Raw genomic sequence first — 40,777 nt, forward strand, 5'->3', positions numbered from 1 at the left:
ACAGGGTGAGGATGTGCGGGTTGTCGCGGCCCTTGAGGTGTGGGATGCAGGCCTGGGAGACGGCGTAGGTGCCGCGCACCTGGATCCCGTTCATCAGGTCGAAGCGTTTGAGCGCCACGTCCTCGACGGAGCCCAGGTTGATCGCCGAGGCGTTGTTGACGCACATGTCGATGCCGCCGAACTGTTCGACGGCGGCGGCCACCGCGGCGGCCACCGAGTCGCCGTCGCGCACGTCGCCGACGATCGGCAGCGCGTGGCCGCCGGCCTCCTCGATCTCCTTGGCGGCGGTGTAGATCGTGCCCGGCAGCTTGGGGTGCGGCTCGGTGGTCTTGGCCACCAGCGCGATGTTGGCGCCGTCGGCGGCGACCCGCTTGGCGATGGCCAGGCCGATACCGCGGCTGGCGCCCGAGATGAACATGGTCTTGCCGGAGAAGGAGCTCATAGCCCACAGCTTAGGATTGGGCGGAGATGACAGACACCGAGGAGTCTCCGCAAGCCCCCGGCGCGGAGACCGACGCCGAGCTGACGGCGCGCTTCGAGCGCGACGCCATCCCGCTGATGGACCAGCTCTACGGCGGTGCGCTGCGGCTGACCCGCAACCCCGCCGACGCCGAGGACCTGCTGCAGGAGACCATGGTCAAGGCCTACTCCGGATTCCGGTCTTTTCAGGCGGGCACCAACCTCAAGGCCTGGCTGTACCGGATCCTGACCAACACCTACATCAACAGCTACCGCAAGAAGCAGCGCCAGCCGGCCACCTACCCGACCGAGGAGATCACCGACTGGCAGCTGGTGGCAAACGCCCAGCACACCTCCACCGGCCTGCGCTCAGCCGAGGTGGAGGCCCTGGAATTGCTTCCCGACAATGAAATCAAATCGGCCCTGCAGGCGTTACCAGAAGAGTTCCGCCTGGCCGTGTACCTCGCTGACGTCGAGGGATTCCCGTACAAGGAGATCGCCGAGATCATGGAAACGCCGATCGGAACGGTGATGTCCCGGCTGCACCGGGGCCGCAGCCAGCTGCGCACCCTGCTGGCCGACGTGGCCCGGGAGCGCGGGCTGCTGCGCGGCCACCAGCCCGACGAAGCCCAGGAGGTGACCCCGTGAGCGCCGAGGACGGCCACGAGAACCACGTGGACTGCGCGCTGGTGGTGGCCGAGGTGTGGTCGCTGCTCGACGGTGAGTGCACCGACGAGACCCGCGAGCGGCTGAGCCACCACCTCGAGGAATGCCCGACCTGCCTGCGCCACTACGGGCTGGAGGAGCGGGTCAAGCGGCTGATCGCGGACAAGTGCACCGGCGAGAAGGCGCCGGCGCGTCTCGTGGAGCGGGTGCGGCTGCAGATCCGCCGCACCACCATCATCCGGCGCGGTTAGCTGTTCGGCCGCTTGCCGTGGTTGGCCTTGCTGTGCTTGCGCGCCTTCTTCTTGCGCCCCCGCTTAGCCATCGTTGTGCGCCCCATTCTCATCCTGGTGGGCCACCGTGATCCACCTCCGTCGTCAGGCCCATTCTCGCACGCCCGGCCAACCGTGCATCGACCCGGTCATGTGGTTCGATATGGGGCATGGCCGAGGATGTGCGCGCCGAAATCGTGGCCAGTGTGCTGGAGGTCGTGGTCAGCAAGGGTGACCGGATCGGTGCCGGCGACACCCTGGTGCTGCTGGAGTCGATGAAGATGGAGATCCCGGTGCTCGCCGAGGTCGGCGGGGTCGTCACCGAGGTCAACGTCGCGGTCGGTGACGTCATCCAGGCCGGCGACCTCATCGCGGTCATCGACTGACACCCCCGCATGTCCACCCTCGGTGAACTGCTCGCCGAGCACACCGTGCTGCCCGGCAGCGCCGTGGACCACCTGCACGCGGTGGTCAGCGAATGGCAGCTGCTGGCCGACATGTCCTTCGGCGACTACCTGATGTGGGTCCGCCGCGACGACGGGGCACTGGTGTGCGTGGCGCAGTGCCGGCCCAACACCGCCTCCACCCTGCTGCACACCGACGCCGTCGGCTCGGTGGCGGCGCAGGCCGAACTGCCGCTGGCGTCCGATGCGTTCGTCTCGGGCGAGCAGGGCACCGGCCCGGGGGTGCAGGCCGTGCCGGTGCGCTGCCGCGACGGGGAGACCGACGAGGTGGTCGCCGTGCTCACCCGGCAGACTTCCGGCGACGGCCGGCGTACCTCGTCCCGGCTGGAGAAGGCCTACCTGGACTGCGCGGGAAGCCTGCTGTGCATGCTGGCCGAGGGGACGTTCCCGTCCGCCGGGGACCCGGCGACGACCCGGTCGAGCCCGCGGGTCGGCGACGGCTTCATCCGGCTCGACGTGCAGGGCCGGGTGGACTACGCCAGCCCCAACGCGCTATCGGCCTACCACCGGATGGGGCTGACCTCCGAGCTGGAGGGCCACCACCTGCTCGACGTCACCCGGCCGTTGATCACCGACTCGTTCGAGGCGCAGGAACTGGCCGCGCACCTCGAGTCCATGCTGGGCGGGGGCCCCAGCATGCGGCTGGAGATCGACGCCGGCGGGGCGGCCGTGCTGATGCGCACCCTGCCGCTGTTCGTCGGGGGAGCCGGGCGGGGAGCTGCGGTGCTGATCCGCGACGTCACCGAGGTCAAGCGCGCCGACCGCGCGCTGCTCTCCAAGGACGCCACCATCCGCGAGATCCACCACCGGGTGAAGAACAACCTGCAGACCGTCGCCGCGCTGCTGCGCCTGCAGGCCCGCCGCACCGGCAACACCGAGGCCCGCGACGCACTGATGGAGTCGGTGCGCCGGGTCGCCGCCATCGCCGAGGTCCACGAGGCACTGTCGATGTCGGTCGACGAGGAGGTCAACCTCGACGCGGTGATGGACCGGATCCTGCCGATCATCAACGACGTCGCCCGGGTGGACACCCCGGTGCGGATCAGCCGGGAGGGGGCGCTGGGCATCCTCGACGCCGATCGGGCCACCGCGCTGGTGATGGTGCTCACCGAACTGGTGCAGAACGCCATCCAGCACGCGTTCGGCCCGGCCGACGGCACCGACGGCGCCGCAAGCCCGGGCAGTGTGGTCATCCGCGCCGAGCGCTCGGCGCGCTGGCTCGACGTCGTCGTCCACGACGACGGCCGGGGGCTGCCGCCCGGCTTCGACCCGGCGGACTCGCAGCGCCTGGGCCTGCAGATCGTGCGCACCCTGGTTTCCGCCGACCTCGACGGCACCCTCGAGCTGCGCGACGCCCCCGGCGGGGGCACCGACGCGCTGCTGCGGCTGCCGGTCGGGCGGCGCGGACAAAAAACGACGGCCCCGGCGTAGTGCCGGAGCCGTCGCTGACAGTTCGTGTCAGACGCCGGTGCGCGTCCTGGTCCGGGCGTTGCGGCGCTTGAGCGAGCGACGCTCGTCCTCGCTCATGCCGCCCCACACGCCCGCGTCCTGGCCGGAATCCAGCGCCCAGGACAGGCACTCGGTGGTCACCGGGCACCGGGCGCAGACAAGCTTCGCGTCAGCGACCTGGGCAAGGGCCGGGCCGCTGTTTCCCACCGGGAAGAACAGCTCCGGATCCTCGTCACGACAGACCGCTTTATGCCGCCAATCCATGGTCGAACACTCCTTAGTTATCGGTGTGGCAGAGCAAGCGGGGCCGAACCCATCACGCCCCAGCTGTTAACCCGTGCACACGCAAATGTTGTTGCACTGTTACATCGATGGTTTCACAGGCTCCGTTGAAGTCAAGGGAACTTGTGTCAACCGTGGGCAATCTCACTCAGCTCTCCTCTCAGCAGCCGTGCGAAACGCCCGTCACCAGCGTTTTCTTTCTGTAACACGTTCTACTACGGATCCGCGGTTCGCGCTCGTTTCTGGGTATATACCCAGTTCAGGGCACCTCAGCGCGGTGGCGCGACGACGGCCAGCGCGTCGGGAACCGCGGTGAACGTCATGTCGGCGCGGGCGCCCAGGAAGTCCCCGTCCACCTGGCAGGCGACCGGCTGGGCGGAGCTGATCCGCACCCACGCCAGGTCGTCCTCGCGGACCAGGTGGCGGGCGGTGATCCGGGGGTTCGTGGACAGCATCCGGCGGACCAGCAGCAGGTTGGCCACCACGTTCATGCTGGTGACCGCGAAGATCCCCAGGCCGCCCTCAAAGGTGGTCTGCGGGTTGGTCCACACCGGGCGGGTGTTGGCGTAGGTCCACGGACTGGCGTTGGAGACGAACGCGAAGTGGACTCCGTCCACCGGGGGCCGGCCGGGCAGGTGCACGGTCAGCAGCGGCTCGGTGCGCGCGCTGGCCAGCATCTCGCGCACCGCCACCCGGATGTAGCGGGCGGCGGTGACTTTGCGGCCCCGGGCCCGCTGCGCCTCGACGGCGGCCACCACCTCGCCGTCCACCCCCATCCCGGCGGTGAACACCGCCCAGCGCTCCGCGCAGTCCATCAGCCCGATCAGCCGCCGCCACGACCCGCCCTGGCGGTGCTCGCCGAGCAGATCGATGAGCTGGTTGGTGGCCTCGATCGGGTCGGGGCTGATGCCCAGCGCGCGGGCGAACACGTTGGCCGAGCCGCCCGGCACCACCGCGACGGCGGGCAGCCCCGCCGGGTCGGGCCGTGCGCCGCCCGGCGGCCCGAGCAGGCCGTTGACGACCTCGTTGACGGTGCCGTCGCCGCCGTGCACGATGACCACCCCGACGCCGTCGTTCTTGGCCGCCTCGGCGATCTGAACGGCGTGGCCGCGATGGTCGGTCGGCACGACGGTCAACTCCACACGGCTTTTCAGCGCGTGCGCCAGCAGGTCGCGGCCGGCCCGGGTGGTCGAGGTGGCGTTGGGGTTGACGATCAGCACGGCCCGCATCGCCGTCGAGCCTAGGCTCAGCGCATGCGTTCTTCGCCGCCGGTCCCGGTGCGGGTTGCCGCGGCGCTGGTGGGGCTGCAGGGCACGGTCGGGCTGGCCGCCGCAGTGGTGTATCTGGTCCGCGGTCTGGAGGGCGCCGATCAGCGCATCGTCAGCGGGTTCGGCAACGCGGCCTGGTTCGTGATCATCGGGCTGGCGGTGGCTGCCGCGGGGTGGGCGCTGTGGACCGGCCGGCGCTGGGGCCGCGGGCTGGCGGTGTTCACCCAGCTGCTGATCCTGCCGGTGACGTGGTACGCCGGGGTCGGATCGCACCGCTGGGTTTACGCGCTGCCCATCGCGGCGCTGTCGGTCGGGGTGCTGGCGCTGCTGTTCAGCCCCGCCACGCTGCGCTGGCTGACCCGCGGCGACGGTTAGTCATCGCTCAGCCCCCGGGTCGCTCCAGCGCGAGGGCGGCCAGCGTGGGGCCGGACACCCGGTAGGCGATCCACTCGCGCATCGGCACGGCGCCGACGCCGTCGTAGAGCGCGATGGCGTCGGTGTTCCAATCCAGCACCGCCCAGGACAGCCGCGTGTAGCCGCGCTGCACGCACTCGTCGGCCAGGGTGGCCAGCATGCTGCGGGCCAGACCTCGGCGGCGGAAGCGCTCGCGGACGAACAGGTCCTCCAGGTGGATTCCGGCCACCCCGTCCCAGGTGGAGAAGTTGCGGAACCACAGCGCCATCGCCGCGATGTTCCCGTCCACGTCGGCGAGGTGGCAGGACGCCGGGGCGTCGTCGCCGAAAAGCGCTGCGGTGATCTGGTTTTCGCTCACCGTGCACTGCTCGGGGGCGCGTTCGAAGGCGGCCAGTTCGTGGATCATCGCCACGATCTCCGGCTCGTCGCCGGGCCAGGCCGGGCGGATCTGTGTGCTCGTGCGGGTCACTCGGTCACCTCCGGGGCACAGAGAGCGGAAAGGATGGTGGCGAATTTGGCTGTGGTCTCGGCGACTTCGTCGTCGGGGTCGGACTGCGCGACGATTCCGCCGCCGGCCTGGGCAACCACGCTGCGCCGATCGGCGGACAGTTGCGCGCCGCGGATGGCGACCACCCAGCGCCCGTCGCCGCGCGCGTCACACCAGCCGGCCGCGCCGGCGTAGAAGCCGCGCTCGCCCTCCAGTTCGGCGATCAGGTCGACGGCCGTCGCCGTCGGAGACCCGCCGACCGCCGGCGTCGGATGCAGTGCGAGCGCCAGATCCAATGCGGTGGTTGAGGTGTCGGCCAGCGTGCCGCGGATCGGCGTGCTCAGGTGCCACACCGCCGCGGTGCGGCTCAGCTGCGGCTCGGGGGCGACATCCAGCCGGCTGCACAGCGGCTGAAGCGCAGCGCGCATCGTGTCGACCACCAGTTGGTGTTCGTGGCGGTTCTTCTCCGATGCCGCCAGGGCGGCGCCGCTGGCGGCATCGGCCTGCGCGTCGGCGAAGCGCGGTGCGGACCCGGCGAACGGCTGGCAGCCCACCTGATCGCCGCCGCGGGCCACCAGCAGCTCGGGGCTGGCACCCACCAGGACCGCGCCGGCGAACGCGGGCCCGGCGGGGGAGAGGTCGACGAGGTATCCGGTGGCGTTCGCGTCGGCCCGGATCAGTCGGCCCAGGATCGCCATCGGGTCCAGCGGCGCATCGGCGGTCAATTCCAGGGCGCGGGCCAGCACCACTTTCTCGAGGGGGTCACTCCGGTCGCGCAGCCGCCGCAGCGCGGCCTCGATGCGCGCCCGGTGCTCGTCGGGCTCGGGTCGCGACGCGGTGATCCGCACCGCCGGCAGCGGCGCCGACGGCAGGCGCGGCGTCACGTCGGTGACGGCGAGCGGACGGTGCAGCGCGGCCGGACCGTCGAACGCCAGCGCGCCGACGATCAGGTCTGCGCTGGCGCCGCGCAGCGCCGCCGCCGCGGCGGCGGGGTCGTCTAAACCGGTGGCGATGCCCGTGGTGATCACCGTCGCCGACGGTCCGTGCAGCACGAACGACGGATCGGTCACGTCCCGGTGACCGGCTCGCGGTGGCTGGTCAGGCCCAGCGCCGACAGCTGCCGCAGCCCGTACTCGAAGCCGCACACCGCCAGCGCGGCGGTGCCGAAGCCGAACCGGGCGCCCTCGCGCAGCGGTTGCTCCACCCAGCGGGTCACCACCGAGCGGGAGAAGTGCCCGTGGCTGACGAACACCACGTCGCGGTCGACCATGTGGTCCAGCCCGTAGCTCACCGCCTGGTCGGCGCGCATGCTGACCTGATCCACGCTCTCCCCGCCGGGACAGCCGTAGGTCCACAGCAGCCAGCCGGGGTTGTCGGTGCGGATCTCGTGGGTGGTCAGCCCCTCGTAGTCCCCGTAGTCCCACTCCGACAGCAGCGGCGACACCTCGTCGACGCTCAGCCCCGCCAGCTCGGCGGTGGCCAGCGCGCGCCGGCGCGGGCTGCTGACCACCAGGGGGTCGACCAGGTCGAGGTGTCCGAGGCTCAGCGCCGCCAGCCGGGCCTGCTCGCGCCCGCGCTCGGTGAGATCAAGATCGGTCCGGCTGGTGTGCTTGCCGTCCCGTGACCATTCGGTTTCGCCGTGCCGCAACAGCACAAGCCGATGTTCGCCGACGCCCACGCCCACCGATTCTGCCCGAACCTGCAAGGATGATTGACGTGACCCGAGTTCTGGCCGTGGCCAACCAGAAGGGCGGGGTGGCCAAGACGACCACCGTCGCGTCGCTGGGGGCGGCGTTCGTCGACGCCGGCCAGCGCGTGCTGCTCGTCGACCTCGATCCGCAGGGCTGCCTGACCTTCTCGCTGGGCACCGAACCCGACAAGCTGCCGGTGTCGGTGCACGAGGTGCTGCTCGGCGAGGTCGAGCCGAGCGCGGCCCTGGTCGGCACACCGGAGGGGATGACGTTGCTGCCGGCCAACATCGACCTCGCCGGGGCCGAGGCGATGCTGCTGATGCGCGCCGGGCGCGAGTACGCGCTCAAGCGCGCGCTGGACAAGATCGACGACGAGTTCGACGTGGTGATCATCGACTGCCCGCCGTCGCTGGGCGTGCTCACGCTCAACGGTCTGACCGCCGCCGATCAGGTGATCGTTCCGCTGCAGTGCGAGACGCTGGCGCACCGGGGGGTGGGCCAGTTCCTGCGCACCATCGCCGACGTGCAGCAGATCACCAACCCCGCCCTGGAACTGCTCGGCGCGCTGCCCACGCTCTATGACGCGCGCACCACCCACAGCCGCGACGTGCTCTTCGATGTCGCCGATCGCTACGAGTTGGCGGTGCTGGCTCCTCCGATTCCGCGCACGGTGCGTTTCGCCGAGGCCAGCGCGTCGGGTTCGTCGGCGTTGTCCGGACGCAAGAACAAGGGCGCGACGGCCTACCGCGACCTGGCCGCCGCACTGCTCGCGCTGTGGAGGTCGGGCCGCAAGCTCCCGGAATTCGCCCCGGAGGCCTAACCGTCGGCCGGGTCGTCAAAACCCACGCACCGGCAGGCCACCCGGGCCAGGTCGTCGGCGGTCCGCTCGGCAGACTCCGCCGGGATGAGGATGTGGCTCAGTGCCAGGCGCACCACGGTCTCGACCATCAGCGCCGCCGCTGCCGCATCGAGGTTGGGCCACTGCTCGTCGACCCACTGCCCCAGCAACTCGTCGGCGCGGCTGATCAGGGGTTCGCCGCGGGTGGTGAGCAGCGGTAGCAGCGACGTGTCGCCGTCCATCGGCGCGCGGGTCAGAATCGTTTGCAGCAGTGGGTTTTCCGCGGTCGCGCTGAGCATGAAGCGGCCGGCGTCGCGCACCGCGCCGGCCAGGTCGCCGGGGTGGCGGTACAGGCGTTCGCGGGCGCCCTCGAAGAACGTCTCCGCCTCCCGCGCGACCAGCGCGCTGCCCAGTTCGTCCTTGGTGCCGAACTCGGCGTGCAGGCTCTGGCGGCTGACGCCGACGGCGGCGGCGACGGCGCCCATCCGGACCGCCGACCAGCCGCGCTCCAGGACCAGGTCGCGGGCGGCGTCGAGGGCCAGTTCGCGCAGTCGGGCCCGGCCGTAGGCGCGGGTCTCGGCGCGCAGCGCGGCGGCGGTCATGCCGCCGAGTCTACGACAAAAATGTCTTTTTGATTGGATTGCTTGACACTTTTTGATTTTTGTCGGATATTGGGGTCATGACCACCGCCATCGCCCGTGCGCAGCGCCCCTACGACCCGGCCGATCTCTCCTCGCTGGAGTTCTGGTCGTCCACCGCCGCCGACCGGGAGCGGACCTTCGCCGAGTTGCGCGCGCTCCGGCCCGTTTCGTGGCACCGGCCGGTGCGCAACGGGATGTTCTCCGACCCCAACGACGAGGGCTTCTGGGCCGTCGTGCGGCACGCCGATCTGGTCGAGGTGACCCGCCGGCCCGCCGACTTCCTCTCCGGCCGGGGCATCACCTTCGAGTCGATCCCGCCCGAACTTCTCGACGCCGCGCAGGGCTTCATCGCGATGGACCCGCCGCGGCACACCAAGATCCGCCGGCTGCTGGCGGCGGCCTTCACCCCCAAGCAACTGGCCCGCATCGACACCGACATCGCGGCCAACGCGCGCCGGATCGTCGACGAGGTCGCCGACCGGGGCGAGATCGACTTCGTCAGCGAGGTCGCCGCGCTGGTCCCGATGCACAACATCTGCGACATGGTCGGCATCCCCGCGGAGCACCGCCGCACCATCGCCTACGAGTCGCAGTTCGCCGACGGGTGGCGCGACCCGCGCCTGCTGCAGGGCGCCGAACCGCTCGCCCGGGTCGCCCAGACGATCGCCACGGTGCACGGCATCGCCCACGAACTCATCGCCGCGCGCCGCAGCGCGCCGCAGAACGACCTGATGACGGCGATGGTTCAGGCCGAGGTGGACGGCGAACGTCTCACCGACGACGAGATCTCGTCGATCTTCGCGCTGCTGATCATCGCCGGTAACGACACCACCCGGCAGTCGATCGCCCACGGCCTCAAGGCCCTGACCGACTTCCCCGATCAGCGCGCCTGGCTGATGGCGGACATCGACGGCCGGATGCCGCTGGCGGTCGAGGAGATCGTCCGCTGGGCCACCCCGATCATGACGTTCCGCCGCACCGCCGCCCACGACACCGAACTCGGCGGGCATCTGATCACCGAGGGCGACAAGGTGATCATGTTCTACGCCTCGGCCAACTTCGACACCGAGGTGTTCGACCATCCCGAGCGTCTGGACCTGTCGCGCTCACCCAACCGGCACGTCGCGTTCGGCGGCGGCGGGATCCACCACTGCCTGGGCGCGCAACTGGCCCGCCGCCAGATCGCCGCGACGTTGCGCGAACTGCTGACCCGGCTGCCCGACATCAGCGCGGTCGGCGAGCCGGAGTTGGGCAATGGCAACTTCTTCCATACCGTGATAAGCATGACCGCACGGTTCACCCCGGAGCGACGGTGAAGACACGGTGAAAGTTCTTGTCGACCGCAGCCGCTGCTCGTCCATCGGCCTGTGCGAGGCGACCGCGCCGGACATCTTCGGGATCGGCCCGGACGGCGCGTTGCACATCCTGCTCGACGACATCGGTGCGGACCGTCGTCTCGACCTCGAGCAGGCCTGCGAGAACTGCCCGACGCAGGCCCTGAGCATCAGCGAGGACTAGGTCCGAAGCCCACCACGTTCGCGCCGCGCTGCTCGACGATGATGGACCCGATCGCCGCCGGCAGTACCGGCGCGCTGCCCGGGGGGTGTGTGACCGGGATGAGCCGTTCGAAGCGCGCGTCGGCAGCGTCGTGCACGGCGATCCCGCCGGCCACCGGCACCAGCAGCTTGCCGGCCATCTCGGTCGCCGGGCCCAGCGGCCGGCGCTCCTCGGTGCCCTCGATGGTGTAGCGGTACCCCAGCGCGGAATCGAACACCACCACCGCCGAGCCGCTCCACCAGGTGTAGCGATCCCCGGCGCGGCTCAGCGTCGGCGGAGCGACCGGCAGCGACGCCGCCTCGGCGAGCGGGGTGCTGGAGATCTGCGAGCCGGTCTCGTCGTAGACGGCCACCCGCGGTTGGGGGGTGGGCAGGTAGACCGCGGCGGTGGTGCCCGCCACGGCGAGCACCCGGGCATCGGAATCGGGCGCCAGCCCGGTCAGGTCGACCTTCTTGGTCTCCGGCTCGTCCTCGTCCTTGGCCGGTGTGATCAGCTTGAGATCCAGTTCCGCTGCGCCCGGGCAGACCTCCAGCACCGCCGCTGCGGAATCGCTGGCGGCCGCCGACATCAGCGCGCAGCCCTGGCCCAGGCCGGTGTTGACCGGCTTGATCCGGGCGTCGATCTCGCCGTAGGACAGCATCCGCACCAGATCCGAACGCCACAGTTCCAGCCGGGTCGGTCCGTAGGACAGCACCGCGGTGCCGTCAGAACTCACCACCACCTGGTTGTCGGCGTAGGAGGTGCGCGTCGGGCCGCGCTGTCCGGTGTCGGCCTTGATGCCGCTGACCTGTCCGCAGCCGCGCCGGTCGGGATACACCGCCACCGCCAGGTCGTAGACGTAGGACACCGCGCACAACTCGGCGTCGCGCGCATAACTCCAGCGTGCCGCGCCGGTCTGGGTGTCGATACCGGCCATCGTGCGGCCGTCGCCGGTCACCACCGTCCCGCCCATCACCACCGGGGCGGCGGTCTTACCGCTCGCGGCGCTCCACAGCTGGGTGAAGCTCTGCGGAACCTCTTGTGCCGCTGGGACATTCGGTGCCGGCCCGTCGGCCGGCCGGAAGGTTGTCCTGCGGGCCGAACTGAACCACCAGAACGCCGCGATCACGACCGCGACCACCGCGACGATCGCCGCCGCCGCCAGCAGGTCGCCTCGGGTTCGGCGTTCGGGTCGCAGCACCGGCAGTTCGCGTCGGGTCAGTTGGCGGGCGTGGCGGCCTTACCGGGCCGGCGGCGCCGCCGGCGGCGCCGCGGGGTCCCGTCGGCAGCCTGGGTCTGAGACCCCGCGGCGGTCTCGGCGGTGCGTTCGACGTGCCCGGTGGCGGGCTTGCCGCCGCGGGTGCGCTGCCGGGGAGAGCGATCGCGCGCCGGGCGCGACTCGGCGCGATCCGGCTTGGCCGTCCGGGGCTTGGCGCGCGAGTCGCCGATCCGCCCGCCGGCCCCCGCGGGGATGTTCAGCTCGGTGTAGAAGTGCGGGGAGTTGGAGTAGGTCTCCGCCGGGTCGGGGCAGTCCAGCTTGAGCGCCTTGTTGATCATCGACCAGCGTTCCAGCTCGTCCCAGTCGACCAGGGTGATCGCCACCCCGGTCTTGCCGGCCCGGCCGGTGCGGCCGATGCGGTGCACGTAGGCCTGCTCGTCCTCGGGGATCTGGTAGTTGATGACGTGGGTGACGTCGTCGATGTCGATGCCGCGGGCGGCGACGTCGGTGGCCACCAGTACGTCGATGTCCCCGCTGCGGAACGCCGCGAGCGCCTTCTCCCGCGCGATCTGGCCCAGGTCGCCGTGCACGGCTCCGCACTTGAACCCGCGCTCGGCCAGGTCGTCGGCCACCTTCTGCGCGGTGCGCTTGGTGCGGGTGAAGATCATCGTCGCGCCGCGGCCCTCGGCCTGCAGGATGCGCGCGACCATCTCCACCTTGTCCAGTGCGTGCGCCCGGTAGGCGAACTGCTCGGTGGTCTCGTGGGTGGCCGAGCCCTGCACGCCCTCGGCGCGGATGTGGGTGGGCTGGTTCATGAAGGTGCGCGCCAGCGTGATGATCGGATCGGGCATGGTCGCCGAGAAGAGCATCGCCTGGCGCTTCTCGGGGATCCGGCTCAGGATCCGCTCGATGTCGGGCAGGAAGCCCAGATCGAGCATCTCGTCGGCCTCGTCGAGCACCAGCACCGACAGCCCGCCCAGTTTGAGGTGGCCCTGCTGGGCCAGATCCAGCAGCCGTCCCGGTGTGCCCACGACCACGTCGGCGCCGGCGCGCAGCGCCTCGATCTGCGGCTCGTAGGGCCGCCCGCCGTAGATCGACACCACCGCCAGCGGCCGGCCCTCGGCGTGCAGGTGCTTGGCGGCGTGGCAGAGGTCCTCGTAGACCTGCAGGCACAGCTCCCGGGTGGGCACCACGACCAGCGCGCGCGGCGTGCCGTCCAGCGCGGCTGCGCCGGGGGCGGTGATGCGCTGCAGCAGCGGCACCCCGAAGGCGAAGGTCTTGCCCATGCCGGTGCGGGCCTGGCCGATCAGGTCATCGCCGGCCAGCGCCAGCGGAAGGGTGAGCGCCTGGATGGCGAAGGTGTTCTCGATGCCGTTCTCGGCGAGCGCGCGGACGATCTCCTCGCGCACGCCCAACTCGGCGAAACTGGTGGTGGCCTCGCTGGGCGCATGGGTATGCAGGTGTGTCATGTGGGTCGCTTCTCTCGTGTTCTGTCGCGTGTGTTCCCGCGTGCACGAGTGACGTCCCGAAGTGGAATTTCCAGGCCCTGCGCCGCTGACGGGCGGGCCTACGTGCACGCACATTTCCGTGAAAACTACGTGCGAACCTTGCGGTTCAGGTTCCCATGATACCCCGGTCGGCCCGGCGGGCCCGGATCGGCGTGCGGACTACAGTGTCGGGCATGGCCGGCGCCACCCCCTCGTCCTCGCAGTCCTCCCCGGCTTTCGTGGCCGATCACCCCGGCGTCAACGAGCTGTTCGCCCTGCTGGCCTACGGCGAACTGGCCGCGTTCTACCGGCTCACCGACGAGGCCCGGATGTCGCCGGACATGCGCGGCCGGATCAATATGGCGCGGATGGCTGCCGCCGAGATGGGCCACTTCGCGATGCTGCAGGACGCCCTGGAGGCCCGCGGGGTGGACGTGCTGCCGGCCATGACGCGCTACGCCCCGGCCCTCGAGCAGTACCACCGGCTGACCACCCCGAGCACCTGGCTGGAGGCGTTGGTCAAGACCTACGTCGGCGACGCGCTGGCCGCCGACCTGTACCTGGCGATCGCCGACTCGCTGCCCGCCGAGGTCGCCGACGTGGTGCGCGCGGTGCTCGCCGAGACCGTCCACTCCCAGTTCGTCGTCGCCGAGGTCCGCTCGGCGGTGACCGCCAGCGGCAGGCAGCGCAGCCGGCTGGCGCTGTGGTCGCGCCGACTGCTCGGTGAGGCGATCACCCAGGCGCAGTACATCCTGGCCGACCACGACGAACTGGTGGACCTGGTGCTCGCCGGCGGGGGCCTGGGTCATATCTCCGACTTCTTCGACCAACTGCAGAAGACCCACGACGAGCGGATGCGCGAACTCGGGCTCGCCTGAGTAGCCCCGGGGGGATCAGTGGTTGCAGGTGGTGCTCGGGCTGAACTGGGTCTGGGACACCACGGTCGCGCCGCGCGCGTCGGTGATCCAGCAGTTCAGTTGGCTGCCGGTGCTGTTGGCGGTGACGTAGGTGACCGGCAGGGCGGGCGTCACCGTCAGCGTCCAGGGCAGCGTGACGTTCTCGGCGGTGCGCAGCGCGCCGGTCTCGTCGGCGTAGACGATCGTGACCGGGTCGTCGGGGCGCTGGTTTCCGGCCACGGTGTAGACGAACTCGCGGGCGTCGATCTGGGGCTGCGCCTGTGACTCGGCGGCCTGGGCGGTCGCGGTGACCCGCACCGGCACCTCCGGGCTGGGAGCGGCGACGGGTCCGGCGGTGGCCACCACCGTGCGCTTGGCGGGGGCCGGGGCGGCGTCGGCGTCGGCGGTGCTGGCCGATCCGCCGGTCTTGATGACCATCGCGGTGGCGATCGCGGTGGCGAGCATGCCGATGACGGTCAGCGCCACGCTGGACCAGCCGCTCCGCCGTCGGCGCACGGGCCCGTAGTCGTCGTACTCGCCGTACCCGTCGTAGCCGTCGACGTCGTCGTAGCCGTCGACGTCCCAGTCCGAGTACCTGCCCACCCGGCCAGGTTAGGGACCGCACCCCCGTGCCCGCCCCTGCCGCACGCAGCCGTTGTCATGCTGTTATCGCAGCTTGACACCGCCTTGGCCGGATCGCGCCCGGATCACGCCCGGATCGCGCGCGCCCCCGACCGGCTCGCCCGCGACGCCCCGGGCGCGTCGACTAGCCTGCTGTGAGCCGCACGCCAACGGAAAGGGGCCGACGTGGAGGTCAAGATCGGTGTCTCGGACAGTCCGCGCGAGCTGGCGTTCAACAGCTCCCAGACGCCCACCGAAGTCGAGGACCTGGTGCGGACGGCACTGGCCGGCAAGGATTCCGGGGTGCTGAGCCTGACCGACGAGAAGGGGCGCCGGTTTCTGGTGCAGACCAGCAAGGTCAGCTATGTCGAGATCGGCGCGGCCGACTCCCGCCGGGTCGGCTTCGGCGTCGGCAAGCCGGAGGCCTGACCGCCCTCAGGAGCGGGCCAGCGGCACGTGCGACAGGCCGCCCCAGGCGAACTGCACGGTGGCCTCCACCGCGTCCTCCTTGGAAATCGGGCGCTCGGCGTTGAGCCAGTAGCGCGCGCAGTCCACGCTGATCCCCACCAATCCCACGGCGATGATGCGGGCGCGGTGCGGTTCGAGCCCCGAGTCCCGGCTGATCAGGTCGAACACCGCGTCGGTGCACGCCTCGGTGGCCACCTTCACCTGCGCGGCGACCTGCGGCTCGGAGACGAAGTCGTTCTCGAAGATCAGCCGGTAGCCCTGGCTGTCGTGCTCGATGAAGTCGAAGAACGCCTGCACCGCGGCGCGCAGCCGCTGGCGGTTGTCGGTGGTGGTGCGCAGCGCCTGGCGCACCCGCGACAGCAGGGTGTCCACGTGCAGCTGCAGCACCGCCAGATACAGGTCCAGCTTGCTGGAGAAGTGCTGGTAGAGCACCGGTTTGCTGACCCCGGCGCGGTCGGCGATCTCGTCCATGCCGGTGGCGTGGTAGCCGCGGTCGACGAACACCTCGCTGGCCGCGCTGAGCAGCTGTCCGCGGCGCTCGCCGCGGGGCAGCCGCCCGCCGCGGCTCACACTCGCGCGCCTGCCGGCGCGCAGTTCGCTCACCGGCCAGAGATTACGCCCCGCCGACGCCCCGCCCTGATCAATGCGGTCCCGACAGGCCGGTTATGCCATCCTGAGGCGGTGACCTACAAGCTCGGCCCCCCGCAACCCGGCCGCGTGCCGGTGCTGCGCGTCGAGCCGAGCCGCCCGCTGCGCGCCCACCGCGACCCGCTGACCGCCGACTCGGGCCGGCCCCGGGCCGACCGCGAGCAGCACCGCAACATCCGCCGGCAGACCCGGCTGGGCAAGTTCCTGTCCGTCTACGGCTGGCGGGCCTACGCCCTGCCGGTGCTGGTGGCGCTGACCGGGGTGGTGCTCTACCAGACCGTCACCGGCACCGCGGTGCCCTCGGCGGAGGACACCATCAAGGGCCCGCCCAAGATCGGCTCCTCGGGCACCGCGATCGTCGGCGGCCCGCCGCGCGGCCTGACCGAGTTCGACGCCACCCTGCCCACCGGCATCCTGCCCACCGGCGGGCCGTTCACCGAGGCGGGCGCCAAGACGTGGTCGGTCATCGGCGGCGACATGCCCCAGGTCGGCCAGGGCACCGCGAAGGTGTTCACCTACACCGTCGAGGTCGAGGACGGCGTGGACACCTCGTCCTTCGGGGGCGACGAGGGGTTCGCCCGGATGGTCAGCGAGACGCTGGCCAACCCGAAGAGCTGGACGCACAACCCGCAGTTCGCCTTCCGGCGCATCGACGCCACCAGCACCGACGAGCCCGACTTCCGGGTGTCGCTGACTTCTCCGATGACCATCCGCGAGGGCTGCGGCTACGAGATCGAGATCGAAACGTCCTGCTACAACCCGATTTACGGCCCCGACGCCGAACCGCGGGTGTTCCTCAACCTCGCGCGCTGGGTGCGCGGTGCGGTGCCGTTCCAGGGCGACATCGGTTCCTACCGGCAGTACCTGATCAATCACGAGGTCGGCCACGCCATCGGCTACACCAACCACGAGCCGTGCGACAAGAACGGCGCGCTGGCGCCGATCATGATGCAGCAGACCTTCTCCACCTCCGACAACGACGCCTCCCGGTTCGACCCGCAGTTCGTCAAGCCCGACGGCAAGACCTGCCGGTTCAACCCCTGGCCCTACCCGATCGCCTGAGACCGGCGTGACATCGCGGCCGGCGGGAGCGGCAGTCGACGGCGGCGAACTGCTGGCGCGCGCACTGGCCGCGGCGGGCGTCACCGACGTCTTCGCCCTGCACGGCGGGCACCTCGACGCGTTCTGGACGGCGTGCCGCGCCAACGGCCTGCGCCTGGTCGACACCCGCCACGAGGCCGCGGCCGGGCACGCCGCCGACGGCTACGCCCGCACCACTGGCGGGCTCGGCGTCGCGGTGGTCACCTCCGGGCCCGGATTCGCCAACGGCTTCGCGGCCCTGCCCAACGCGATGAGCGACGCGGTGCCGATGCTGATGGTCGCCAGCTCGCCGCCGCTGCGCGAACTGCAGACCAACGAGATGCAGGGCGGCTTCGACCAGGTCGCCGCCGCCGCGCCGGTCACCAAGTGGGCGCACCGCATCGTCACCACCGAACGCATCCCCGACCTCGTCGCCCTGGCGGTGCGCACCGCGCTGTCCGGGCGGCCCGGCCCGGTCTTCCTGGAGATCCCGATCGACGTCCTGGTCACCGCGGTCGACGAGGCGGGCCTGCCGCCGGCCGGCCCGGCGCTCATCGCCGATCGCCCCGCCCCCTCGCCCGCCGCCGTACGGGCTGCGGCCGATCTGCTGCTGCACGCCGAGCGTCCCGCGATCGTCGTCGGCGGCGGGGCGCTGTGGTCGTCGTGCGGCGCGGAACTGGCGGCCTTCGCCGACCGCGCCGGCATCCCGGTGTTCGCGAACAACCGCGCGCTGGGTCTGCTGCCCGCCGCGCACCGCTGCAACGGCTGGGCGGTGGACAGCCTGTCGCTGATGGCGATGACCGGCCAGCCGCTGCCCGACGTGGTGCTGCTGCTCGGCGCCCGGCTCGGTCTGCTCACCGGGGGCCGGGCCCACTCGCTGATCCCGCCCGAGGCGGCGGTGATCCAGGTCGACCTCGAGGCCGCCGAGATGGGGCGGCTGCGGCCGGTGCAGGTGCCCGTCGTCGCCGACTGCCGCGAGGCGCTGCAGGCGCTGTGCGCGGTCGAGGTGAGCTGGCCCGACCGCGCCGACTGGCTGGCCTCGGCCACCGGCGCGCACGCCCTCGTCGAGCAGTTGTTCGGCGCGGCCCCGCCGGCCGTGGACGGGCGGCTGCACCCCTACCACGCCGGCCGCGAGGCGCTGCTGGGCGCCGGTGCGGACGCGGTGCTGGTGCTCGACGGCGGGGAGGCGCCGCTGTGGGCGGCGATGAGCGTCGCGGCGGCGGCCCCGCACCGGGTGCTCAACCTCGGCTACATGGGCTTCCTCGGGATCGGGCAGGGCTTCGCGATCGGCGCGCAGATCGCCGAACCTGCGCGCCGCGTCCTTCAGGTCACCGGCGACGGCGCCTACGGGTTTCACCTCGCCGAGCTCGACACGATGGTCCGCCACGGCCTGCCGGTGGTCACCGTCGTGCTCAACAACGCCTGCTGGGGGATGTCGATCCACGGTCAGGAGGCGGTCTACGGCGCCGGCAGCGACGTCATCGTCCGGCTGGCCGACACCGACTACCACGAGGTCGCCCGCGCCCTCGGCGGCTACGGCGAGCGGGTGACCGAGATCGGCGAGGTGCGCGCGGCGGTGCAGCGGGCCTTCGACTCCGGGCTGCCGGCCTGCGTCAACGTCGCCGTCGCCGCCTCGGTGGTGCACCCGATGACCACCGCCATGCTGGGCGACCTGGAGGCCGACAACGAAATCGTCGTGCCCTACTACGAGAACATCCCGGGGCGTGGCTGAGCCGGCCCCGCGGCCGGTGCGGGAAGCATCCCGCCGCCGGCGTGGTTGGTAGCCGTGTGAGGAGTTGCCGGTGACCGCACCGCTGCCGCCGCTGGTCGAGCCGGGCCCGGAGCTGACCCGGGCCGAGGTCGCCCGCTACAGCCGGCACCTGATCATCCCCGAGATCGGGGTGCTCGGGCAGCGGCGGCTGAAGAACGCGCGGGTGCTGGTGATCGGAGCGGGCGGACTGGGTTCGCCCACGCTGCTCTACCTGGCCGCCGCCGGGGTGGGCACCCTGGGCGTGGTCGACGACGACGTGGTCGACGAGTCCAACCTGCAGCGCCAGATCATCCACGGCCAGTCCGACGTGGGCCGGCCCAAGGCCGAGAGCGCGCGGGAGGCGATCCTCGAGATCAACCCCCTGGTCACCGTGGACGTGCACCCGATCCGGCTGAGCCCCGACAACGCCGTCGAGTTGTTCGCCGGCTACGACCTCATCATCGACGGCACCGACAACTTCGCCACCCGCTATCTGGTCAACGACGCGGCCGTGCTGGCCGGCAAGCCCTACGTGTGGGGGTCGATCTTCCGCTTCGAGGGCCAGGTGTCGGTGTTCTGGGAGGCCGCCCCCGACGGGCCCGACGGGCAGCGCCGCGGCCTGAACTACCGCGACCTCTACCCCGAACCCCCGCCGCCGGGCATGGTGCCGTCCTGCGCGGAGGGCGGGGTGCTGGGCATCCTGTGCGCCTCCATCGCCTCGGTGATGGGCACCGAGGCGATCAAGCTGATCACCGGCATCGGCGAGCCGCTGCTGGGCCGGCTGATGATCTACGACGCGCTGGAGATGAGCTACCGCACCATCACCGTCCGCAAGGACCCCGCCACCAGCGCGATCACCGCCCTGGTCGACTACGAGGAGTTCTGCGGCACCGCCTCCGAGGCGGCCGGGCGGGCCGCCGCCGGATCGACCATCACCCCGCTGGAACTGCGCGAACTGCTCGACTCGGGCGCCAAGGTCGCGCTGATCGACGTGCGCGAGCCCGCCGAGTGGGACATCAACCGCATCGACGGCGCCGAGCTGATCCCCAAGTCGACCCTGGAGAACGGGGAGGGCCTGGCCAGGCTGCCGCAGGACCGGGTCGCGGTGCTCTACTGCAAGACCGGGGTCCGCTCGGCCGAGGCGCTGGCGGCGGTCCAACGCGCGGGTTTCGCCGACGCGCTGCACCTGCAGGGCGGCATCGTGGCCTGGGCCCGCCAACTCGAACCCGACATGGTGATGTACTGACGGCCCCCCGCGTCCCGCACGCCTTACCCTGGCGAGTGTGATCGAGGTGGTGATCGGCGAGCGCCCGCCCGAGCACGTCATGACGGCGTTCGGCATCCGGGGGAGCGTCGAGCCGCAGCAGCTCGACGACGGCTGGGACGGCGGCTGGCGCTGCGGGGAGCTGGTGCTGTCGCTGGTCGCCGACAACGCCCGCGCGGCCTGGTCGGCCTCGGTGCGCGAAACGCTGTTCGTCGACGGGCTGCGGCTGGCCCGGCCGGTGCGCTCCACCGACGGCCGCTACGTGGTCTCGGGCTGGCGGGCCGACACCTACGTCTCGGGCACCCCCGAGCCGCGCCATGACGAGGTGGTCTCGGTCGGGGTACGGCTGCACGAGGCCACCTCCAAGCTGGAGCGCCCGCAGTTCCTCACCCGCCCGCCGGTGCCGCCGTGGACCGACGTCGACGTGTTCGTCGCCGCCGACCGCGCGGCCTGGGAGGACCGTCCGCTGCGCATGATGCCGCCCGGCGCCCCCGAACTGCCCGCCGACAGCGCCGGGGTGCAGCTGATCGCCGAGCTGGCCGCGCTGCGCAAGCCCACCAAGAGCCCCAGCCAGCTGGTGCACGGCGACCTCTACGGCGGTGTCCTCTTCGACGGCACCGCGCCGCCGGGGATCACCGACATCACCCCGTACTGGCGGCCGCCCTCGTGGGCGGCCGGGGTCGCGGTGGTGGATGCCGTCGCGTGGGGCGACGCCGACGACGCGCTCGTCGAGCGCTGGGAGGCGCTGCCGGAGTGGCCGCAGATGCTGTTGCGCGCGTTGCTGTTCCGCGTCGCCGTGCATGTGCTGCATCCGCGCTCGACCGAGGAGAACTTCGGCGGGCTGGCGCACATGGCGGCGCTGGTGAAGCTGGCCCTCTAGTCGAGCGCCCTAGTCGAACCCTCTAGCGCAAGGCGTGCCGGACCGACTCGGCGCCGGTGATCGCAACGCGGCCGTCCCGGTCGCTGACCCCCTCGGCGCGCAGCAACGCCAGCTGCCGGTCCGCCAGGTGGCGGGCGGGACGGCCCGAGGCCGAGATCACCCGGTGCCAGGGCAGGTCGGCGGAGTCGGTCGCCATGATCCATCCGACGATGCGCGCACTGGAAAGCCCTGCCGCGCAGGCGATGTCGCCGTAGGTGCACACCCGTCCCGGCGGGATCGAGGACACCAGCGCGCGGACCGCCTGCACCTGCGCGTCGGTGGTGCGCGTGCTCACCGTTCGAGCATGCCGCGGATCACCGCGGCGGTGTCGGCGGGTTTGGCGTGTGCGACCATGTGCGCGCAGCCGAAGTCGACCAGGGTGAAGTCCGAACCCAGCCGCCCCGACAGCCCGTCGATCAGTTCCTCGCTGACGTACGGCGGCTCGGAGAACGCCGCGCGCACCAGCGTCGTGGCAGTTCCCCTGCGGGGCAACGCGATATCACGCGCCAGCTCGCTCCAGTAGGACATGATCGCCGGCACGCACACCCGCCAGCCGAACCGGCCGTTGGGCAGCGCCACCAGATGCTCGTCGAGATCCGCGTCGAGTTCGGCCGCCGCGACGTCGACCCACGAGCCGGTGGCCTTCTCGGTGCGCGCCTCGGCGCGGTCGGTGTAGTCGGGCGAGGCCAGCGTCGCCTCGGCGATCTCACGCATCCGCTCGCCGTCGAGGCCGACCGCCGGATCCAGCAGCACCAGCGCGGACACCAGATCGGGGCAGGACGCCGCCAGATGCAGCGCGATGGCCCCGCCGAAGGAGTGGCCCACCACCACGACCGGTCCGCGGGCCTGGTCCTCGATCAGCCCGGCCAGCGCGGTGACGTTGGCGTCGATGGTCCACGGCGCGGCATACGACGAGCGGCCGTGGCCGATGAGATCCGGTGCGAGGAAACCGAATTCGGGCAGGTACCGGCCGGCCAGGGTGTGCCAGCGCGCGCCGTGGCCGGTCAGCCCGTGGATGGCCAGCACCCGCGCCGGACCCGGTGGGCCGTAGCGGTGCAGGTGCAGGGCGGCGCTCACCGCAACCATGCTGGCACACCGGTGTCGGCGAGTGCGGCCGCGGATGCGACGAGGACGTCGTCCCAGTCGAGGAATTTGTCGGACCCCTCTGGTCTCATCAGGGCATGGACGTGGCGCGGGTGCTGGGCGGGCCGGGCACCGGTAAGACCACGCTGCTGATCGAGGCGGCGGCCGCCCGGATCGCCGCCGGTGCCGACCCCGAGTCGGTGCTGCTGCTCACCCCGGGACGCCCGCCGGCGTCGGTCCGCGCGGCGATCACCGCCCGGCTGCTGGCGGCGCGCTCGGCGCAGCCGTGCGCGGCGGTGGTGCGCGAGCCGCTGGTGCGCTCGGTGCACAGCTACGCCTTCGCGGTGCTGCGCACCGCCGCCGCCCGCGCGGGTGACCCGCCGCCGCGACTGGTCACCGGCGCCGAGCAGGACGGGATCATCCGGGAGCTGCTCGCCGGGGATCTCGCCGACGGGGCGGCGCGCTGGCCGCTCGAGCTGCGCCCGGCGCTGGGCACCGAGGGTTTCGCCACCGAGCTGCGCGACCTGCTGGCCCGCTGCGCCGAGCGCGGGGTGGACCCGGCGGCGCTGGAGCGCATCGGGCGCGCGCACGGCCGGCCCGAGTGGGCGGCCGCCGGCCGCTTCGCCCGGCAGTACGAACAGGTGATGCTGCTGCGCGCGGCGGTCGGCACGGCCGCACCGCAGGCCTGCGTGCCCGCGCTGGGTGCGGCCGAACTCGTCGGCGCGGCGCTGGAGGCGCTGGCCGCCGACGCCGAGCTGCTGGCCGCCGAGCGGGCCAGGTTCACCCTGCTGCTCGTCGACGACGCCCAGCACCTCGACCCGCAGGCCGCCCGGCTGGTGCGGGTGCTCGCCGCCGGCGCCGGGCAGACCCTCCTGGCCGGCGACCCGCACCAGGCGGTGTTCGGTTTCCGCGGTGCCGAGCCCGCGCTGCTGCTCGGCGGGGACCGCCCGCCCGTGGAGCTGTCCACCTCGCACCGCTGCGCCCCGGCGATCGCCCGCGCGATCAGCGGGATGGCCGCCGGGCTGCCCGCCGGCGGCTGGCGCGCGCTGCACGGGACCGGCGGTGCGGACACCGAAGACACGGGCGTGGTGGCCGTGCGGGTCGCCGACAGCGCGCCGGCCGAGGCGGCCCTGATCGCCGACACCCTGCGCCGCGCCCACCTCGTCGACGGGGTGCCGTGGGCGCAGCTGGCGGTGATCGTGCGCTCGGTGCCGGCCGCGGCCGGGCTGACCCGCGCGCTGGCCCTGGCCGGGGTGCCGGTCGACCCCGCACCCGCGGGCGCGCCGATCGCCGAACAGCCCGGTGTGCGCGCCCTGCTGACCGTGCTGGACGTGGTGGCCCGACACGGCGGTGAACCCGACGACGATCAGGCGCTCGCGCTGCTCGCCGGGCCGATCGGACGAATGGATCCGGTGGCGCTGCGCCAGCTGCGCCGCGCGCTGGGCCGGCGCGGCCGCTCGGTGGCCGGCGCGCTGACCGGTTCGGCCCCGGCGCTTCCGGCCGGGCTGGCCACACCGGTGGCCCGGGTGCGCGCGGTGCTGGCCAGTGCGGCGCGCGCACACCGCGGCAACCACGATCCGCGCTACACGCTGTGGCAGGCCTGGGAGCGCGGCGGGCTGCAGCGGCTGCCCGACCGCGAACTGGCCGGGATCACCGCGCTGTTCGACATCGCCGAGGACTACGTCACGCGCACTGCCGGCGCGTCGGTGTCCGGCCTGCTCGACCACGTGGCGGCGCTGCGGCTGCCGCCGGCCCGCCACGATCCCGCCGGGGCCGGCGGGGACGCCGCGACCGTCGCGGTGCTCACCCCGCACGCGGCGCTGGGCCGCGACTGGGACACCGTCGTCATCGCCGGTCTGCAGGAGGGCTTGTGGCCCAACACCACTCCGCGCGGCGGGGTGCTGGGCACCGGGCAGCTGCTCGACGTGCTCGACGGGCTCGGCGAGCTCGGCGAGAAGGTGTCGGCCCGCGCGCCGCTGCTGGCCGAGGAGCGCCGGCTGCTGATCGCCGCGATGGGCCGCGCGCGGCGCCGGCTGCTGATCACCGCGGTCGACAGCGACGCCGGTGACGCGGTGTCGATGCCGTCGAGCTTCCTCACCGAGGTGGCCCGCTACACCTGCGAGTCCCCGCGGACGGCGGCCGAAGAGGCGCTGCGCGCGCGGCCCGCACCGCCGGTGCTGTCCACCGCCGCGGTGGTCGGCCGGCTGCGCGCGGCGGTGTGCGCGCCCGACGACCGGGTCGGCGACGCCCAACGCGCCCGCGCGGCAGCGCAGTTGGCCCGGCTGGCCGCCGCCGGGGTGCCCGGGGCCGATCCCGCGCAGTGGCACGGGCTGGCCGAGCCGAGCACCGAGGAGCCGCTGTTTCGCGGCGAGAACACCGTCACCCTGAGCCCCTCGACCTGTCAGACCCTCACCGACTGCCCGCTGCGCTGGCTGGCCGAACGCCACGGCGGCGCCGGTGCGCGCACGCTCAGTTCCACCCTGGGGTCGCTGGTGCACGCCCTGGTGTCCGACCCGGCGAAGACCGACGAGCAGCGCCACGCCGAGCTGGAAAGCCATTGGGCGGCTTTGCCTTTCGACTCACCGTGGTATGCCGCCAACGAACTCGAGCGCCACCGGGCGATGCTGACCGCGTTCGCGGCCTGGCATTCGGCGACCCGCCGCGAGCTCACCGAGGTAGCCACCGAGGTCGACCTCGACGGCGTCGTCGCCGAGGGGGTGCGCATCCGCGGGCGCGCCGACCGGCTGGAGCGCGACGCGCAGGGCCGGCTGGTCGTCGTCGACCTCAAGACCGCCCGGCACCCGGTCACCAAGGACGACGCCCAGCGCCACGCCCAGCTCGGCCTCTACCAGCTCGCCGTCGCCGCGGGCGTGCTCGAGGAGGGCGACCGGCCGGGCGGGGGCCGGCTGGTCTACCTCGGCAAGCCCTCGGCCGCCGGCGCCACCGAACGCGAGCAGACCGCGCTGGGCCCCGAGGAGGCGGCGGGCTGGCGCGAGGCGGTGCGCGCGGCCGCCGCCGCGACCGCCGGGCCGTTCTTCGCCGCCCGGGTCAACGACGGCTGCACGCACTGCCCGATCCGCCCGTCCTGCCCGGCGCATGCGAGCGAACCGCCGGGGGACCCGTCAGGACCCCCGTCATGACCCACAGCCCCGCCGAACTGGCTGCCGCGCTGGGCCTTCCGCAACCCACCGACGAGCAGGCCGCCGTCATCGCCGCCCCGCCCGGTCCGCTGGCGGTCATCGCCGGGGCCGGCGCGGGCAAGACCGAGACGATGGCCGCGCGGGTGGTGTGGCTGGTGGCCAACGGCTTCGCCGAGCCCGGGCAGGTGCTCGGCCTGACGTTCACCCGCAAGGCCGCCGGCCAGCTGGCCCGGCGGGTGCGCTCGCGGCTGGCCCGGCTGGCCGGGCACCTGGGCGCCGACCCGGCGGGGGTTCCCGCGGTGAGCACCTACCACGCGTTCGCCGGCACGCTGCTCGGCGAGTTCGGCCCGCTGCTGTCGGTCGAGCCCGGCGCGCGGCTGCTCAGCGAGACCGAGATGTGGCAGCTGGTCTTCGACGTGGTCTGCGCGCACCCCGAGTTGCGCGCCGGCGACCGGCCGATCGACCGGACGCCGGCGGCGGTCACCGCGCTGGTGCGCCGGCTGGTCGGGGAACTCGCCGAGCACCTCGTGGACACCGCGCAGCTGCGCGACACGCACCGCGAACTCGAGCGGCTGGTGCACACCCTGCCCGCCGGACCCCGCCAGCGGCAGACCCCCACCCGGGCGCTGCTGGACCTGGCTGCCGCCCAGACCGAGCGCGGCGCGCTGGTGCCCCTCGTCGAGGCCGTGCACGAGCGGATGCGCCGCGAGCGGGTGGTCGACTTCGGCGCGCAGATGTCGGCGGCCGCGCGGCTGGCCTCGGCCTGCCCGCAGGTCGGCGAGCAGCTGCGGGGGCGCTACCGGGTGGTGCTGCTCGACGAGTACCAGGACACCGGCCACGCGCAGCGGGTCATGCTGCGTGCGCTGTTCGGCGGCGGGCGCGACGGCGCCCTTGCGCTCACGGCGGTCGGCGACCCGATCCAGTCCATCTACGGCTGGCGCGGCGCCTCGGCGGCCAACCTGCCCGGCTTCGCCACCGACTTCCCGCTCCCCGACGGCAGCCCCGCCCCGACCTGCGAGCTGCGCACCAGCTGGCGCAACCCGGCGCACACGCTGCAGCTGGCCAACGCGGTCTCCGCCGAGGCCCGCCGACGCTCGGTGGCCGTCAGCCCGCTGCGGTCGCGGCCCGGCGCGCAGCCCGGCACGGTGCGCTGCGCCCTGCACACCGACGTCGCCGCCGAACGCGACTGGGTGGCCGAGGCGATCGCCGCACGCTTCGGTGACGGGGTGACCGCGGCGGTGCTGGTGCGCCGCAACGCCGATGCCGGGCCGATCGCCGCCGCGCTGAGCGCGCGCGGCGTTCCGGTCGAGGTGGTCGGGCTGGCCGGTCTGCTGTCGATCGCCGAAGTGGCGCACCTGCTTTCGACGCTGCGGCTGGTGGCCGACCCGACCGCCGGTGCGGCCGCGATGGCGGTGCTGACCGGTCCGCGCTGGCGACTCGGTGCGGCCGACCTGGCCGCGCTGTGGCGCCGGGCGGTGGTGCTGGCCGGGCGCGGGGCACCGGCGGGCACCGTCGAGCAGATCGTCGCCGCCGCCACCGATCCCGACGCCGCCTGCCTGGCCGACGCGCTGGCCGACCCCGGCGATCCGGGCGCCTACTCTCCGGAGGGCCTGCGCCGGATCACCGCGTGCGCCGCCGAGATCACCCGGCTGCGAACCTCTCTGAACCATCCGCTGACCGACCTGGTCGTCGAGATCCGCCGGGCGATCGGCATCGACACCGAGGTGATCGCCGCCGGCGGCGGCACCGAACACCTGGACCGCTTCGTCGACGTGGTGGCCGGCTACGCCCAGCGCCCCGGCGCCGACGTGCCCGGGCTGCTGGCCTACCTCGACGCCGCCGCGGTGGTGGAGAACGGCCTGGCGCCCGCCGACGTGGACGCGGCCTGCGGGCGGGTGCAGGTGCTCACCGTGCACGCCGCCAAAGGACTGGAGTGGCAGATCGTCGCCGTCCCGCACCTGAGCGCCCGGGTGTTCCCGGCGTCGACGTCACCGCGCACCTGGCTCAACGACCCCGGGGAGCTGCCGCCGCTGCTGCGCGGCGACCGCGCCGACACCGGCCGGCCCGGGGTGCCGGTACTGGACACCTCCGCGGTCGCCGACCGCCGCGACCTGGCCGCGGTGATCGACGCCCACCGCCAGGCGCTGCAGGGCCGCCGCGTCGACGAGGAGCGCCGGCTGCTCTACGTCGCGCTGACCCGCGCCGAGGACACCCTGCTGCTCTCCGGGCACCACTGGGCGGCCAGCGGTGCCGCGCCGCGCGGCCCCTCGCCGTTCCTGACCGAGATCCGCGACGTCATCACCGGGCACGGCTGCGGCGAGGTCGACTGCTGGGCGCCCGAGCCCGCCCCCGGCGAGCCCAACCCGCTGCTGGCCGACACCGCCGAGGCGCTCTGGCCGGTCGACCCGCTGGGCGGGCGGCGGGCGGCGGTGCGCCGCGGGGCGGACCTGGTGACCGCCGCGCTGGCCGGTACGGCCGGCCCGGCCGGCGCCGACCCCGAGGGCTGGGCCGCCGACGTCGACGCGCTGCTGGCCGAGCGGGCCCGCGCCGCGGCGCCGGACCCGCCGCCGCTGCCCGGCCAGCTGTCGGTCAGCGCCCTGGTCGAACTGCACCGCGACCCGGCCAGTGCCCAGCGGCTGGCCCGGCGGCTGCCGTCGCGCCCGGACCCGCACGCCGCGCTGGGCAGCGCCTTCCACGACTGGGTGCAGCGCTTCTACGGCGCCGACCGGCTCTTCGAGCTCGACGACCTGCCCGGCGCGGGGGAGGCGCCCGCGCTCGACGCCGCGCAGCTGGCCGCGCTGCAGGCCGCCTTCAGCGCCTCGCCGTGGGCCGCCCGCACCCCGGTGGCCGTCGAGGTGCCCTTCGAGATGGCCGTCGGGGACACCGTGGTGCGCGGGCGCATCGACGCGGTCTTCGCCGACCCCGACGGCGGGGTCACCGTGGTGGACTGGAAGACCGGCGAGCCGCCGGCTGACATCTGCTCAGCGGCGGTGCAGCTGGCGGTCTACCGGCTGGCGTGGGCGGGACTGTCCGGCCTGCCGCCCGAGAAGGTGCGCGCGGCGTTTCACTACGTGCGCAGCGGGCGCACCGTCGAACCCCAAAAGCTTTCCGGCGCAGATGATCTCGCCGATTTGCTCACCCCCGCGGAGCGTTGCGCCTGATCCGCAGCGCCTGGGCGATCATCGGGAACTGAAACGGCAGCCGGGCCAGCGCGGCGATGCGCATCGGCCACTTCTGCGCGCCCGGCTTGTCCCACCACAGCCGGACCATGTTGATGTTGGCCGGAAACACCGCCAGGTACAGCGCAGCCGCCGCCAGCGCCCCGGTCCGTCGGGTGCGCGGCGCGAGCAGCATCGCGCCCACCCCGACCTCGGCGACGCCGGAGGCGTAGGTGTAGAACCGCGCGCTGCCCGGTAGCTCGGCGGGCACGATCGTGTCGAACGGCTTGGGCGCCAGGAAGTGCACGGTGCCGATGCCGATCAACATCGCCGCCATCCGGTAGGCGGGTTTCTGGCTGACGGGATCGGCGGGGGTCAGGGCCATGGGTACATAATGCTCCGTGTGCTGGAGTCGACGGTGACGGGCCGCCGTGACCCGTCGTGAGGCGCTGCGCCGCCGTCTGCAGGCCATCAACGAGGATCTCGGAGCCAAGCCGGACTCCGCGCTGGTGGAGTACCTGCGCATCCCGGACAAGTTCGTCCCGCCGGGCCGCCGCATCGCCCGCCGACTGCTCTACGCCTTCGCCGCGCTGTTCACCGCCGCGGTCGTGGTGTATCTCGACCGCGACGGCTACAACAACGCGGCGGGTAAGCCGCTGACATTTCTGGACTGCTTCTACTACGCCACGGTCTCGCTGTCGACGACCGGCTACGGCGACATCGCCCCGTTCTCCGAGCGCGCCCGGCTGCTGAACGTTCTGGTGATCACGCCGCTGCGGTTCGCCTTCCTCATCGTGCTCATCGGCACCACCGTGGAAACCCTGACCGCCGCCTCGAGGCAGGCCCTGAGAATTCAGCGTTGGAGGAACACCGTGCGCAACCACACCGTCGTCGTCGGGTACGGCACCAAGGGCCGCACCGCCGTGACCGCCATGATCGGTGACGGCATCGCGCCGGCCGACATCGTGGTGGTCGACATCGATCAGGCGCTGCTTGACCGCGCCAGCGCCGCCGGTCTGGTCACCGTGCGCGGTGACGCCAACAAGTCCGACGTGCTGCGACTGGCCGGCGTGCAGCACGCCAAGGCGGTGATCGTGGCGACCAGCGACGACCCGACCGCGGTTCTGGTCACCCTGACCGCACGCGAACTGGCGCCCGAGGCGACCATCATCGCCTCGGTGCGCGAAGCGGAGAACTCCCATCTGCTGCGCCAGTCCGGCGCGGATTCGGTGGTGGTGTCCTCGGAGACCGCGGGACGGCTGCTCGGTCTGGCTACCTCCAAGCCGACCGTGGTGGAGATGATCGAGGACCTGCTCACCCCGGACGAGGGCCTCGCCATCGCCGAGCGCATGGTGGAGCCCAAGGAGGTCGGCGGCTCACCCAAGCATCTGGTCGACATCGTGCTCGGTGTCGTGCGCGACGGCCGGCTGGTCCGCGTCGACGACCCGGAGGTCGACGCGCTGGAGAGCAACGACCGGCTGCTCTACGTCCGCACCGCCGGCGAGGACTGAGCCCCGTGGGCTTTCAGCTGCGCAACACCCCGCTGCTCTCCCGGGTGGGCGCCGACCGCGCCGACCATCTGCGCACCGACGTCGACGCCGCGATTTCCGGCTGGCCCGACGCCCTGCTGCTCACCGTCGATGAGCGCAACCAGGTGCTCATCAACGGCGGCTCGGTGGTGCTCGGCCCGGCCGCCGCGCTCGGCGACGCCCCGCCGCCCGGCGCGGTGTTCCTCGGCCGGCTGGTCGACGGGCGCCACGTGTGGTCGGTGCGGGCCGATCTCGACCCGCCCGCTGGTGACGACGTGCGCGTGGCCGACCCGCGGCGCTCCGGGGCGCTCGACGACGTCAGCGCCCAACTGGTGGCCGCCGCACTGGCGCTGCTGAATTGGCATGACAGTGCACGCTTTTCGCCCGTCGACGGATCAGCCACGCTGCCCATCAAGGGCGGCTGGGGCCGGCTGAACCCGATCACCGGCGGCGAGGAGTTCCCCCGCATCGACCCCGCCGTGATCTGCCTGGTGCACGACGGGGGTGAGCGCGCGGTGCTGGCGCGCCAGACCGTGTGGCCGCCGCGGCTGTTCTCGCTGCTGGCCGGCTTCGTCGAGGCCGGCGAGTCCTTCGAGACGTGCGTGGTGCGCGAGATCGCCGAGGAGATCGGTCTGGACGTGCGCGACGTGCACTACCTGGGCAGCCAGCCGTGGCCGTTCCCGCGCTCACTGATGGTCGGCTTCCACGCCGTCGGCGACCCCGATCAGCCCTTCGACTTCCGCGACGGGGAAATCGCCGAGGCGGCGTGGTTCTCCCGCGCCGAGATCCGCACCGCGCTTCAGGCCGGCGACTGGGGCAGCTCTGCTGCCGAATCGCGGCTGCTGCTGCCCGGCAGCATCTCGATCGCCCGGGAGATCATCGAGTCCTGGGCGTTCGCGGACTGAGAGGGACGCTGAGGAGCCTCAGTCCAGAATCCACCACGGGATTTGCGGCCGCGTGGCCGGCGGCGCCGTCGTGCCCGGGGTCGCGGCGATCGACACACTGCCGTTGGTCTGGCAGATCGTGGCGGTGCCGGCGTCGCGACAGGTCGGGCGCGCGTCAGCCGCGGGTGCGGCGAGCATCGCAGCCACCGTCAGGCCCACCGTCAGCAGCGCGGTCCGTGTCATGTTGTTCGTCATTCTGGTCTCGCTTTCGGCTGCGGATCGGCGGTCACGGGCAATCGGAAATCAGCACGACGGCTGCCGGGCTGACCGGCGTGCCGTTGGCCGCCGCGCGGGCGATCGCGTCCTGGCGGGCCGCCTCGACGGTCGGCCCGGCACCGCCGGCGTTGATGTCGGTGGCGTCGTCGGCGAGCGACACGATGCACAGGTTGTCGTTGGTCACCATGTCCGCCGAGCAACTCTGGCCGCCGTCGGCCTGGCACTGGCCGACCACACCTGCCTCGGCCTCCGCGGCGGTGTTGCCGTAGGCGTTGTAGCCGACCTCCACGTTGTAGCGTCCGACGCCGTCCGCGAAATCCTCGAACGTGCCGCTGCCGACCGCGGAGAACAACCCGCCGTAGCTGCCGGGCGGACCCGGAGAGTCATCGACGGTGCCGCCGGGACCTCCGGCCCAGGCGATGCCGATCGAGATGCCCGCGGTGGTGACGCCCGCCGCGAGCGCGATGGCCCATCGGGTGCTGCCCATGTTTCTCCTCGCTGTCATCAGCGGCCCAGCTTGGCTTTGACGTCGGCGATCGACGGATTGCTCAGTGCTGTGCCGTCGGCAAACTTTAGCGTCGGCACGGTCTGGTTGCCGCCGTTTACGCCCATCACGAACTCCGCGGCGGCGGGGTCGTGCTCGATGTCCACCTCGTCGAAGGTGATGCCGGCCGCCTTCATCGCGATCTTCAGGCGCTTGCAGTAGCCGCACCACACCGTCGAGTACATCGTCACGTCAGGCATGGGATCTGAAGGTACCCGACGCGGCGGAAAAAATTCGGATCGGTGACTGCCCGCCTCTGAGCGACACATCCGGTGCTGTCGGACCCGATGAGGGAGGCGACGGGGGATGATCGATCACGAGACCCAACCGCAGCCCCACGGCAGGAGGATCAGATGACGCGGTGGCGTGTGCTCGGTGTCGTGCTGGCGGCGGCGCTGGCGGGTTGCTCGACCGATGCGGCCTCCGAGCCCGCCCCGGGGACAGACCAGATGGTGTTCTCGGTGATCACCGCCGGCGGGCTGGTGCCGTCGGTGATCTACGCCATGGAGTCGCCGTCGATCGCGGTCTACGCCGACGGCCGGGTGCTCACAGCGGCGCCGCGCTCCGGGCCGCCGACCGTCCCGACCCGGTACGAGGTGGCCCGCGTCGATCCCGCCGCGGTGTCGTCGTTCGTGTCCTCGGTGCAGGCCCGCGGCGTGATCGGCCCCGGCACCGACGTCGGCAGCCCGCGGGTCACCGATCTGGGCACCACCACCGTGACGCTCAACGGGGTGAGCGTCGACGCCTACGCCATCGACGCCGAGTTCGACGCCGATCTGAGTCCCGCCCAGCGCGACGCGCGGGCGGCGCTGCGCGCGGTGATCGACCAGGCCGACGCGCTGTCGTCCGGCGCGGCGCGCAGCCCGTTCGTCCCCGACCGGGTGGTGGTCTACGAGGTCGATCCGCGCTTCGAGTCCGAGCCCGCCACCGTCGGCTGGCCCGGCCCGCCGCCGTCGTCATTCCTGGCTCCGACCGAGCAGCGCCGCGCCATCGCCTGCGGAGAACTGGTCGCCGATCCGGCCGAGGAGGTCTACCGCGCGGCGTCGGACAACCCCGGTGCGCGCTGGCTGGTCGACGGGACGACCCGGGTGCTGGCGGTCAACTCGCTGCCGCTGCCCGGTTCCTGCCCCTGAGGTCACGCGGCCCCGACCCGCTGTCCGAGCCCCCTGCCAAGATGGACGCCGTGATCGCCGACCTCGACGACGAGCAGCGCGACGCCGTGCTCGCCGCCCGCGGGCCGGTGTGCGTGCTGGCCGGGGCGGGCACCGGAAAGACCCGCACCATTACCCACCGCATCGCGCACCTGGTCGCCGGTGGTCACGTCGCCGCCGCGCAGGTGCTGGCGGTGACGTTCACCTCGCGCGCGGCGGGGGAGATGCGCAACCGGTTGCGCGGCATGGACGTCGGCGGCGTGCAGGCGCTGACGTTCCACGCCGCCGCGCGCCGCCAGCTGCACTACTTCTGGCCGCGCGTGGTCGGCTCCACCAGCTGGCAGCTGCTGGACAGCAAGTTCGCCGTCGTCGCCCAGGCCGCCAACCGCGCGCGGCTGCAGGTGTCCACCGACGACGTGCGCGACCTGGCCGGGGAGATCGAGTGGGCCAAGGCGTCGCTGATCTCACCGGAGGGCTACGCGGCGTCGGTCGCGCAGGCCGCCCGCGACATTCCCTTGCCCGCCGAGCAGGTGGCCACCGTCTACGCCGGCTACGAGAAGCTCAAAGCCGACCGCGACGGGGTGACGCTGCTGGACTTCGACGACCTGCTGCTGCACACCGCCGGCGCGATCGAGAACGACGCCGCGATCGCCGGGGAGTTCCGCGACCGCTACCGCTGCTTCGTCGTCGACGAGTACCAGGACGTCACCCCGCTGCAGCAGCGGGTGCTCGACGCGTGGCTGGGCGACCGCGACGACCTCACCGTCGTCGGCGACGCCAACCAGACCATCTACTCCTTCACCGGCGCGACCCCGCGCTACCTGCTGGACTTCTCCCGCCGCTTCCCCGAGGCCGCCGTCGTGCGCCTGCAGCGCGACTACCGCTCCACCCCGCAGGTGGTGTCGCTGGCCAACCGGGTGATCGCCGCCGCGCGCGGCCGGATGGCCGGCTCCAAGCTGCAGCTGCTCGGCCAGCGTCCGCCCGGGCCCGAGCCGGTGTTCCGCGAGCACCCCGACGAGGCGGCCGAGGCCGTGGCGGTGGCGCGCGCGATCGCCGCGCTCATCGAGTCGGGCACCCCGGCCGCCGAGATCGCCGTGCTCTACCGGATCAACGCCCAGTCCGAGGTGTACGAGGAGGCGCTGACCGCCGCCGGCGTCGCCTTCCAGGTGCGCGGCGGGGAGGGCTTCTTCTCCCGCCAGGAGATCCGCCAGTCACTGGCCGCCCTGCAGCGCGCCGCCGAGCGCGGCACCGCCGAGGCGCCGCTGCCCGAGCTGGTGCGCGCACTGCTCGAGCCGCTCGGGCTGACCGCCGAGGCCCCCGCCGGGGTGCGCGCCCGGGAACGCTGGGAGGCGCTGCGCGCGCTGGCCGACCTCGTCGACGAGGAGCTCGCCGCGCGCCCCGACCTCGACCTGCCCGCGCTGGTGGCCGAGTTGCGCACCCGCGCCGACTCCCGTCACCCGCCGACCGTGCAGGGCGTGACGCTGGCCTCGCTGCACGCCGCCAAGGGCCTGGAGTGGGACGCGGTGTTCCTCGTCGGCCTGGCCGACGGCACCCTGCCGATCTCCCACGCGCTGTCCCACGGCGCCGACAGCGAGGCCGTCGAGGAGGAGCGCCGGCTGCTCTACGTCGGAATCACCAGGGCGCGTGAACATCTGGAGCTCAGCTGGGCACTGGCCCGCGCTCCGGGCGGGCGGCAGTCGCGGCGGCCGTCACGCTTCCTGGGCGGCATCGCCCCGCAGACCCGCGCCGAGGCGGGCCCGGCCAAGCCGCGCCGCCAGCGCGGCGCCACCCCGCGCTGCCGGGTGTGCAACGCCGTGCTCACCGCGACGACGGCGATCATGCTGCGCCGCTGCGAAACCTGCTCGGTGGACGTCGACGAGGAACTGCTCGCGACGCTCAAGGAGTGGCGGCTGAAGACCTCCAAGGAGATGGGCGTGCCGGCGTATGTGGTGTTCACCGACAACACCCTGATCGCCATCGCCGAGTCGCTGCCCGCCGACGACGCCGCGCTGGTCGCCATCCCCGGCATCGGGGCGCGCAAGCTCGAGCAGTTCGGCGCCGACGTGCTCGAACTGGTGCGCGCCCGGGGGTGACCCCGCCCCCGCCCGCTGTGCGGTTTCATCCGCGCCACGCCGGTGGCGGCGTATGAGACCGCACACCGGCGAAGGCTCGCGGCGGCTATCGTGGCCCGGTGGCCACGACAGCGCGGGAGGGCGAACTGCTCGCCGTCACGTTGCAGCTGCTGCAGCGGCACGGCTACGAGCGGCTGACCGTCGACGAGGTCGCCGCCAACGCCCACGCCAGCAAGGCCACCATGTACCGGCGCTGGCCCACCAAGGCCGATCTGGTGTTCGCCGCGGTCCTCGACGGCATCAGCCAGGACGCGACCGCCCCGGAGACCGGCACCCTGCGCGGGGATCTGCTGGCGATCGGCGACACGGTCAGCAAGCACGTCCGCGAGCACGCCGCCACCCTGCGGGCCGTGCTGTCGGAGACCTCGCGCGACCCGGCACTCGGCGACATCATCCGGCGCGAGTTCTTCGAGGAACGCCGCAAGCTGACCCGCCAGGTGATGCAGCAGGCGATCGACCGCGGCGAGATTCGGGCCGGGTCGGTCAATGAGGACCTGTGGGACCTGCTGCCGGGGTATCTGGTGTTCCGCGCCGTCATCCAGAACCGCCCCGCCACCCGCAAGACGGTCATCGCCCTCGTCGACGAGGTGATCCTGCCGAGTTTGACGCGCTAAACCCTGCGCGAGGCGGTACTGGCCAGTACTGTCCGGAGAGTGATCGGCAGGCTGGCGGGGCGGCACTGGCTGGTCCTGGTCGCCATCGCCATCGTCGGGCTGGCCGCCTTCGCCGTCTACCGGCTGCAGGAGGTGTTCACCTCCCGGCACTCCGCCGCCCCCGCCGGAGAGATGGCCGATCAGATCGTGCCGTTCAACCCCAAGCGGGTCCAGCTCGAGGTGTTCGGCGAGCCGGGCGCCACCGCCACCATCACCTACCTCGACGTCAACGCCCGCCCGCAGCGCGTCGACGACGCGCCCCTGCCGTGGTCCTACGACGACTCGACCACCACCCCCGCGGTGCTGGTCAACATCCAGGCACAGGGTGACGGCAACACCCTGGGCTGCCGGATCACCATCGACGGGGTGGTGAAGGTGCAGCGCTCCTCGGACGGCGCCTCGGCCTACGTCTTCTGTCTGGACAAGTCCGGATGAACATCGCACGGCTGGTCCGGACCCTCTCGATACCGATCGCGATCTTCTGGCTCGCGCTGGCCGCGGCCAGCAACGCCCTGGTCCCGCCGCTGGAAGAAGTGGGCCGCATCCACAACGTGTCGGCGAGCTCGCCGGACTCGCCCTCGCTGATCGCCGCCAAGCGGGTCGGGACGGTGTTCGGCGAGTACGACACCGACAGCCTGGTCACCCTCGTCCTCGAAGGCCAGCAGCCCCTCGGCGACGAGGCGCACCGCTTCGGCGACGTCCTGGTCGAGCGGATGCGCGCCGACACCGAGCACGTGCAGCACGTCCAGTACTTCTGGGGCGACCCGCTGACCGCCGCCGGCGCCCAGAGCAGCGACGGCAAGGCCGCCCTCATCCAGGTCTACCTGTCCGGGGATCAGGGCGGAAGTCAGGCCAACGAGTCGGTGGCCGCGGTGCGCAAGATCGTCGCCGACACCCCGTCTCCGCCGGGGATCACGGCTTACGTGAGCGGCCCGGCGGCGCTGTTCGCCGACGAGTTCGCGGTGGGCGAGGGCAGCCACCTCAAAGTCACCGCGCTCACCTTCGGGGTGATCGCGGTGTTGCTGCTCATCGTCTACCGTTCCATCACCACCGCGCTGCTCACCCTGGTGGCTGTCGCGGTCCAGGTCGCCGCGGCGCGCGGGGTGGTCGCGTTCCTGGGCCACGTCGGCATCATCCCGCTGTCGACGTACGCGACCAACCTGCTGACGCTGCTGGCGGTGGCGGCCGCGACCGATTACGCGATCTTCCTGCTCGGGCGTTATCAGGAGGCGCGCCAGGCCGGGACGGATCGTCTGGAGTCCTACTACCTGATGTACCGCAGCACCGCGCCGGTGATCATCGGATCGGGTCTGACCGTCGCCGCCGCGATCTTCTGTCTGCGCTTCACCCGCACGCCGTACTTCCAGAGCCTGGGCATCCCGGCCGGCCTGGGCGTGCTGGTCACCCTGGCCGCGTCGCTGACGCTGACCCCGGCGGTCATCACCATCGCCAGCCACCTGGGCCTGTTCGACCCCAAGCGCGCCATGCGCACGCGCGGCTGGCGGCGGATCGGCACCGCGATCGTGCGCTGGCCCGGACCCGTTCTGGTCGCGACCATCGCGGTGGCGCTGATCGGTCTGCTCGCCCTGCCCGGCTATTCGACCAACTACGACGCCCGCCGCTACCAGCCGGACTGGGCACCGGCCAAGGTGGGCTACGCGGCCGCCGAGCGGCACTTCAGCGCCGCGCGGCTCAACCCCGAGGTGCTGATGGTCGAGACCGATCGCGATCTGCGCACCCCGGCCAACATGATCGTGCTGGAGAAGGTCGCCAAGGCGGTGTTCCGCACCCCCGGTGTGGCGATGGTGCAGTCCATCACCCGGCCGCTGGGCACCCCGCTGGACCACACGTCGCTCGGATTCCAGATGAGCGCGCAGTCCACCGCGCAGATCCAGAACCTGCCCTTCCAGCAGGCGCGCGCCGATGACCTGCTCACCCAGGTCAACGAGATCTCCAAGTCGATCACCCTGCTGCAGCAGCAGTACGTACTGCAGCAGCAGGCCGCCGCGGCCACCGACGAACAGGTGAGCGCCTTCCGGGAAACCTCGGAGACGGTCAAGGAGCTGCGCGACAAGGTCGCCAACTTCGACGACTTCTTCCGGCCGATCCGCAACTACTTCTATTGGGAGCCGCACTGTTTCGACATCCCGCTGTGTGCGGCGTTCCGCTCGCTGTTCGACGCCCTCGACGGGGTCGATTACCTGAGCGGACAGTTCGAAGAGGTCACCGCCAGCCTGGAGAAGCTCAACGCGCTGCAACCCCAGCTGCTCGCGCTGATCCCCGAGCAGATCGACATCCAGGAACGCAACAAGGCGCTCGCCGAGACCAACCGGGCCACCCAGTCCGGACTCGCGGAGCAGGCCGCCGAGGCACTCAAGAACGCCGACGCGATGGGGCAGGCGTTCGACGAGGCCAAGGACGACAGCTCCTTCTACGTGCCCCCGGAGGTGTTCGACAACTCCGAGTTCAAGCGCGGGCTCAAACTGTTCCTGTCCCCGGACGGCAAGGCCGCGCGGATGATCATCACCCACGACGGCGACCCGGCCACCCCGAAGGGCATCTCGCACATCGACCCGATCCGCCAGTCCGCGCAGGAGGCACTCAAGGGCACCCCGCTGGCCGGATCGAGTGTCTACATCGCCGGCACCGCGTCGGGGTTCAAGGACGCCCGCGACATCGCCAAGTACGACCTGATGACCGTGGCGGTCGCCGCGATCAGCCTGATCCTGCTGATCATGATGTTCGTCACCCGCAGCGTGGTGGCCGCGTTGGTGATCGTGGGCACCGTCGTGCTCTCGCTGGGTGCGTCGTTCGGGTTGTCGGTGCTGATCTGGCAGCACCTGCTGGGCATCGAGCTGTACTGGATCGTGCTCGCGCTGGCGATCATCATCCTGCTGGCGGTGGGGTCGGACTACAACCTTCTGGTGGTCGCCAGGTTCAAGGAGGAGATCGGGGCGGGGCTCAACACCGGGCTGATCCGCACCATGGCCGGCACCGGGTCGGTGGTGACCGCGGCCGGGCTGGTGTTCGCGCTGACCATGTGCGGCTTCGTCTTCGGGGACCTGCTGGTGCTCGCCCAGATCGGCACCACCATCGGCGTGGGCCTGATCTTCGACACCCTGGTCGTGCGCTCGTTCATGACGCCGTCGATCGCCGCGCTGCTGGGCCGCTGGTTCTGGTGGCCGCTGAAGGTGCGCCCGCGCCCGGCGTCGGTGATGCTGCGGCCCTACGGGACCCGGCCGAGCGTGCGAAAGCTGCTGGGTGAGCCCGAGGGGACCGACCCCGAAAAACCATTTGTGCCCGGCGCCGCCGGCCCGCTACCCTGAGCGCCATGACCTTCGCCGCCGCGCATCACGCCGCCGCTCACCCGTCCGTGGACAGGAGCGTCTGCTAGCGCACCCGCGAAAGCCCCAGGCCACGGACGAAAGTTCGTGGCCTTTTTTTGTATGTCCGAGTCGAGAAAGCCGAGAAAGGAGCGCTCATGCTGCCCTGTAGTAGCGATCCCGAACTGTGGTTCGCCGAGCACCCCGCCGACCTCGAGCGCGCCAAGGCCGGCTGCGCGGGCTGTCCGATCCGGCGGGACTGCCTGACCGCGGCACTCGAGCGCGCCGAGCCGTGGGGGGTGTGGGGCGGGGAGATCCTCGAGCGCGGGGCGATCCTGGCCCGTAAGCGACCGCGCGGTCGGCCGCCCAAGGCGGCCTAGCGGCCCGGCCTCACCGCCGGCTGCGCGGGTTGATACGCGGCGCGCCGGCGCCGGCGTATGAAACCGCACACTCGCCGGGCAGCGCTCAGGGTTCGGCGAAGCCGGGGATGAGCCGCTCGGCCATCTCCCGCACCGGCACGTGGCAGTCCAGCTGGCAGGAGATCGCCACATTCGAGGCGATTACCCGCAGCGGGATGGCCAGGTTCACCGGCAGGTCCATCTGGCGGGCCATCTTCAGCTGCTGGGGGGCGCGCTCCATGTTCGACGCCGCGTGGCGCTGCAGCCACTTGCGGGTGTAGTGGAACACCGGCACCTCGATGGGTTCGACGTACTGGGCGAGCATCTCGTCGATCGCCTCGGCCGGCAGCTGCTCGCCCTTGCGCACGAAGCCCGCCTTCTCCATCACCGGCATCAGCTCGTCGTACCTCTTGTCTTTGGCCAGCCGGATCATGATGCCCATCTCCTCGGGCAGACCCTCGGGCAGCGGGGCGACCGCCCCGAAGTCGATCACCGCCATCCGATCGTCGGACAGCAGCATGAAGTTGCCCGGGTGGGCGTCGCCGTGCATAATCCCGACCCGCGCGGGGGCGTCGAAGGTCAGCTCGAAGAGCCGGGTGCCCATGATGTCGCGCTGGGCGACGGTGCCCGAGCGGATGATCTCCGACATCGCGATGCCGCCCTCGATCCACTCGCTGACCATCACCTTCGGCGCGCTGCCCACCACGTGGGGCACCAGGAAGTGCGGGTGGCCCTCGTAGGCCTTGGCGAACGCGCGCTGGTTGTCGGCCTCTAGCCGGTAGTCCAGTTCCATCTCGGTGCGCTCGACGAGTTCGTCGACGACGCTTTGCACGTCCGCCCCCGGGGCCAGCTGCTTGAGCAGGCTGGTCATCCGCTGCATGGTCTTGAGGTCCGCGCGCAGCGCCTCGTCGGCGCCGGGGTACTGGATCTTGACGGCGACCTCCCGGCCGTCCGACCACACCCCCTTGTGCACCTGGCCGATGGACGCCGAGGCGACCGGCTCGTCGTCGAAGGACTGGAAGCGGCTGCGCCACTTGGTGCCCAGCTGGGCGTCGAGCACCCGGTGCACCTTGGCCGCCGGCAGCGGCGGGGCGTCCTTTTGCAGCTTGGTCAGCGCCTCGCGGTAGGGCTCGCCGAACTCCTCGGGGATGGCGGCCTCGAGCACCGACAGCGCCTGGCCGACCTTCATGGCCCCGCCCTTGAGCTCGCCGAGCACGCTGAACAGCTGGTTGGCGGCCTTCTCCATCAGCTCGGCGTTGACCTCGTCCTTGGACTTGCCGGTCAGCCGCTTGCCCAGTCCGAGCGCGGCGCGCCCGGCCATGCTCACCGGGATGCTGGCGAGCTTGGCGTTGCGGCGCGCGCCTCCGCGCTTGATGTCGTCAGCTGCCACGCCCACCATCATCCCCGACGAGCCGGGTTGGTCAACGCGGCGGGGCGGGCGAATCGCGCGGCGGGCGGTAGCGCTGACGCCTCTGGGGGTACCACTAATACTTTTGCCCTCCACCGAGCACCGGATCATCTGGCGCGTCGTCGCGCTGCGCGAGCAAGCCGCGTCCGTGTCGCTCATAGGTGGGCAGAAGTATTAGTGGTACCCCCAGACGTATTAGAGGTACCCCCAGAGGCGTCAGCGCTACCGCCCGCCGCGCGATTCGCCCGCCCCGCCGCGTTGACCAACCCGGCTCGTCGGGGA

43 protein-coding genes (1 of these 43 cut by a window edge) are annotated in these 40,777 nt (G+C 72.2%); 24 read left to right on the forward strand and 19 right to left on the reverse strand.

All coding sequences use genetic code 11. The features are described from left to right. Positions 1-442, reverse strand: the 5' portion of a protein-coding gene (locus tag ACKOB8_RS09150; protein WP_526376886.1) for an SDR family oxidoreductase. Its footprint begins 410 nt before the window's first position; 442 of the gene's 852 nt are visible here — the first part of the coding sequence; it begins with the start codon at positions 440-442; its stop codon lies beyond the left edge, outside the window. A gap of 26 nt (positions 443-468) precedes the next feature. Between ACKOB8_RS09150 and ACKOB8_RS09155 the strand changes: the two genes are divergently transcribed. Continuing rightward, positions 469-1,107: a sigma-70 family RNA polymerase sigma factor gene (locus ACKOB8_RS09155; RefSeq protein ID WP_526376887.1), complete on the forward strand. Its 639-nt coding sequence runs from the start codon at positions 469-471 to the stop codon at positions 1,105-1,107. Next, positions 1,104-1,376 carry a mycothiol system anti-sigma-R factor gene (gene rsrA / locus ACKOB8_RS09160; protein WP_526376888.1) on the forward strand — a complete coding sequence of 91 codons (273 nt, stop codon included), beginning with the start codon at positions 1,104-1,106 and terminating at the stop codon, positions 1,374-1,376. Before ACKOB8_RS09155 ends, rsrA begins: the two co-directional genes overlap by 4 nt. Here the strand turns inward: rsrA and ACKOB8_RS09165 are convergent. Further along, a complete protein-coding gene (locus ACKOB8_RS09165) occupies positions 1,373-1,447 on the reverse strand; it encodes a 50S ribosomal protein bL37 (protein ID WP_369299095.1) in 75 nt (24 codons plus the stop codon). The two genes, rsrA and ACKOB8_RS09165, sit on opposite strands and share 4 nt — an antisense overlap. A gap of 117 nt (positions 1,448-1,564) precedes the next feature. On the opposite strand from ACKOB8_RS09165, the gene ACKOB8_RS09170 reads away from it, so the two are divergent. Both ACKOB8_RS09170 and ACKOB8_RS09175 read left to right on the forward strand, forming a co-directional pair. Then, a complete protein-coding gene (locus ACKOB8_RS09170; protein WP_526376889.1) occupies positions 1,565-1,780 on the forward strand; it encodes a biotin/lipoyl-binding carrier protein in 216 nt (71 codons plus the stop codon). Positions 1,781-1,789: 9 nt separating this feature from the next. Further along, positions 1,790-3,289: a sensor histidine kinase gene (locus tag ACKOB8_RS09175; RefSeq protein WP_526376890.1), complete on the forward strand. Its 1,500-nt coding sequence runs from the start codon at positions 1,790-1,792 to the stop codon at positions 3,287-3,289. Positions 3,290-3,316: 27 nt separating this feature from the next. Here the strand turns inward: ACKOB8_RS09175 and ACKOB8_RS09180 are convergent, their stop codons facing one another. Beyond that, positions 3,317-3,571: a WhiB family transcriptional regulator gene (locus ACKOB8_RS09180; protein WP_526376891.1), complete on the reverse strand. Its 255-nt coding sequence runs from the start codon at positions 3,569-3,571 to the stop codon at positions 3,317-3,319. 287 nt (positions 3,572-3,858) lie between these two features. Then, positions 3,859-4,818 carry a diacylglycerol/lipid kinase family protein gene (locus ACKOB8_RS09185; protein ID WP_526376892.1) on the reverse strand — a complete coding sequence of 320 codons (960 nt, stop codon included), beginning with the start codon at positions 4,816-4,818 and terminating at the stop codon, positions 3,859-3,861. A gap of 24 nt (positions 4,819-4,842) precedes the next feature. On the opposite strand from ACKOB8_RS09185, the gene ACKOB8_RS09190 reads away from it, so the two are divergent. Beyond that, complete coding sequence (locus ACKOB8_RS09190; RefSeq protein WP_526376893.1) at positions 4,843-5,232, forward strand: hypothetical protein; 390 nt, start codon at positions 4,843-4,845, stop codon at positions 5,230-5,232. A 7-nt stretch (positions 5,233-5,239) separates the two neighbouring features. Here the strand turns inward: ACKOB8_RS09190 and ACKOB8_RS09195 are convergent, their stop codons facing one another. From ACKOB8_RS09195 to ACKOB8_RS09205, 3 genes are read right to left on the reverse strand one after another with little or no spacing between them, the layout of a single operon-like run. Then, positions 5,240-5,677, reverse strand: coding sequence for a GNAT family N-acetyltransferase (locus tag ACKOB8_RS09195; protein WP_526376935.1), 438 nt, complete (start codon positions 5,675-5,677; stop codon positions 5,240-5,242). Positions 5,678-5,736: 59 nt separating this feature from the next. Next, positions 5,737-6,828, reverse strand: a complete 1,092-nt coding sequence (locus tag ACKOB8_RS09200; protein ID WP_526376894.1) for an isochorismate synthase — start codon at positions 6,826-6,828, stop codon at positions 5,737-5,739. Beyond that, the gene (locus tag ACKOB8_RS09205; RefSeq protein ID WP_526376895.1) at positions 6,825-7,436 is read right to left on the reverse strand and encodes an acid phosphatase; all 612 of its coding nucleotides are present in this window, start codon (positions 7,434-7,436) and stop codon (positions 6,825-6,827) included. Before ACKOB8_RS09205 ends, ACKOB8_RS09200 begins: the two co-directional genes overlap by 4 nt. A gap of 29 nt (positions 7,437-7,465) precedes the next feature. Between ACKOB8_RS09205 and ACKOB8_RS09210 the strand changes: the two genes are divergently transcribed. Beyond that, complete coding sequence (locus ACKOB8_RS09210; protein ID WP_526376896.1) at positions 7,466-8,269, forward strand: ParA family protein; 804 nt, start codon at positions 7,466-7,468, stop codon at positions 8,267-8,269. Here ACKOB8_RS09210 and ACKOB8_RS09215 read toward each other — a convergent pair. Beyond that, on the reverse strand, positions 8,266-8,889 hold the full coding sequence (locus tag ACKOB8_RS09215; protein ID WP_526376897.1) for a TetR/AcrR family transcriptional regulator: 624 nt from the start codon (positions 8,887-8,889) through the stop codon (positions 8,266-8,268). The two genes, ACKOB8_RS09210 and ACKOB8_RS09215, sit on opposite strands and share 4 nt — an antisense overlap. A gap of 77 nt (positions 8,890-8,966) precedes the next feature. On the opposite strand from ACKOB8_RS09215, the gene ACKOB8_RS09220 reads away from it, so the two are divergent. Together ACKOB8_RS09220 and ACKOB8_RS09225 are read left to right on the forward strand one after the other, a co-directional pair. Beyond that, on the forward strand, positions 8,967-10,244 hold the full coding sequence (locus ACKOB8_RS09220) for a cytochrome P450 (RefSeq protein ID WP_526376898.1): 1,278 nt from the start codon (positions 8,967-8,969) through the stop codon (positions 10,242-10,244). Between the two features lie 7 nt (positions 10,245-10,251). Continuing rightward, positions 10,252-10,446: a ferredoxin gene (locus ACKOB8_RS09225; RefSeq protein WP_526376899.1), complete on the forward strand. Its 195-nt coding sequence runs from the start codon at positions 10,252-10,254 to the stop codon at positions 10,444-10,446. Here ACKOB8_RS09225 and ACKOB8_RS09230 read toward each other — a convergent pair. Beyond that, the gene (locus ACKOB8_RS09230) at positions 10,433-11,665 is read right to left on the reverse strand and encodes an Rv3212 family protein (RefSeq protein ID WP_526376900.1); all 1,233 of its coding nucleotides are present in this window, start codon (positions 11,663-11,665) and stop codon (positions 10,433-10,435) included. The genes ACKOB8_RS09225 and ACKOB8_RS09230 overlap by 14 nt on opposite strands. Before the next feature lie 17 nt (positions 11,666-11,682). After that, on the reverse strand, positions 11,683-13,152 hold the full coding sequence (locus ACKOB8_RS09235; RefSeq protein WP_526376901.1) for a DEAD/DEAH box helicase: 1,470 nt from the start codon (positions 13,150-13,152) through the stop codon (positions 11,683-11,685). A gap of 212 nt (positions 13,153-13,364) precedes the next feature. Here ACKOB8_RS09235 and ACKOB8_RS09240 point away from each other — a divergent pair, with 212 nt between their 5' ends. Continuing rightward, positions 13,365-14,048, forward strand: a complete 684-nt coding sequence (locus tag ACKOB8_RS09240; RefSeq protein ID WP_526376902.1) for a ferritin-like fold-containing protein — start codon at positions 13,365-13,367, stop codon at positions 14,046-14,048. Positions 14,049-14,063: 15 nt separating this feature from the next. Here the strand turns inward: ACKOB8_RS09240 and ACKOB8_RS09245 are convergent, their stop codons facing one another. After that, a complete protein-coding gene (locus ACKOB8_RS09245; RefSeq protein ID WP_526376903.1) occupies positions 14,064-14,669 on the reverse strand; it encodes an MmpS family transport accessory protein in 606 nt (201 codons plus the stop codon). Positions 14,670-14,873: 204 nt separating this feature from the next. Here ACKOB8_RS09245 and ACKOB8_RS09250 point away from each other — a divergent pair, with 204 nt between their 5' ends. Continuing rightward, positions 14,874-15,116, forward strand: coding sequence for a DUF3107 family protein (locus ACKOB8_RS09250; RefSeq protein WP_526376904.1), 243 nt, complete (start codon positions 14,874-14,876; stop codon positions 15,114-15,116). A gap of 6 nt (positions 15,117-15,122) precedes the next feature. Here ACKOB8_RS09250 and fasR read toward each other — a convergent pair whose 3' ends face one another. Then, complete coding sequence (fasR, locus tag ACKOB8_RS09255) at positions 15,123-15,758, reverse strand: HTH-type transcriptional activator FasR (protein ID WP_526376905.1); 636 nt, start codon at positions 15,756-15,758, stop codon at positions 15,123-15,125. A 78-nt stretch (positions 15,759-15,836) separates the two neighbouring features. Here fasR and ACKOB8_RS09260 point away from each other — a divergent pair, with 78 nt between their 5' ends. From ACKOB8_RS09260 to ACKOB8_RS09275, 4 genes are all read left to right on the forward strand, one after another. Further along, on the forward strand, positions 15,837-16,865 hold the full coding sequence (locus ACKOB8_RS09260) for a DUF3152 domain-containing protein (RefSeq protein ID WP_526376906.1): 1,029 nt from the start codon (positions 15,837-15,839) through the stop codon (positions 16,863-16,865). A 7-nt stretch (positions 16,866-16,872) separates the two neighbouring features. Then, on the forward strand, positions 16,873-18,615 hold the full coding sequence (locus tag ACKOB8_RS09265) for a thiamine pyrophosphate-binding protein (protein WP_526376907.1): 1,743 nt from the start codon (positions 16,873-16,875) through the stop codon (positions 18,613-18,615). A 70-nt stretch (positions 18,616-18,685) separates the two neighbouring features. Then, positions 18,686-19,879, forward strand: a complete 1,194-nt coding sequence (moeZ, locus tag ACKOB8_RS09270; protein ID WP_526376908.1) for an adenylyltransferase/sulfurtransferase MoeZ — start codon at positions 18,686-18,688, stop codon at positions 19,877-19,879. A 49-nt stretch (positions 19,880-19,928) separates the two neighbouring features. Then, positions 19,929-20,777: a TIGR02569 family protein gene (locus tag ACKOB8_RS09275; RefSeq protein ID WP_526376936.1), complete on the forward strand. Its 849-nt coding sequence runs from the start codon at positions 19,929-19,931 to the stop codon at positions 20,775-20,777. A 22-nt stretch (positions 20,778-20,799) separates the two neighbouring features. On the opposite strand, the gene ACKOB8_RS09280 is transcribed toward ACKOB8_RS09275, so the two are convergent. Next, a complete protein-coding gene (locus ACKOB8_RS09280; RefSeq protein ID WP_526376909.1) occupies positions 20,800-21,111 on the reverse strand; it encodes an MGMT family protein in 312 nt (103 codons plus the stop codon). After that, the gene (locus ACKOB8_RS09285; RefSeq protein WP_526376910.1) at positions 21,108-21,893 is read right to left on the reverse strand and encodes an alpha/beta fold hydrolase; all 786 of its coding nucleotides are present in this window, start codon (positions 21,891-21,893) and stop codon (positions 21,108-21,110) included. The genes ACKOB8_RS09280 and ACKOB8_RS09285 overlap by 4 nt, the downstream gene beginning before the upstream one ends. A gap of 104 nt (positions 21,894-21,997) precedes the next feature. On the opposite strand from ACKOB8_RS09285, the gene ACKOB8_RS09290 reads away from it, so the two are divergent. Both ACKOB8_RS09290 and ACKOB8_RS09295 read left to right on the forward strand, forming a co-directional pair. Next, entirely contained in the window at positions 21,998-25,039 is a 3,042-nt protein-coding gene (locus ACKOB8_RS09290) for an ATP-dependent helicase (protein WP_526376911.1), read from the forward strand. Next, positions 24,958-28,200 (forward strand): ATP-dependent helicase, encoded by a 3,243-nt coding sequence (locus tag ACKOB8_RS09295; RefSeq protein ID WP_526376937.1) that lies wholly within the window; start codon positions 24,958-24,960, stop codon positions 28,198-28,200. The genes ACKOB8_RS09290 and ACKOB8_RS09295 overlap by 82 nt, the downstream gene beginning before the upstream one ends. On the opposite strand, the gene ACKOB8_RS09300 is transcribed toward ACKOB8_RS09295, so the two are convergent. Next, positions 28,175-28,582, reverse strand: a complete 408-nt coding sequence (locus ACKOB8_RS09300) for a DoxX-related protein (protein WP_526376912.1) — start codon at positions 28,580-28,582, stop codon at positions 28,175-28,177. The genes ACKOB8_RS09295 and ACKOB8_RS09300 overlap by 26 nt on opposite strands. A 64-nt stretch (positions 28,583-28,646) precedes the next feature. Between ACKOB8_RS09300 and ACKOB8_RS09305 the strand changes: the two genes are divergently transcribed. Both ACKOB8_RS09305 and nudC read left to right on the forward strand, forming a co-directional pair. Beyond that, positions 28,647-29,708 (forward strand): potassium channel family protein, encoded by a 1,062-nt coding sequence (locus ACKOB8_RS09305; protein WP_526376938.1) that lies wholly within the window; start codon positions 28,647-28,649, stop codon positions 29,706-29,708. 5 nt (positions 29,709-29,713) lie between these two features. Further along, on the forward strand, positions 29,714-30,631 hold the full coding sequence (gene nudC / locus ACKOB8_RS09310) for an NAD(+) diphosphatase (RefSeq protein WP_526376913.1): 918 nt from the start codon (positions 29,714-29,716) through the stop codon (positions 30,629-30,631). A gap of 18 nt (positions 30,632-30,649) precedes the next feature. On the opposite strand, the gene ACKOB8_RS09315 is transcribed toward nudC, so the two are convergent. From ACKOB8_RS09315 to ACKOB8_RS09325, 3 genes are read right to left on the reverse strand one after another with little or no spacing between them, the layout of a single operon-like run. After that, positions 30,650-30,853: a hypothetical protein gene (locus ACKOB8_RS09315; RefSeq protein ID WP_526376914.1), complete on the reverse strand. Its 204-nt coding sequence runs from the start codon at positions 30,851-30,853 to the stop codon at positions 30,650-30,652. 43 nt (positions 30,854-30,896) lie between these two features. Next, positions 30,897-31,373, reverse strand: coding sequence for a hypothetical protein (locus ACKOB8_RS09320; RefSeq protein WP_526376915.1), 477 nt, complete (start codon positions 31,371-31,373; stop codon positions 30,897-30,899). 17 nt (positions 31,374-31,390) lie between these two features. Next, positions 31,391-31,630, reverse strand: coding sequence for a mycoredoxin (locus ACKOB8_RS09325; RefSeq protein ID WP_526376916.1), 240 nt, complete (start codon positions 31,628-31,630; stop codon positions 31,391-31,393). Positions 31,631-31,783: 153 nt separating this feature from the next. Here ACKOB8_RS09325 and ACKOB8_RS09330 point away from each other — a divergent pair, with 153 nt between their 5' ends. The 6 genes from ACKOB8_RS09330 (at position 31,784) to ACKOB8_RS09355 (ending at position 39,069) form a co-directional block, all read left to right on the forward strand. After that, positions 31,784-32,563, forward strand: coding sequence for a hypothetical protein (locus tag ACKOB8_RS09330; RefSeq protein WP_526376917.1), 780 nt, complete (start codon positions 31,784-31,786; stop codon positions 32,561-32,563). Positions 32,564-32,604: 41 nt separating this feature from the next. After that, positions 32,605-34,674: a UvrD-helicase domain-containing protein gene (locus tag ACKOB8_RS09335; protein ID WP_526376918.1), complete on the forward strand. Its 2,070-nt coding sequence runs from the start codon at positions 32,605-32,607 to the stop codon at positions 34,672-34,674. A gap of 98 nt (positions 34,675-34,772) precedes the next feature. Beyond that, positions 34,773-35,327, forward strand: coding sequence for a TetR/AcrR family transcriptional regulator (locus tag ACKOB8_RS09340; RefSeq protein WP_526376919.1), 555 nt, complete (start codon positions 34,773-34,775; stop codon positions 35,325-35,327). A 39-nt stretch (positions 35,328-35,366) separates the two neighbouring features. Beyond that, the gene (locus tag ACKOB8_RS09345; protein ID WP_526376920.1) at positions 35,367-35,801 is read left to right on the forward strand and encodes an MmpS family transport accessory protein; all 435 of its coding nucleotides are present in this window, start codon (positions 35,367-35,369) and stop codon (positions 35,799-35,801) included. Then, positions 35,798-38,692 carry an MMPL/RND family transporter gene (locus ACKOB8_RS09350; protein ID WP_526376921.1) on the forward strand — a complete coding sequence of 965 codons (2,895 nt, stop codon included), beginning with the start codon at positions 35,798-35,800 and terminating at the stop codon, positions 38,690-38,692. The genes ACKOB8_RS09345 and ACKOB8_RS09350 overlap by 4 nt, the downstream gene beginning before the upstream one ends. A 155-nt stretch (positions 38,693-38,847) precedes the next feature. After that, positions 38,848-39,069, forward strand: coding sequence for a WhiB family transcriptional regulator (locus ACKOB8_RS09355; protein WP_526376922.1), 222 nt, complete (start codon positions 38,848-38,850; stop codon positions 39,067-39,069). Positions 39,070-39,154: 85 nt separating this feature from the next. On the opposite strand, the gene ACKOB8_RS09360 is transcribed toward ACKOB8_RS09355, so the two are convergent. After that, positions 39,155-40,486, reverse strand: coding sequence for a macrolide-binding ATPase MABP-1 (locus ACKOB8_RS09360; protein ID WP_526376939.1), 1,332 nt, complete (start codon positions 40,484-40,486; stop codon positions 39,155-39,157). Positions 40,487-40,777: the final 291 nt, after the last annotated feature.

Origin of the sequence: Mycobacterium sp. (genome assembly GCF_046091765.1) — a bacterium.
In the GTDB taxonomy this organism is placed as follows: domain Bacteria; phylum Actinomycetota; class Actinomycetes; order Mycobacteriales; family Mycobacteriaceae; genus Mycobacterium.

Excerpts from the sequence above, each read along its gene's own strand:
- ACKOB8_RS09155 (WP_526376887.1), top strand. The coding sequence starts at position 469 with ATGACAGACACCGAGGAGTCTCCGCAAGCCCCCGGCGCGGAGACCGAC.
- ACKOB8_RS09335 (WP_526376918.1), top strand. The coding sequence starts at position 32,605 with ATGGACGCCGTGATCGCCGACCTCGACGACGAGCAGCGCGACGCCGTG.
- ACKOB8_RS09300 (WP_526376912.1), bottom strand. The coding sequence starts at position 28,582 with ATGGCCCTGACCCCCGCCGATCCCGTCAGCCAGAAACCCGCCTACCGG.
- ACKOB8_RS09180 (WP_526376891.1), bottom strand. The coding sequence starts at position 3,571 with ATGGATTGGCGGCATAAAGCGGTCTGTCGTGACGAGGATCCGGAGCTG.
- ACKOB8_RS09350 (WP_526376921.1), top strand. The coding sequence starts at position 35,798 with ATGAACATCGCACGGCTGGTCCGGACCCTCTCGATACCGATCGCGATC.
- ACKOB8_RS09290 (WP_526376911.1), top strand. The coding sequence starts at position 21,998 with ATGGACGTGGCGCGGGTGCTGGGCGGGCCGGGCACCGGTAAGACCACG.
- ACKOB8_RS09325 (WP_526376916.1), bottom strand. The coding sequence starts at position 31,630 with ATGCCTGACGTGACGATGTACTCGACGGTGTGGTGCGGCTACTGCAAG.
- ACKOB8_RS09185 (WP_526376892.1), bottom strand. The coding sequence starts at position 4,818 with ATGCGGGCCGTGCTGATCGTCAACCCCAACGCCACCTCGACCACCCGG.
- ACKOB8_RS09355 (WP_526376922.1), top strand. The coding sequence starts at position 38,848 with ATGCTGCCCTGTAGTAGCGATCCCGAACTGTGGTTCGCCGAGCACCCC.
- ACKOB8_RS09190 (WP_526376893.1), top strand. The coding sequence starts at position 4,843 with ATGCGTTCTTCGCCGCCGGTCCCGGTGCGGGTTGCCGCGGCGCTGGTG.
- ACKOB8_RS09210 (WP_526376896.1), top strand. The coding sequence starts at position 7,466 with ATGATTGACGTGACCCGAGTTCTGGCCGTGGCCAACCAGAAGGGCGGG.
- ACKOB8_RS09220 (WP_526376898.1), top strand. The coding sequence starts at position 8,967 with ATGACCACCGCCATCGCCCGTGCGCAGCGCCCCTACGACCCGGCCGAT.
- ACKOB8_RS09235 (WP_526376901.1), bottom strand. The coding sequence starts at position 13,152 with ATGACACACCTGCATACCCATGCGCCCAGCGAGGCCACCACCAGTTTC.
- ACKOB8_RS09175 (WP_526376890.1), top strand. The coding sequence starts at position 1,790 with ATGTCCACCCTCGGTGAACTGCTCGCCGAGCACACCGTGCTGCCCGGC.
- ACKOB8_RS09330 (WP_526376917.1), top strand. The coding sequence starts at position 31,784 with ATGACGCGGTGGCGTGTGCTCGGTGTCGTGCTGGCGGCGGCGCTGGCG.
- ACKOB8_RS09320 (WP_526376915.1), bottom strand. The coding sequence starts at position 31,373 with ATGGGCAGCACCCGATGGGCCATCGCGCTCGCGGCGGGCGTCACCACC.
- ACKOB8_RS09315 (WP_526376914.1), bottom strand. The coding sequence starts at position 30,853 with ATGACACGGACCGCGCTGCTGACGGTGGGCCTGACGGTGGCTGCGATG.
- ACKOB8_RS09195 (WP_526376935.1), bottom strand. The coding sequence starts at position 5,677 with ATGATCCACGAACTGGCCGCCTTCGAACGCGCCCCCGAGCAGTGCACG.
- ACKOB8_RS09360 (WP_526376939.1), bottom strand. The coding sequence starts at position 40,486 with ATGGTGGGCGTGGCAGCTGACGACATCAAGCGCGGAGGCGCGCGCCGC.
- ACKOB8_RS09215 (WP_526376897.1), bottom strand. The coding sequence starts at position 8,889 with ATGACCGCCGCCGCGCTGCGCGCCGAGACCCGCGCCTACGGCCGGGCC.
- ACKOB8_RS09240 (WP_526376902.1), top strand. The coding sequence starts at position 13,365 with ATGGCCGGCGCCACCCCCTCGTCCTCGCAGTCCTCCCCGGCTTTCGTG.
- ACKOB8_RS09170 (WP_526376889.1), top strand. The coding sequence starts at position 1,565 with ATGGCCGAGGATGTGCGCGCCGAAATCGTGGCCAGTGTGCTGGAGGTC.